Source organism: Prosthecobacter sp. (assembly GCF_029946185.1).
Taxonomy (GTDB): Bacteria; Verrucomicrobiota; Verrucomicrobiia; order Verrucomicrobiales; family Verrucomicrobiaceae; genus Prosthecobacter.
Genome location: NZ_JAQSEA010000114.1, coordinates 1 through 49,040 on the forward strand (window position 1 = coordinate 1; position 49,040 = coordinate 49,040).

Here is a 49,040-nt window from a genome sequence, read left to right on the forward strand (position 1 = left end):
GTTGCTCCGCTCGCGTTCAGAGAGATCATGTGCGTGACGTTGACTGACTTTGAACTCGTGGCGCAGTTCCTTGTTGGCAGAAGCCAGTCGAGCGGTGCGCTCGATGACGCGCTGTTCCACCCCCGCATTCACTGCTGCCAGATCTGCGTGCACCTGCTTAAGTTCGACAAGGAGGTTGTCATACCGTAGCTGGATTTCTTCGACCTCCCTTTTTGCCGCACCCAGGTATTCATTCTGCACTTCCAGCAGGTGCTGGGCCTCCGCCAGCGAGGGCTTCTGAGAATTCACCTGGAGCTGCGTGGCGGCACGGCGGCGCGGCGCGCTGAAACCAGGAGCATCGTTTGATGTAGGCTCCGATTTTTTACGTACAGACGTCCTCTTCCGCGCAGCGGTCTGCCGTTGCGGAGCGGGAACGTCCTGGGCCTGCTGTGAGGGCTTCATAGGATACGTTGCAGAAAGAGCAGAAAGCTTCGTTGTTTAAGCTATCCGGCACAGGAAGCCGAACAGATAACTCCGGCCAACTGAATGCTGCCCACGTGTGTGCTTGGTTCAGGCGATCGCCAACTCACGCTGGCCGGACCAGTCAATCCTGTTGCCGATGATGCACGGCGGCAGGTCATGCGCTTGATAGAGAGATTTCATCCCATACAAGACCCCCATGCTCACACGCCTATCGGCCAATGACTGGGAATTTAACAGGCATTGGGCGCACATCTGGGTGCCCTTCCAAGGGCATGACCAAGAGCAGGGTTGGAGTGAGTGGGTGGTTGACATGGCGGCAAGATGGCAGACTGGTTTTAACTCAAGGGTGAGGAAGCTAAAGAACCATCCCGGCAGATCTCCTTCTCAGCCTGACACCAATGCTGGTCCTCACGACCCTCCGGGCATCCTTGCTGCTGCCAAATTTTGTAAGCCTGGGCGGCAATTTCTTCCGCTTGGGGACGCGAGTTTGTGACGGACTTTTCTGCAGCAGTGGAGGCAGCAGCAGTGGTTTTCACAAGGGATTCTTGAGCTGGGGATTTCTTGCTCAGACTGTTGGACTTTTTGAGAGGGACCGTCTTCGGTGTGGTTTGTGTTTTCATGGTTGGGAATGGCAAGATGATGAATGAGTTTTTCACTCGCCACAATCAGGCCGCTGCCTGTTTGTACGATCAGGCAAACCCCTACCCCATTCGGCGCGAACGGCCCTGTTCTCTTGGCAGCAGGTCACGCTTGAAATATTCGATACACTTCAGACTACCGACACCCATTTTCGGCACCTGGCCATGATCGCAGCCTCTAGCTGCAGGCGAGTTACTCCCCACTTATTCCCATTCAGGGTCCTTCCTGAGGCCCATATCAGGCCCGACAGCTTCCCCTGCGATATGTCGCAAGATGGAAGGGTCTCCCCGCAAGTGACTGCCGCTAATGCGAGAGCTTATTCACACCACTGCAAGAACAAGCCGTGACAGCAAACAATTGTCTGCAGTGCAATAAGACTGCACGAAAGACACGCCAGAGGCAGCCATCAACCGCCGCGCCGTCCAGAGACCGAGGCCATAGTGATCGCGGCGTGTGGTGGAAAAAGGTTGGCCCCAGGTGCTGACGTCGATCACCGTGGGCTTCGGTTCGCGCAATTCAAAGGTCACCTCTCCGCTTTGCGCTCGGGCGATAATCGTCAAGGGAACGCCGGGTGAATAGACCGCTGCATTGGTCAACAGCTCGCGAAACACCGTGGCCATCATCTCGACATCCGCGTTCACTTCTTCCTCTTGGAGTTCATCCACCCATTGTACTTCCGGGGCGGGAGTCAGCGCTGCGTGCTTTTCACGCCAGATCTTGAGCAGTACTCGGGCGGGGGTTTTGACAACGGTCGGCAATGGATCCTGAAACAGCGCGGCGAGACCACGCAAGTGCTGCGCGAGACCACGCAACTGCTTGCGAATACGCCCTGCACTGTCCGCTGCCTCCCCCTCGGGTGCAAGTTCGAGCAAGAGCTCTGTCTCCAGATCGAGGCTATTCAGTCCATTGCGCACATCATGCGTGTGCCGGCGCATAAATGCGGTAACTCGTGACCAAGGTATGACGGTTTCATCCATGCAGGACACTACGTCACAAATGAAATGCAGGCGCTCACGAAATGACAGTGAGAGCCATTATTTCCCACACTCACTGTGTGTCATCTAACGCCACTGGTGGTCAAAGAGAGGAAAGGCCAAGGTTGGTGCCTTCAGCCCCCCCCCCGGTCCAGACATAAGCCAATCGCTCACAAGCTGAAATCGCCTGTCACATAAAGCCGGAGGTAACTCGGCGGGCGATTCTCTGAGAGGCGAAGAGTGCTTTTAATCTTCCCCACAACCCCCACACTCCCATGGAGCAAAGAACTTTATTGGTCGTCGATGAAAATGCTAAAGATCGTGGAAACACCATCAGCCAGATGCGTTGTGATTTAAATTTCAGTTATCAAGTGACTGAAGCCGGAACAGTCGCGGAGGCGTTGGCGGCAGTCGCGAAGATCCGGCCTGACTGCGTGGTTATCGATCAAAAGCTGCCGGATGCCAGCGGCCACGAGTTCCTTCTGTCTGTGAGTGATTTGCAAGGACATCTCCCCTTTCCGGTCATTATTCTTGCCAGTGCAGGTGATCAAGAATCCGCTGTCGCCATGATGAAAGCCGGGGCGATGGACTACCTCGTCAAAGCCAACACCGCCGCCGACTCAGTGCGCATGGCGGTGAACAACGCGATTTATAAATTTCTTGGCGAACGAAAGTTCGAAGAGCAGCAGAAGGAATTAAAGCTGCTATATAATGAAACCACTGTCAGTAATGACGCCCTGCGCGCGGCCAATGCGTCGAAGGATGATTTCCTAGCGATGCTCAGCCATGAATTACGCACCCCGCTGACACCGGTGCTCTCACTGGTCTCCGCGACAGTCAATGACAAGAGCTTGTCATCAGATCTGCGTGAGACCTTTTCAATCATTCAGCGTAATGTGGAGCTTGAGGCACGGCTGATCGACGACCTGCTGGACCTGACACAAATATCCAGTGGCCGCCTGAAGATCGACAAGTCACCGTTGGACATCAACCAGTGCATCGAGGCGGCGCTGGACATCTGCCGCGAGGGATTCGCAGAGAAGCGCATCATTGTTCATAAGGAGCTGGAAGCGGAGAAGCCTATCGTGATGGGTGAGTTCTCCCGGCTCAACCAGGTGTTTTGGAACCTGCTCAAAAACGCCATCAAATATACCAGTCCGCACGGCCATGTTACCCTCACCACGGCCAACGATAGCCACAACTGCGTGGTCGAGATTCGCGATGACGGCCGGGGGATCGAGCCCTCGCAGCTGCCCTCGATCTTCGGCACCTTTCAGCCGATCAAGCCGCGCCCGACGGATACAGGCATTGGTTTGGGTTTGGCAATTGCTCGTGCCATTGTGGAAGGACACGGAGGAGAAATTTCTGCGCAAAGCGAAGGCAAAGATCAAGGCGCGGTCTTCCGCATCCGCCTGCCGCTAGCCCAGACGGAGCCGACAGCGGATGAGGTGATCGAGGGTCCTGCCGCCAACGCAACCAGGCGAGGCCGGAGCATCCTCGTCGTTGAAGACCATGATGATACACGGCGAGCGCTGTCCCGTGTGCTGCAGCGCAAAGGATATGAGGTGACGGTTGCTGGCAGCGTGGCGGCAGCGGTCCAGCAGTTTTACATCAGTGCTCCGGATCTTGTCATTTGTGACATCGGCCTGTCGGATGGCACCGGCTGGGATCTGATGAAAAAGCTGCACCAGCAAGGGCCGGTGCGCGCCATCGCTGTAAGTGGCTATGGCATGGAGCATGACGTGAAAAAAAGCCGTGAGGCCGGCTTCATTGAGCACATGACCAAACCGATCAACATTTCCAATCTGGAAAATACGATCGCCGCCACGCTTCAAATTGCACCCAGGCTGTAGCATTCAACCAAGGTTCTGAAAATAACGACGACCGTATTAAAGTTATCCCAGTGGGGCGTGTGCCGGCGGATTACCTGAAGCATGCGACCTTCCCTCTGCTCGTCGTTGTTTCGACAAATGCCGAGTATGAATGATAGACGACCAGAGCGTCGGTCATATGCGATTTGCCTCATGAAAAACACCGTGCCGACCACCCTTCACATCCAACCGCCATGAACATCAAACATCTCAATTTTCGTTTCTTAACGGCTTGTTCTGCCGCACTGCTTGCCGGCGGCACACTGGCAGCTGCTGAAGAGGAATTACCGGCTGTCATACAACGCCTTCAGCAGGAGAAGGCCGCCTTTGCAGAACGCCAGCAGAAGCTGCTAAACCAACGCTATGATCTATCCGACCGCCCATCCAAGGACGTGACCATGGCGCGCGGCAAACCGGTGCAGACAGGCGTGCGCGTGAAGCTGCCGGAGGATATGACGTGGGAAAAACTCGCAGCGATGTCTCCCGAAATCATCCAGAGCAAGAACCTCTGGCCGGAGGGTTTCTATCCCCTGCCGCATCCGCACCATGAAGCAGGCGGAATGATCTTTCCAAAGCCTCTCATCGATGAGCTCAAAAAGCAGACGGAGCGCGATCTGACTCGATTCGACCTCGACTTTGACCTGCCACAGCATTTGCTGCCGGAATTTCCCGCGCCGATCTATCTCACCACCCGGACCGATCTGGGAGATGTCTCACAGGGGAAACTGGTGACGTCGTCGAATTTTTACGCCCTGTTCAAAGACATCCTCAATCCCAAGCAGCTAGAGGGGCTACGCCTGCTGGTCACCCCCTTTCCGCAGCAGCAGTTCAACGGCACCGAAGATCGTCGCAGCCTGAAGGCCAGCCTGGGAGTGAGCTGTTTTGACTGCCATGCTAACGGCCATACCAATGCGGCCACCCACACTGTGGGCGACGCCCGTCCCAATGAGCACCGGCGCCGTATCGATACGCCCACGCTGCGAGGAATGAATATCCAGCGGCTCTTTGGCTCCCAGCGTGCGCTTAAAACGGTGGAAGACTTCACCGAGTTCGAACAGCGTGCGGCCTACTTTGACGGCATCCCTGCAGACGCCGCGCGGAAAGGGATCAATGTTCTCGAACGTGGCAGCCAGGTTCACTTCATGGCCGAGTTCCAGGAACTGCTGGATTTCCCGCCTGCGCCCAAGCTCGATGTGTTCGGTAAACTCAATCGCACCAAGGCCAGCGAAGCAGAGCTGCGCGGGCAGGAGCTCTTTTTTGGAAAGGCCCAATGCGCGGTATGCCACACACCGCCCTACTACACCGACAACAGCATGCACAACTTGCGGGTGGAGCGTTTTTTCAATGAGAAGATGATCAATGGCCGCAAGGCCAGCGCCGACGGCCCTATCAAGACCTTCCCACTGCGAGGCATCAAGGACTCGCCACCGTATCTGCATGATGACCGCCTGCTGACACTGGAAGACACCGTGGAGTTCTTCAACTTGGTGCTGGAAACTCATCTTAAGGAGGATGAGAAATTGGATCTAGTGGCGTTTCTTCGGACACTGTAACAAAGCCGGCAGATAGATTCCAAAATCAGAACGTCCAGATGCTGTGGCAGTCGCGATTTGAGGAAGCCAACCCTGACCTGACCTCTGCGAACGTGTTCCAACCGGATGCAGCACTCCTTTGGGTGATGGAGTATTTTTAACTTCCAATGAATATGCAAGCAACCGCTGTATCCAGCGACCCGACGGTGGCCGAAGCTGGCAAGCGCGTACTTGTCGTGGATGATCACCCGGTCTTTCGGCATGGCATTTGCCAGTATCTTGGCCAGGTCTCAGACATCACGGTTTGCGCGGAGGCGGACAATGCGCAGCACGCCCTTGAAGCGATGCGACATCATCAGCCTGATATGGTGCTAATGGATGTTGCTCTGCCAGGCACGAATGGGATTGAACTGATCAAACACATGCTCGCCGAGCGCCCGACGCTCATCATTCTCATGCTTTCCATGTATGATGAGGCGCTTTATGCGCTGCGTGCGCTGAGGGCCGGTGCCAAGGGCTACGTGATGAAGCAGCAGGCGATGGAAAACATTCTGGACGCGCTGAGAAAGGTCAGCAGCGGTGGCATTTATGTCAGTCCGCAGTTCAGTGAGAAATTGATTTTCAAGACGATTGCCGGTAGCACGGGGGCGCTGGGCTCACCGGTGGAAAAGCTCTCGGATCGTCAGCTCGAAGTGCTGCAATTGTTCGGGCGCAACAAGAGCACGCGCGAGATCAGCGAACTGCTGAATCTCAGTGCCAAGACCATCGAAACACACCGGTCACACATCAAGGAAAAGCTTGGTTTCAAAGACGCGGATGAGCTTATGGATTTCGCCTTGGAGTGGATGACCACGCAGGAAGGCTGAGCTGCGGACAAGCCACACGACTACGCCGCTCTGCTGTCAATTTTGAAACCAGGCGGGTTCATGCCCGGAAACGTGTGGCCTGATGCGGTTTCCAGTCTCCAACCTGAAGCCCAGCCGCCAGTGGACTACGTTTAAGATGGCACTTCGGCCACTGGGGCAAACCCAATCCCCGGCCATACTTACCCATCTCATGAATACCCAAGCCGAACTTATCGACTGGCTGCACGACGTCCATGCCATCGAAAAAGCCAAAGAAGTGGCGCTGCAAAAACTAGCCTCGCATCCCCATAATCATCAAGCTCTGCGCGAGGAGGCGACGCGCCACGGCACCGAAACGCGACGCCAGGCAGAGGCAGTGGTTACCTGCCTGAAGCGGCTCGGCTCAGATCCTTCCGTACTGAAAACCATGCCGGACCGAAGGATGGACGCAGATCTCATGAAAAGCACGGGGATGACTTTCGGAGGGGATGAACGGATCAAGGATGTTCTGAGCATACTTGTCACCGAGCATCTCCAGATCGCCCGTCATACGGTGTTGCGCAAGGGGGCGGCGCGGCTGGGCCTGCTGGATTTGGTGAGCACCTGCGATCAAATCATCGACGATGAAAAGCGGATGGCAAAATGGTTGCAGGTGAATCTGCCGGAGATCATTGCGACTTACCTCACTCCCGACGAGGCCGATGACGGCCCGCAGGAATGCGGTCCGACCGAAAGAGATCACACTGTGCACTGGGAGTTTGCCCAACTGGCGCAGAATGCTTCATTGTTTGGAGGGCCGCTGCCGCGATCTATCTTTGCCAGCATGCGGAACTCGTGCAGCCGTTAGGCGGCCTGAAGGCTGTGGATGGAGCTGCGGGTGCGGAAGGTCTGACGAAGCTTCTTCAAGCCGAGCTCCATCCGGGTCTTCACGGTGCCGAGGGGGCAGTGGGTGGCCTGCGCCACTTCGCGCTGGCTCATGCCCTTGAGGAAGGCGAGTTCGATCACTTCTTTCTGGGCGTCAGGCAACAGCGAGAGATGCTCGTTGATTACACGGCCCATGTCTGCCTGCTCGCACTCGGCGGCGGAGTCCTGCGTGAAGGTGTCTGCCTGGTGGATGGATTCCTCCATGCGGTCCTTGGCGCGGCAGTAGGCCATGGAACGACGGAGGTGGTCGATGGCGCGGCGTTTGCCCAGCGTCATGATCCAGGCCAGCGGACGGCCCTTGGTCGGGGAGTAATGATCGGCTTGGCGCCACAGTTCGAAGAAGCACTCCTGCAGCACGTCTTCTGCGGCGGCATCGTCATTGACGGTGCGCATGATGGCGCTCTTGAGCAGACGGCGATAGCGCTGCATAAGGGTTTCCAAGGCGGTGGCATCGCGCTGCTGGATCGAGGCCATAAGGGACTCATCGGATGGCAGCATTGCATCGAGCTCGATGTGGGCAGGCGACTCGGAGAAAGAAGAGGAGGTGATGGTCTGTTTTTTCATGATGGGAAGAAATACAAAAGCACACGACTTCCCACAACCCGAGCCGGCCCTGTTCAGGCGCTAAGGGTAAGCCTGATGCATGAAGGGAAGGCTCAGAGCGGCTCTGACCGGGTATTCTGCCCCCCTGCCCCATACTTCACGCGGTCCTTTGACTTGAGGTGCTTTCGCCGCTCCTCGGGCACATGGGCATGCTATTTGGCGTGCACCTCGCTGACGCTGCGGATGGCGGTAATGAGTTCGCGGAGGTCGATGGGCTTCACCAGATGTTCGGAGAAGCCCGCTTCACGGCTGCGACGCATGTCTTCCTCCATGCCGTAGCCGCTCATGGCGATGCCGGGGATGCCACGCAGGGCGCTGGCCCGACGCATGATGTCATAGCCGCTGCCGTCCGGCAGACCAAGATCGCTCACGAGGAGATCAAACGACTCCTGCTCCAACAATTTGATGGCGCTGCTTACATCTGAGGCCTGCGTGACCGTGACTCCCGCTCTGACCAACTGTCGGCTCAGGATGCGCGCAGTGTCCGCGTGATCCTCCACCAGCAGGAGCTTTAGAGGCGGCAGCGTGATGCTTGGCTGGGGGGACATCAGGCGTATTTTTGCCGTGGTCGTCATCGTCTTGGATGGCAGTTCAATAATGAACGTGGCCCCTTGACCCACGCCAGCGCTCTCAGCGCGGATGGACCCGTGATGCAGCTCCATCAACGCCTTGCAGATGGCAAGCCCCAGCCCCAGTCCGCCAAACTGCCGGGTGATTTTGGTGCCGCCCTGCTCAAAGGCGTTGAACACATGCGGCAGACGTTCCGCAGGAATGCCGATGCCAGGATCCTGCACCCTCACCTCGCAGAAGCCATCATTGCGCCGGAGAGTGCTCACCTGAATGACGCCACTTTCGGGGGTGAATTTAATGGCATTTTTCAGCACATTCCACAGCACCTGCTGCAGACGCGCAGAATCGGCGGCGACCATGCCCGCTTCGCCATCAAGCTCGACCTCGAGAAAGACAAGCTGCTCGCTTAACTGCGGAGAGCAGATGCTGGATACCTGACGGACGATCTCATTGAGATCCACCGCTTCGATGTCCAGGGTGAGCTTGCCGCTGGTGATGCGGCTGAGATCGAGCAGGTCATCAATGAGGCGGATTTCCAGCTCAATGTTGCGCTTCATCGTCCGCAGGTCGTCGCGTGCCTCGGGGAGCAGAGTGGCCTCCTGCTCCAATGCGGCCAGCGTGAGCAGCACGGGAGTGAGCGGTGTGCGCAGTTCGTGGCTTAGCACCGCGAGAAAGCGGTCCTTGCTCTGGTTCGCGAGTTCTGCGGCGTCTTTGGCATCCCGCAGCAGGCTTTCAGTTCGCTTCAGTTCGGTGATGTCCAGCAGCATGTTCACTGCGCCGGTCATGATGCCATCGGCATCGAAGATTGGATTTGGACAAGGCAGCACATGCCGGCGGGTTTTATCCGGCCGCTCGACGACGATTTCGTCCTCCTGCACCGCCCTGCCACTGTGCAAGGTACGGGCCATGGGGCTGTGGATGAGTTCCATGGGGGAGCCGTCCGCATTGTAGATGCGCCATGAGCCGCACCACAAATCCTTGCCGATCTCCGGCTCGCGTCCCCAGAGCTCAGCCGCCGCCGCATTGTAGAGCTGGATGCGTCCCTCACAGTCACAGGTGTAAACGGCTGCAGGCAGGGACTGAATCAAACTACGGAATTTCTCTTCGCTCGCACTCAGCGCGGCCTCGGCACGACGGCGCTCGGTGACATCCGTGTTGGTTTCGAGGATGGATGCCGAGCGGCCCTGGGGATCGCGATCCAGCACCCAGCGCGCGCTGTCGATGATGACGGAGCCGTCTTTCCGCATGTGCTTGAGCTCACCGGTCCAGCGGCCATCCTGTTGCAACTGCTCCAGGATCTGTGCGAGAGGCTGGGGAAATTTCGTGCGCAGCAGTTCGTGCTTGAGCCGCCCCAATGCTTCTTCACGGGTGAAGCCATAGGAAGCCTCAGCCCCCTGACTCCAGTAGGTGATGCGGTTGCTCGCATCGCACACGAAGATGGCATCAGCGCTGAGGTCCAGCAGCCGCGACTGCTCCGCCAGCCGGTCTTCTGTGTGCCTGCGCTCGGTGATATCACGGATGGTCGCCAGCGAGCCGATGACGCGGTCATCGGCACCGTTCAGGCGGATCACCGCAGACTCGACATGGATTTTTTCACCGTTGCGTTTGATGTGGATGCTTTCACCGCGCCAGCACCCTTCGTTTTGAAGGGCGGCGGCCGCTGCCGCCTCCACCTCAGGGCTTGCCCACTGCGTGGTCCAAAGATCATGCAGATTGCGACCCAAGGCCGCGGATGCGGTGATGCCGTACTGCTTTTCGGCAGCGGCGTTGAGATAGGTCACGTGCTGGTCCTGATCCAGCGCGACGACGGAGTCACTGATTTGAGAGAGAATGTCTCCGCGAAACTGGTTCGCTTCAGTCTCGGTGCCCTGCAACGTGAAAATCTGCGTTCCTGACTCCCCCTGCACCACGAGGGCGTCCACCTCGCCATTGTGAATGGCGCGCAGAGTCTCCTCCGCTTCTTCTAACCGGGCACGCAGCTCCGCATTCGCGGCCCGCAGTTCTTCCACCTCAGTGTGCGGATTGGGTGCCTGACTGGAACTTTGGCTCATGACTTCGGCGACAGTGTTTCTCCTGCTTTGCGCAAATCAAGTCCGAGCAGGATGCGTTCCGTCTGCGACATGTCGCCAATGAAGCGGCGCAGCGGCAAGGGCAGCTTCTTGATCAAGGTCGGCGCGGCGATGATCTGCTCCCCGGCGGCGAGCGTGGGATTCTGAGCGATGTCCACGACCTCAAGGTCATAGCGACCTTCCAGATGGTCCTCGCAGATCTTGCGGATGCGAACGATGGCCTTGGTGGAAAGCGGCGTATGGCCGGTGATGTAGAGCCGCAGAATGTAGCGGCTTTGATCTTGTACCGAGACTTCCTTGAGAAAGTCCTCGGCACTCTCGGCAATGGGTAGCTGCTTTCTCATCAGGCGGAAGGCTTCAAGGTTGGACTGGCTGCACGTCAAGCCCCACGAGTACACTCTCCTCGTTGGAAAGATCGCCAATGATTTTTTTGATGGGGTGCGGCAAGCGGCGTACGAGGGTGGGCACGGCGAGAATCTGATCTCCTGCGGCGAGCTGCGGAGTCTTGAGCAGATCAATGACCTCAATGCGATACTGTCCCGCCAGATGAACTTCGCAGATACGCCGCAAATTGGTCAATGCGGCCACAGATTTGCTGGTATGACCGGCCACGTAGAGCCGCAGCTCGAAAGCGGCCACCGGCGGCTTGCTGGGTGTAGCGGGAGTTTTCATGAGTTCTTTCGGGTTGGGCGGCTGCCGCCTTTGCCGCTGCGCAGGGCTGCCAGCTCCTTGGAGTTTTGCAGCGCGTCTTTTTCCTGCAGTCGCTCCTGCGCGATGACGAAATTCACCTCCGCCCCCTCGGCATCACTCTCGGCCTGGAGCATGGCAATCTGAGCTTCGATGGCTTTGCGCTTGCCGGCCAGCTGGCGCAGCTTGCGTTCATGGTTCTGGCCGCGCAGCGTGCTGGCGGCGAGCTCCTGCGCCTCCTGCATCTCGCGTGTGCTGCCGGTCAGCACACCGGCAGCTCCGACATAGACGTCCACCAGATCAATGCCCGCGTCACTCAGCAGGAATTCACGCACCTGGTTGGAGTGACTCATGCCGCGTGCTTTCAGGACATAGAGAGTACGGTTGTGCTCTCCGTTAAGTTCGCTGTTGCGCAGCAGCAGCCAGACATCCATGAGCGAAGAGACACCTATCTGCGAATCTTCGGGTGAAGACCTCAGTCCGCCTCCGGTGGTGAGACTGGTGAAAAAGGCGGTGATCTGCCGCTGTTTCAAAAAGTCGATCAGCCGCATGAGCGTCGGCTTCACGGCACTCTCGTTGGTTTCAAAACTGAGATTGCTAATGGGGTCCACCGCAACCACTGAAGGCCGAAATTCACAGACTGCGTCATGCATCATCACCAGATGCTGCTCCAGCCCCTGAAGAGTGGGGCGGGAGGAATGAATCTGGAGCAGCCCCCGCTGCACATGCTTGTCCAGGTCAATGCCAATGGAGCGCATGTTACGCACGATCTGAGCCGCGGACTCTTCATAAGCAAACAACAGCGCGCGCTCGCCACGCTGGCAGGCTGCCTCGACAAACTTGGCGGCAATGCTGCTTTTTCCGGTGCCTGGAGTACCGGAAATCAGCACGCTGCTGCCACGGAAAACGCCCTTGCCTCCTAGCATCTCATCCAGCCGGGCAACGCCCGTGGAGAGACGCTGCGTCGGTGCCTCATGGTCCAGCCGCAGCGAGGTGATCGGCAGCACTGAGATGCCATGCGCGGAGATCAGGAAGGGATATTCATTCATCCCATGCGTCGTGCCGCGATATTTCAGCACCCGCAGGAGGCGCGTGGAAATCTGCTCCTCGACGCGGTGGTCGAGAATGATCACACAGTCAGCCACATACTCCTCCAGGCCATACCGTGTGACGGAAGAATCGCCACGCTCACCGGTGATGACCGCGGTCACGCCACGGTCCTTCAGCCAGCGAAACAGGCGGCGTAGTTCGGCGCGCAGGATGGAGTGATTCGGCAGTCCGGCGAAGAGAGCCTCGATGGTGTCCAGCACCACGCGCTTTGCCCCGATGGAGTCGATGGCGTGACCGAGGCGGATGAACAGCCCGTCGAGATTGTACTCACCGGTCTCCTCGAATTCACTGCGCTCAATGTGCACGTGATCCAGCACGATTTTTTTCTGTGCCACGAGTTTATCGAGATCAAAGCCCAGCGAGCGGACATTGGCCGCCAGCTCAGAGGCGCTCTCTTCAAACATCATGCACACGCCGGGCTCGCCATACTTCATGGCGCCGCGAATCAGAAACTCCAGAGCCAGCATGGTCTTGCCGCAGCCCGCACCACCGCAGACGAGAGTGGGGCGTCCCTGCGGGAGGCCGCCCAGAGTGATCTCATCCAGTCCTTGGATGCCGGTAAGGGTTTTTGGCAACGTCTGGGCGGGTGCTGCAGGCTTTGCTTTTCGCTTCATGGTGAGTGTGCTCGATATTATAGGGTTCAATCTGGTGTCCGACGAGACCTAGCCGGAGGCCGCCCGGATCGTTTAAACTGCGGCGAAGGCGCAGCAGTGCGCACGTGATGGATGGGGCCGAATCTTGTGATGGCTTTAGTCTTTGCCATGGCAGTGAACGATTGATTTTGGTGTTACTAAAATCGTATCAGGCCACATCCTGATTGCAATGTCAGGCGAATTTCAATCAGGGTATCCCTGAGGCTTGCGACCTGAGTGTTGAACCAGAATCAGCCCATGAAGAAGCGGGGACGGTGTGCCTGCGTTTGCCAAGCCCATTTCATCTTGCTTCCCAGTGCCCCGCAGAGTCAGGACCACATGCGGTGATGTGCTGAGCGGCTACCGTTTCGAGGCCTGCCCCAACAAGCCGGTGATCACAAGGCCGACGGCAAAGGCGACACCCACGGCTTTCAACGGATGAGCGAGAACCCAGCGAGCGGTTTGATCGTATTGCGCAGAAGCGTAGCGCTCCGCCTGCGAGACCTGCTGGGAGAGACGCTCACGGGTCTCCTGGACGGCGTCGCGTGCATAAGCGCTGGCGCGGCGTGCGACTTCCAACGTGGGATCCACCACCTGCTGGCGGGCCACTTTCATCGTATCATCTGCGAGGATTCGGACATCTTTCTTGAGAGTTTCCGCAGTGAGGTTTTCGGGCGCAAAAAATGAAGTTCTCATGATGTGTGGAGTGTATGTTACACCGTTAAATCGTTTTTCATTGGCATCGCGGCCCTCTCAAATCACGTCTCCATGCTGAAGAGAAATCCCAGGCAGACTGAACTCGCTGCTGCCCATAAGGCGCATCGCGGCAAGGAATGGGCCTTGGAATGCAGATGTGGCACGTTTTGACATAGCCGCATCCACCGTGCGGCGTTTCATTACGGATTTCGCCAGCCTGGTCAGACTGGCATCAAGTGCTTTTTGTTTGCGCAGATTCTCCTTGAGCAGGAGTTCCACATCCTCAAGCCCAAGACGGGAGGCAAGCATGGTGGCGAGTTCGGACTTCTCCACCTCATAGCAGATGAACTGACGGGCGGCGGAGATCAAGCAGACGTCATAGGTCTCGTTCCTGGCATGCGCATTGAGAAGGCTCTCACGAGCTTCGCCTTCGACCAGTTGCTTCAACCCTTCGCATCTCGGACCATCCAGTTCTTTTCCCACCAACTTAGCAATACGCTCAAGCCTTCCGACCTGCTCCCCGCTTTCTTCCAAACGCGTATTGAACATGTCTCGCAGTTTCGGATGACAGGCTGCCTGGGCCATTTTCGTCAAAATTTTGATCAATTGTTTTTCAGTGCTGCAAAGGCTCCGCAGTTCCTGCTGTAAAAGATCTTTGAGAATATTGGATTTCATGCCCGGTATTATCGACACATATGGAATGGCCGGATGTATGGAGCTTGAGCGAGTTGAATCGATCCTGCTTACAAGCGAAATTCAGCCATGCACCGGCAGTGGAAGTCATCTGTTCTAAACTTCCGATTTCTACGCTTAATCGCCCCTCCATCCCCGATAGAAGGATGCGATCACATCCTGATCCTCCACACTGCCATGAGCCTCTCCTTAAAACCTGCCAATCTGAAACGTTACCGCGATCTGCTGATGCTGTTCTATAAATATGGCCACGGCGATCTCGTCAAAAACGCGCCGGTGATTGATGATCCTTTGCCCCATGCTCAGACGCCGCCGATGCCACTGGAAGCACGCGCGCTAGCCGACGATATTGAAAAACTCGGCCCCACGTACATCAAGCTCGCGCAGCTTCTTTCCACACGCTCGGACTTTGTACCACAGGGCTACATGGATGCACTTTCCCGACTGCAGGATCATGTGGAGCCATTTTCGTTTGAGCAGGTGCAGGCCATCGTTTCCATGGAAATAGGCGCACGTCTTTCGAAAGCATTTATCGAGTTTGATCCAACCCCCATCGCGGCGGCTTCTCTAGGACAGGTGCACCGGGCAGTGCTACGCGGCGGCCAGCAGGTGGTGGTCAAGGTACAGCGTCCGGAGGCACGACAGAATGTGTCTGAGGATCTCGAGGCCATGACCGAACTCGCAGCCTTTATGGACGCGCACACAGATCTGGGGCGTCGTTATGGGCTGGTTCAAATCGTCGAGGAACTGCGCAAATCACTGCTCCGTGAACTCGACTACCGGTTGGAGGCCATGAACCTGCTGCTGATGCGCAAGCATCTGGGGGCCTATGAGCACATCCTGGTCCCGGCCCCCGTGGAAGACTATTCATCCGGCCGTGTGCTGACGATGGAGCACGTCACCGGTCAAAAAATCACCAAGTTCAGTCCGCTTATCCGTGTGGAGATTGATGGCGATGCACTGGCCGAAGAATTGTTTCAGGCATACCTGCACCAAATTTTGATGGTCGGGGTTTTCCATGCCGATCCGCATCCGGGTAACATTTTTTTAACCGATGATCGCCGCATTGCCCTTCTCGATCTAGGCATGGTCGGGCGAGTCGGTAACAACATGCAGGATCTTCTTCTCAAGCTGCTGCTCGGTATCAGCGAAGGAAATGGAGACCAGGCAGCGGCAGTTGCAGAAAAAATGGGCGAGCCGGACAAGGACTACGATGCGCTAACCTTCAAGCGCCGCATTGCAGATCTCGTCAGTCAGCAACGGTCTGCGAATTTAAACGATCTTCAAATCGGCAAGGTGGTTTTGGAGGTGCAGAAAATCGCAGGCGACTGCCATCTGCGTGTGCCGCCGGAGTTTACCCTGTTGGGCAAGACACTGCTCAACCTCGACCTCGTCGGCCGCACCTTGTCACCGACCTTTGACCCCAATGAGTCGGTGCGCCGCAATTCAGCCAAAATCATGCACGAGCAGGCGCTTAAGAGCTTCTCCTCCGGCAATCTTTTCGGGCTGATGCTGGAGGCGAAGGAGTTTCTCGAAAAGCTGCCTTCACGTCTCAATCAATTTATGGATCTGGTCTCCACCAACAAATTGCGGGTTAAGGTGGACACGTTCAATGAAAACCTCATCATCACCAGCCTGCAGAAGATCGCCAATCGCATCACTCTTGGCCTGATCCTTGCCTCATTGATCATTGGCGCGGCGCTTCTCATGCGGGTAGATACACCTTTCCGCATCTTTGGGTATCCAGGCGTGGCCATGCTGTGCTTCTTTCTGGCCGCCAGCGGCGGACTGGCGCTGGCTTGGCAAATTGTGCGCAGTGATCAGTCGGATCGATGAGCAGCGGGTAAGCTCACGTAATACTCACCATTGTTTGTGCGTGCCACTGGTTTGACACCCGGCAGTGCAATCCGTGGATGTGCCATGCGCAGAAGTGGTGACAGCACAGCGCCCCCCTCGTCGAAATATGACTGCGGAAGGGGGCGCCAGTTCACGATTATTGGCCAAAACGGATGGGTCCGAGAATACCAGTCCCTCTTGAATGCGGTGCGCAGCGAGGAACAGCAGTCTCGCACCAGCGTAGCGATCTCACACTGCCAGAGGCCAAAAGCTTCGCGCAATGCCCAATTCCCTTTCGACTGCGATTCCTTGAAGTGAGTCACCGCCTCCCCCTTGCAGCATTTTAGCACAAGGAAATATCAGCTACGGCCTTCATAGGCCGGTCAACTCACCCACTACTTGAAGGTGGCAACTCATGCAGGCTCGCTCCAAAAGACGCTCCGTTCTGGATACACACCCACATCGGACCGCGCCTAGTTCAGACGCTGCCGGAATCCCCGGCAAACAAGTCTATATATGCTTGTTAGGTCACAGTTACGTTGTCTGACAAAAATCGCGGCGTTGTCTCTCCTAGTTTCCACCACCACCACCACCACCACCGCCGGAGCCGCCACCAGAGCCGCCACCGGAACTACCGCCGGAGCCACCGCCGGAGCCACCGCCGGAGCCACCGCCGGAGCCACCGCCGGAGCCACCGCCTGTGCTACCGCCTGTGCCGCTGTCTGTGCCACCGCCTGGTGCGGTTCTCCCACCATTGGTACTGCCGGTTGGCGCAGTTCTGCCGCCATTCGTATTACCTGCTGGTGCTGTTCTGCCCGCATTGTTTCCTGCTGCGGCCGTTCCCTGCACGCCATTTGCCGTGTTAGCCGTGGCTCCACCAGCCGTCGTTGCAGTTACACCGCCTGCAGTGGTAGCCGTCGTTCCTCCCGCCGTCGTTGCCGCCGCGCCACCTGCTGTATTGGCTGTCGCCCCTCCCGCCGTGGTAGCCGGAGGGGCGCCTATGGTGCTGGCAGTCGTCCCGGCAGCCCCACTGTTGTTGCCTGTGGTACCCCCCCCATTTGTTGTCCCTGACGCCCCTCCATTTGTACCAGCAGTCCCGCTCATGCCGGCAGCGGTTGTGCCGCTGCCTGCCGTTCCAACACTGGTTCCCGCGGTGCCATTGACGACGGCATTGGTTCGTCCAGCCGTCGTCCCCATAGTGCCCCCAATGGTTCGGCTGTTCGTCCCCTGAGCGCCGCCGCTGATATTTCCATTCGTTCCCTGAACGCCTCCATTAACGTTGGCGTTTTGTCCCTGAGCACTGCCATTAACGTTGCCGTTCGCCCCTTGGACACTTCCATTCATGTTCCCACTCGTTCCCTGAACGCCACCATTAAGATTGCCGTTCACGCCTTGCGCACCACCAGCCGCGTTCACCGCCACTCCGTTGACAATGCCATCGTTCACATTTGGAAGTCCAGTATTCGGACGGCCGTTGGGAGCGACTACATTGGTCACAGTACCATCGGCGTTCGTGACAGGAGTATTCGGCATGGCCCCGCCATTGGAAGCGTTGCCCGCCCCGGCGGGACTTGTGGTGGCTCCATTTTGCCCGTTGGTTGAGTTGCTCGGCTGCAAGCTGGAACCCTGCTGTGTTTGTGGCACTCCCGCCTGGCCTGAGAGCGTCTGCCCCGACGCAGCGCCCAGTGGTTCCCTAGCACCTGTTGTTGAGCCTTCCCGCATGAAGCCGCTAAAATCTGCCGGGAGCGGTGTCAGCCGTCCCTGGGCCGTGAGCACCTGCCCCTCAGGCACGACAGTCGCATTGATCAGTTCAGCCCTACCCTCACGCATCACATAGGATTTACCACCGAACACCATGATACCATCTGGCTGAGTGGTGACATTGTCATAAATGCTGAAGCCTGAAGGCAGTGGCACCAACCGCCCTTCCCAAGTAAGCACGTTACCGTCTGGCACGAGTTCCTTGTTGATCAGCGCAGCGCGCCCATTGCGCATGAGAAAGACCTGCCCACGGTCCACTACAATACCATCCCCAGGGCCTGCGGTGGGGATTTGTGCGGACGCAGCGGGCGGTGTTCCTGGAGGGCTGGGACTCTGAGCGGAAGCCGGCACCGAAAGCGCCAGCAGAGAAAATGCGGTGATTGAGCGAGATAGTTTATTCATGGTAACAGGGATTCGCGCCTGCTACTCGCCCCCGCCTTCGGGAACTTCACTGCTCAACTGATCAGGGAGGTCGATTCCCGAGCGCCGTGGCAGCCAAGCTTTTTTCTTCCTTAACTCAAAATGGGGCAAAGCAGCAGTACAGACGTTCAACCCTGGCAGGTATACAGCACCAGCTCTGCACTCATACGGTACCAGCAAAAAAACATGTTCATCAACCTTATGGACTTGGGCTCCGGTTCCTCTTCTATTGAACAGCACAATTATTTTATCAGCAAGTCGCATGGGCGGGGGCGGCCACAGGCAGCCGTGTTCGGAATCCCGCGATTCATGAAGCCAGTCGCTCCCCTAGCTGCGAATCAACAGGGCCATCCAAACCCTGGCTGCTATATTTATGAAACACTCTTCACACCCCGCTAAGCTTTTTATCATTGCCGCCTCCATGTCGGCGCTGCCCCTGCTTTGCACGGCGCAGAGCGTCACTCCACCCCCGGTAGCAGTAGCACGGCCACAGAATCTTCACGCTTCAGGCACCGTCAGTGCGTATGACGCCAAAGGGCTGACCGTGCTGGAGCCGATAACCGGTAGCATGACGGTTTACCTCACGAATGCGAACACGTCATTCGTGGACACCCATGACCGCTTTGTCTCCCCTGACCTCATCGCCCAGCAGATTTCTGTGAAAGTCCATTATACTCAAACGGGGAACACGCTGCTTGCCACCAAGGTCGTCGTTAACACAACCCTCAACACGGAAGGCACCCTCATCGAAGTCAGCCCGGGCGTGGTGGTCATTCAGTTATCCGGAGCCCCGGCCACTCCTGTGCATTTCGTCAGCAATAAAGAGCTGAAGTTTGTGAATCACAAGGGTGCCTCAGTAAAGCCGCAAGAGGTGAAGTTGGGAGCTCAGGTGCGGGTCTTTTACAGCAAGACGGGTGATACGCTGGTGGCCAGCCAAGTCGAAATGCGCTAAGTGCGCAGCACAAGCTTGCCTGACAGTCCGCAGCATGATGAGCGCCGCCATGAACGGCCTTTTCGCGAACTTGGGGCTGCGGATTAAACCCACAGCTCCACTTCGCAGCCGCACCTTCTACGATGTGCGTCCGACCCTTGAATGCTTGTCCAAATTGGCGCGGATTTGAGCAGCTCCATGTGTGAAAGGCCTGGAGGAAGTTTCCGACCAAGCGGTGCGCCTGATGCCTTGCGTCGATAACCTCACCATCCACATTGAGCTGAAACTACTACAACGTCGCATTTCGCACACTCACCGGCAGCGAGCCTCATCTTGCTTTTTAGGTGCGCTACGTGCGGGTGAATTGGCGGCATTTTTCTCTCATATGGTGAAGGGCGGAGGCAGCAGAGGCTGATGGTATGAAATCACATCAGCTCCATTTTCTCATTCCTAACGGCCAGCGTCTCCACCTCAGGCGATCATCATGAGTAAGCACCTATCCCGAATGTTGCCACCCTGCACCTCTCTATGAACATCCGCTCCCCGCTAAGACAAAAAAAGGAAACCGATGCTGAGGAAAAACCACATATCGGACTGCTGCTCGCTGGAACTGCTCTCGCGAGTGGTGTGGTCGGAATCTTGATTGCGCGGAATTTTTTTGAAACTGACAAAAAAATCCAGCATTCAATTCACACCCATTATGCCGCCGGTGATCCACCCTTCTGCCGCACCATGAGCCACCTTCTTGGACCGCCTCTCCTCGAAGGAAACACGGTGGAAACCTTGGAGAATGGGCGGCAGATTTTCCCGGCCATGCTGGCCGCCATTGCCAGTGCACAGCGCTCGATCACTTTCGAAAACTTTGTCCTTACAGAGGGGTATGTATGGCATGAGTTCGCCCACGCACTGGCAGAGCGCGCACAGGCAGGCGTCAAGGTGCACTTCTTGCAGGACGCCATGGGCTGCGACTGCCTGGATGGCGCTGAGATGGATTTGCTGAAACGCGTAGGAGTCGAAGTGGAAATCTTCCGCTACCTGAAATTCACCCGCTTCAACCAGCGCACGCACCGGAAGATTTTAGTGATTGACGGTCGCGTCGGCTTCATCGGCGGCGTGGGCATTTCTGATGACTGGGACGGAGACGCAGATCTGCCGTGTCGCTGGCGGGACACTCACTATCGGCTGGAGGGTCCGACCGTCTCACAACTTCAGCAGGCCTTCATGGACAACTGGTTGGAGACCCGCGCAGTGGTGCTGCATGGTGACGACTATTTCCCTCATTTGTCTTCGGTGGGTGACACCACCTGTCAGGTCTTCAAGAGTTCGTCCAGCGATGGCGGGGAGAATTCCCGCCTGATGGTTCTCATGTCGATCGCCTCCGCCCGTAAAACAATCCGCATTGGCAATGCGTATTTCATTCCAGACCACCTCACCATTCAAACACTGGTGGAGGCCTGCCAACGCGGAGTGACGGTTGAAATCACTGTACCGGGCCCGTTGATAGACGAGCCATTGGCCCGTCTCGTTGGCCGGGCGCTCTGGGGGCCGCTGCTAAAAGCAGGCGCACGCATCTATGAATACGGCCCTGCGCTCTACCACTGCAAATACATGGTGGTGGACAGCTGCTGGACCTCCGTGGGTTCTACCAATCTGGACAACCGATCGCTGCGCCTCAATGCGGAGGCAAACTTAAATGTGCATGACACCAGATTCGCAACCTATCACGAGGAACTTTTTGCGAAGGACCGGGTGGTTTCGAAAGAGATCACCCTTGAGGCTTGGAAGCGTCGTCCCATGCGTGAAAAGGCTCTGGGACTTATCGGCTCAGTCTTGCGCACTCAGATGTAATTCACCCCAACTCCAGGTCGGCAATCACTGGCAGATGATCTGAAGCCAACCGGGTCAGCGGTGTGCGAGGAACGCGCACTCCAAGCACGCGAATGTCTGCGCTGACGAAGAGGTAGTCGAGACGGAGAAATGGAAAACGTGATGGAAAGGTGGCGCGGCGCTTGGTTTTGAGATGCAGCGCTGCATCGCGCAGCACAGCAGAGCAGCGGCGATGAACGGATGACCAAGACGGCGTGTTTAAATCTCCGCAAAAAATCACCGGAGTCCGACACTCCGGGTGCCCGAGCCAGTCATGCCCTAGGAGCGCCTCCATCTGCACGGCACGCTCCCGGCTGCTCAGTCCCAAATGCGTATTGATGATCTGAACCTCCTGATCTCCACATTTCGCCGTGACCCACAGTGCACCACGGGGCTCAAAGGCTAGGCGCGCTTTCACGGTGGGAAGTTCTCCCGCATGACGCAGCTGAAGGGGCAACTTGCTCAGTATGGCGTCACCGTACATTTCATCCTTCACCCGCAGAGCGGGATGAAAGTGAAACCTCATTTTCAACTGCTCTGCAATGAGAGCGGCTTGATCCAGGCTGGCACTACGCACGCGTGACATATCAAGCTCCTGAATGGCAACAATGTCCGGGTCATACACCGCGATCACTTCCGCGATGCGCGCTTGGCTTAGTTTGCCATCAGTGCCGACGCAGCTATGCGCATTGTAGGTCATGATTCGCAGCCGGTGGGTCATGCTAGAACATCGCCGCAAGGACATCGATCGGATGCAGTGAAGCGATATGCTAAAAAAAGGGCGTGCAGTCTTTGCAGACGCACGCCCCTTGGTCAGGTCACTCAATCAAGCAGCCTGCAGTGTGTGGATGGAGCTGCGGGTGCGGAAGGTCTGACGAAGCTTCTTCAAGCCAAGCTCCATCCGAGTTTTCACCGTGCCGAGCGGTGAGTGTGTGGCTTGCGCCACTTCACGCTGGCTCATACCCTTCAGGAACGCGAGCTCGATGACCTCCTTCTGGGCATCGGGCAGCAGAGAGAGATGCTCACCGAGCACACGGCCCATATCCGCCTGTTCGCACTCGGCGGCGGAGTCCTGCGTGAAGGTGTCTGCCTGCTGGATGGACTCCTCCATGCGGTCTTTGGCCCGGCCGTAGGCCATGGAACGGCGCAGATGATCAATGGCCCGGCGCTTGCCGAGTGTCATGAGCCAGGCCAGAGGACGGCCCTTGGCCGGCGAGTAATGATCGGCCTGGCGCCATAATTCATAAAAGCACTCCTGTAGGACGTCTTCTGCGGCTGCATCGTCATTGACCGTGCGCATGATGGCGCTCTTGAGCAACCGGCGGTAGCGCTGCATCAGCGTTTCCAATGCGGTGGCATCGCGCTGCTGGATCGAGGCCATGAGTGCTTCATCCGGTGGCTGCTGGGTGTCGACATCGAACTGGGACGACGACTCAGAGAAGGAGGTGGAAATGGATGAGGATGTGGTGGTGTGTGTTTTCATGATGGAATGAAATACAAAAGCTCCCGACTTCCCACAACCCGAGCTGACCCCGTCCATGATGTCAGGTGATGCCTGACCCTATCAAGACCGCCTCAGGGTGCTGGAATGCTCCTCGATGAGGGAGCTGTGACCGGCCTCACACAACCCCAGCGCACTGAGGTTGCGAACTCAGCGCCCATCCCACCCGCATGGACAGATGTATGAATCTGCCCCCCTCGTTAACGGCCACATTCAAGCAACGGGGCGTGACGAACGGCGGAGAAAGCAATACTGCAACCATCCGCGCTAGCTTGCACTAAGCTACGCGAGCAAATACGAACGCATGATGACTTTGGAACCATGCTACCACGCATCCGCCAGTGTGTATCCGCTGATCTGCATCGCCACGGCATGAGTCGGCTGAAGGTCATGACGACAGTCGTGCAACTGCTGGAGACGACGCCGATCCGCGTGGGCAATGACGAGTATGCGCAGTAGGGCGGCAGCAATGGTCTGACGGCCTTGCTCAACCGGCATGCGAGGGTGCATTCCACACAGATCACTTTTTCGCTCAGGGTAAAAGTAGCAGGCGACATCAGATCCACGTTCATGATTTACGGCTTGCCAAAATGGTGTGTCGTTACCAGGACAACACCTCCTTAAATTCCTCGATGAAGCTGAAAGCGTGCATGAGGTGGAATCTGAAACGCAGACTAAGACCGATCCGGCATACTTTCACCCTGCAAGCCGTCACGCGATGCACTGCAGCCCGTGCATTACAATGACTTGCCGCGCCACATTATCCCTAGGTGCAGCCGCGCATGAGGAACAGAATGAGGAGGATAGGAACAGGAATACCTACGAGCCACAGCAGTACCCAACCGATCTTGCCGCTATTCCAGCGGTTAGTGTTTGTTGTTTTCATACCTTTACATCGTCACTGAAGGCGTGGGTGATTGTATCAAACATGCAAGTTCATCCTCAAAAGTAGAACACCGAACCTGTTGTAGCTCCCGACACGCTGTTGCGCATGATTCCCGTGCATCCGGCGGTGAAATGGAATGCGATAAGTGGCCGAATACATGCATTCAACACCTGCGCTCCAGGGGCCGTGCAGGCACGACACCCAGCCGTGATCACGCCTCTTTCACTTAAACACTACACACCATGAAAACGAACCTCAAAACCATGCTCAGTCTCCCGATTCTCGCACTCTCCCTCGCCGCATGTGAGAAACAATCAACCACCCAAGTAAGCGAAGAAACCCGGGAAAAAATTCACGAGACCGCCACGTACTCCCCCGGCCAGCTCAAGATCAAGGGCAATTGGAACGAGATGAAAGGCAAGTTGAAGCAAAAGTTTGGTGATTTGACCGATGACGACGTGATGTACGAAAAAGGCAAGGAGGACGAACTTTATGGCCGCTTGCAGAAGAGACTAGGCAAATCCCGAGAAGAGGTGGATCGCATGTTAAACGAACTCTAATTTTGCGCCTATGGGCACCTTCAATTCAATAGCAAAAAACACTTACCCTTCACGATTATGAAAAACACACTCATCAACAAATGGCAGAATTTGGAACAGGGCAAAATTGGTTACGCTCTGCTCTGGCTTCTGGGCATCCCCCTTCCCGTGCTGATCATTTTCTACTTTCTACGCGGCTGAAATTAATTCGTCTTGCAGCAGAGCTTTGGCAGATTCAGGGGTTCATACGCTTGAGCTCCGCACTTTCAAACTCTGAGACAGCACACTGAGATCAATGGGTTTGACGAAATACTCGTCAAACCCAGCTTTACTGGCCGCCACACGATCTTCCGCGCTGCCGTAACCACTCATGGCTATCAGGAAGACGCCCTTCAAGGCTGACATCATGCGCAGCTGCCGTGCCACCTCGAAGCCGTTCATACCTGGCAGACCGATGTCCAGCAGCACGACTTCAGGTTTGAACTCTGCAGCCGCGGACAAAGCCTCCGGGCCGGTGAAAGCCGTGCATGTCTCATGCCCGCGCCGCCGCTGCAGGATGGCAAGGCTGCGCGCGGAGTCAGTATTGTCATCCACGATCAGGATTCGGCGCGGCGTTTCCCTGGCTGTATCGGCAGGCAGCTCAGGACGTAGTGGCGGTTCACGCAAAATAGGCAGACGGACGATGAATTCACTGCCTTGGCCGAGCCCCGCACTGCGCACCTCAACGCTGCCGTCGTGCAGTTTTACAATGCGTTGCACCAGTGTGAGGCCGATGCCCAGGCCTCCATGCGCACGGTCAAGCGCCCGCGTAGCCTGCACAAACAAGTCGAAGACATGCGGCAGCAGCTCCGGCGCGATGCCGATGCCGTCATCACGCACGGATACGATGACCTCCGGCGGCACCACTCCCAGACTGCGTTCTGCGCGAAGCACGATGTGGCAGCCGTCACCGCTGTATTTGCAGGCATTGCTGAGAAGGTTGCAAAACACCTGCTCCAGCCGCGTGGCGTCAGCGTTCAGATAGATCGGGTTCTGCGGCATAGCCACCGTCAGTTCCTGCTGGTGGCTGGAACAACTGGAACGCACGACGCTGGTCGCCGCCGTAAGGATGTCCTCCAGCGCCACGGGCTTCTTGCGCAGCTCGATCTTGCCGTGGGTGATGCGAGAGATGTCGAGCAGATCTTCGATCATGCGGCTCATGTTCTCGATCTGACGGACAATGATGCACTGCGCGTGCTGGCGCTCTGCGGTGCTGGCATTCTCAGCATGCATGATCTCCGCAGCATTGCGCATTGGGGCCAGCGGGTTGCGCAGTTCGTGGGCGAGCATGGCGAGAAATTCGTCTTTGGTCCGGTCTGCCCGCGCCAGCTCCTCGGCGCGTGCCACCAGGGCATTTTCCAGCAGACGGCGCCCGGTGATGTCACGCGCGATCTTCGATGCGCCGACAACGCGGCCCGTGCTGTCCCGGATGGGTGAAATTGTCAGCGAAACATCGATCAGCCGCCCATCTTTGCGGAGGCGCAGCGTTTCAAAATGTTCGACAGGCTCCCCACTGCGGATATGACCGAGAATATGCGCCTCTTCTGCTTGACGTTCGGCAGGAATGAAAAGAGTCACCGGCTGGCCGATCACTTCAGCGGCCGCGTAGCCAAACAGCCTCTCCGCTCCCGCATTCCAAGTCGTGATGATGCCGTTGAGGTCTTTGCTCATGATCGCATCATCCGAAGATGAAACAATGGCGGCCAGCCTGTTGGCGGCATCTTCCGCCTCGACGCGTTCAGTGATGTCTTCGACTGAGACCACGATCAGCGGCTCATTGCGAGTATTCGGAAGCCGGCAGGCCCGCATCTGCATGACTCTGGAACCGAGGACCTCAAACGTATGACGCACTTCGAAGTGGTCGATGACGGATTCCAGCGGCAGCACCTTCTCGAGCAGCCTGCGCAGTTCCGGGATGTCCCACTGGTGGTCATTTATGTCATAGATGAGGCGGCCCAGAGTGGTGGAGGGCGTGGCTTTAAAGCATTCATAAAAGGCGCGGCTGGCAGTCCTGATGCGCAGCTCTTTGGTCAGTACAAGCAGCGGAACACGCACGCAGGCGACGATGTCCTCGGCGTAGTCCCGGGCTTCCTGAAGTTCGAGGTTCCTGTGGTTGAGTTCGTCATTGACCGTGGCCAGCTCCTCGTTGCTGGACTGGATCTCCTCCTTGGAGGTCTCCAGTTCTTCATTCACGCTTTGCAGTTCCTCGTTGGCGGACTGTGTCTCTTCATTGGCGGACTGCAGCTCTTCATTGACCGCAGCCTGCTGCTCAATGACTGATTCCAAGTACTCGCGTGTGGCTGCCAGCTCTTGAGTCAGACGCAGCATTTCCTCTTCGGCACTGCCAGTCGTCGGCAGCGGCCTGGTCGGAGGGGCGCTGGCTGCTGCATGCTCCCCTTCATCAAAGAGCACTACAAACCCGCCTTCACGTGTCAGGGAGTTCTTGAGCGGGATAACCTCCACAGCAATCTGACGAACGCCGCTCTCGTTTTTTACCCGCAGTCCTTCCTCCCGCACAGCACGCCCTTCCACCCCAGCACGCGTGATGGCGGCGCGCACGCCGATGAGCAAGCCCTCACGCAGCATCTTCAGCAGGTGCAGGCTCGGCGTGCCAGCCGCGGGTGCCAGGTAGGCACCGGTTTCCCCGCGAAACTGCAGGATCTCCATCCCGGCTGAGACGACCACTCCGGGCGGGGAGTATCTGGCCAGCAGCAGGCGCTCGGCATCGCGGTACAGTTCCGCATGGGGCACATCACGTGCTCTCTGCACAGGGAGCGGGCTGAGCCGGTGCTCTTCCACGTGCTCCACCGGTTGATGTCTGCGCAGAGCGGTCGAGCCCGGACGCCGCTTAAAAATCTTGTGCTTCACATCTTCGACATCAAAGAGCTTGCGGTGAGTGCCCACGGTCTCGGAGCTGCCGAGCCAGAGACAACCACCGGGCTTCATCGCGTAATGCAGCACGGGAAAGAGCTGCCGCTGTAGCTGGGGTTCAAAATAGATGAGCAGGTTTCGGCATGAGATTAAATCCACCCGCGAAAAAGGTGGGTCGGCCAGCGCGTTGTGCCGCGAAAAAATGCAGTGCTCACGGATCGATTTGCAAATGCGCCAGCCGCCCTCCTCCCGGGTGAAGAATCGCCGCAGCCGCTCGGGAGAAACATCCCGCTCAATGCTTGCCGGGTACAAGCCCTTGCGCGCCTTTTCGATGCACACCCCGTTGAGATCCGTGGCAAATAATTGCAGCTGCACGGGACTGCCCGCCGCCTCGGCGCATTCGGTGAAGACCATCGCGAGCGAATAGGCCTCCTCCCCGGTGGAACAGCCGAGAGTCCAGATGCGCAAAGGCTCATGACGCTGATGCGTGGCCAGCAGCTGTGGAAAGACGGTGGCCGCCAGCGCCTCGAACGCGTCGGGATTGCGAAAAAAACTCGTTACATTGATCAAAACATCTTGGTAGAGCGCTTCGGTCTCCCCCGGCGTGCTGCGAAGATACGCCTCGTATTCCCGCAGGGTGTCGATCTTTTGAAGCATCATCCGCCGCGTGATGCGCCGGTGCAGCGTCTGTGCCTTGTAGTGGGTAAAGTCCACACCCATCGCGCGCCGGACAATCTGCGCGATGCGGGCGTGCTCCGGCCCTTGCGTGGGAGCCTCCACCGCCAACTGCGGCAGCCGGGCGATGCGCGCAATCTCGTGCGCAATCTCCGCCGGCGGCAGTACGAAATCCACACATCCTGTGGCCACCGCACTGCGCGGCATGCTGGCATGCTGCGCGCTGTCATCCTGGGCAAACACGATCCCGCCCATCGCCTTGATTTCCTCGATGCCCAGCGTGCCATCATTCGCACTGCCAGACAGCACCACACCGATGATCAGCCGACCGTCATCCTCCGCCAACGAATGGAAAAATTGATCAATGCCGTGGTGCGGAGCGCGGTTCCCCTGCTGCAGCAACTGCAACCGCCCTTTCGCAATGAGCATGTCCCGACCCGGCGGGATCACATAGACATGGTTGGCTTCGACCTCCGGTTCATCGCTCACCTGACAGACAGGCATTTGCGTGGCCCGCCCCAGAATTTCCGCCAGATTGCTGCCATGATCGGGTGACAGATGCTGCACGATGACGAATCCCATCCCGGTATCGGCCGGAAGCGCCTGCAAAAGCTGCCGCAGTGCCTCCAGTCCGCCGGCTGACGCGCCTACCGCAACAATGGGAAAAGCCGGGGTCCGCACAGCGGGATTTGGCATTTCTTTTTGGGTTGGGTTCTCTGCGGGCATGGCGGGAGTGTGAAACTTGCCCCGCAGAGTGGCAATCTTCTATTTATTGGTAAGCGCAAATGGCATGCTGTGGGTGAACTTCACGCCTGATTATCGGGCGCTGCTTCTCTCTTCGTAAAGAGATCCACTCGTTAATCCCCGATCTATCGCAGCTCCTAGCGCGCACGGTTGCATGCAAAACCATTTTATGAGTACTCTCGACGTGGAGCAGACGTTCACTTCCAATATCCATCTGCCGCCACGCACCACGGCAGCATGAGGCTTCAATTGGTTATGAAAAATAGATCATTTCGCAGAGAGGCGCGAAGTGAATTGCAGTGCCGAACCGGCATTTTTAAGGGGGACTCGCAGCCACCTTATTGATAATAGGTACAGCCGCAGTGCAGGACAGAGACGGATAATTAAGGCCGACACACTTTAATGGCGACTCCCACTTCGACATCCTCGTTACAGAAGCGCCCTCACGGGCGTTTGATCGAATGTGCAAACAAAGTGATGTCATCTGTTGAATATGTAAAATTAGTTGGGACAGTCAGCCACTTCGGAACAACGACAAAGACGCCGCTTCATGACTCCACTGGATAAAGAAATAATTCTCATTATTGACGATCAGGAGGAAAATCTCCGGGTGATTGGCAACGTGCTGACATTGATGTCCTACGACATCGTCCTCGCCAGCAATGCGGAGCAGGCCTTGCAACAGCTTTCCGAGTGCACGCCAGACCTCATCTTGCTGGATGTCATGATGCCGGACCAAGACGGACTTGTCACCTGCCGTCAAATCAAGTCCAATGCCTGCTGGGCTGACATACCCGTCATTTTTCTTTCTGCAGACGACGATAAAAACGTCATCGTTCAGGCGCTCGAAGCCGGCGGCGTTGACTACGTCACCAAGCCCTTCAACAGGGCGGAACTGGTCTCACGTGTACGCACGCAGCTCGCCCTCAAGCGGGCCAAGGACCAGTTGCGCGCGCTCGTTGAGGACAAGGATGAGATCATTGGCATCCTCGCTCATGACCTTAAGAACAGCCTCGCCGGAATGAAGCTCAGCGCCAGCCTGCTCCAGTCTCGGATCGCGGATCTGCCTGCACGCTGCGCCCCATTGGTGGACAACATCATGAACGCCAGCGAACGCATGCTGTCATTCATGCAGGAGTTCCTTGCGAATCAATGCGCGGAGCAACTTCAGTTGAAAAGCATCTCCGTGAACCTGTGCTCCGTGGTGGCAAAAATCACCTCCAGCCATCAGCCCGCCGCAGGTGCAAAGAAAATCGATTTGACCGCGCACATTCCGGAAGAGGCTGTGTATGTCAATGCAGACCCCGAAGGGCTGACCCAAGCTCTGGAAAATTTGGTGTCAAATGCCATCAAATTTTCTTCTGAAGGCGGCGTCGTGGAGGTCACGGTGCAACGCCCGATGGCTGGCATGGCCAAGTGCTTCGTGCGCGACACCGGCCCCGGCTTCACCGAAGAAGATCGCACAAAGATGTTTCGCCGTTATGGACGCCTCAGCGCCCAACCCACGGGTGATGAGCCGTCCACCGGCCTCGGCTTGTCCATCGTGAAACGTTTGGTGGATGCGATGGGCGGAACGGTCATCCTCGTTGACTCCCCTGCTGGTGGAGCGGAGTTCGTCATCACCATGCCTATTCTAGACACCAAAACCGCTGCCGCCTGATAGCGGCGACGCCGTTCCTGCCAGCAGTCAGGAACGCCGGTTTTTGTCCACCACAGCGACAATGATCAAGACGAACGCGGCGAGACGGATTGTATATACGTAGGGGGCCCACTCGGTTTGAGCCTCCATGACCGCGCGAACGATCCGTTCGAGCATGAGAAAGAAAAAGGCACCGGCGAAAAAGAGAAACAGCCGGTCACCTGTCCCTTTCCAGAAACGGACAAAGAACAGTGCAATGACGAGCTGGCTGATGGTGGCAGCACCGTCGAGGTATTGGTTGAACATCATGACTTAGTCGGATTCAAATATTAGACCGTATAAAAGCACCAGAAGGGCGATTTGAGTGACGACGCTGCGGTATGGCAGGAAGTTTATATTTGGCAGAAGGACCATGTCCAGAATGAGTAGGCCGTTGGAGACCGCCATGATGGCAAAACAAAGAGCGCTCCAGTACAACAGCCGCTGGCAGGTGCGGCGATAGCCACGCCACAACAGCAGCGCTGAACCCAGGCAGGTGAGTGCGCAAAGGAGGTAGATGATTGGACCCATTATGAGTTTTGATCGGTTGGTTTAATTTTGAATGCGTCAGCGAAACTCTGTGCCGCGTTGGCATCGCGCTTGTATATGGCTTCAATGACGCGAACCGGCCTGGTGCGGTAGATGTCTCCAAGAGCAGCCATCTGTGCTACCAGGCTCTCTTTGGTGCAGCAGCGGTAACTGGCGTCCGGATCGGAAAGCTTCTCAAGCAGCCCGTCACGGACAAGCTCATCGAGCCATTTTTGCACGGACTTGGGGGTGCTCAGGATCGCATCATAAACTTTCTGCACCGACCATGCGTCATCTGGATTTCCACTGAACAAAAGCATGATTTCCAACTGCTCAACCGAACGGACATATCGGGAGATGAAAGAGCGAATGGATGGAGGGATGTCCGTTTCGTGCACGAAAGTGGATAGATGATACTTAGAATGATAAATCGCCCTCGACCCACGGCATTTGAAAGAGCAGGCTAGGACATAAGAATTCGCAGCCGGAGATCACTGCGGATGTATCAAATCAAGACCGTACGAAATTCTAGTCAATCGAAAATCGCACACCAAGCATCAGGACGTTGCAAAATAATAGTTTCCGATATCTCAATCAGTACACATCCTGATGGTAGATGAGTCGCGATAGACCAAAGATCGTTTTGCACTATGAGAACCGCTCAATCTCTCTCCCCTGTCGATTCCCCCCTCCCTGCGCCACGGAAACGCCAGGCTGCCAAAAAAGTTCCAACTAGCACCGGTGAGGCTTGGGAGCTCGAGCTTCTGGCCGCCATGCTGGCCTTTCGTAAAGGTGACTTCACGACACGACTGCCCGAGGGCTGGACCGGCGTGCGGGGCAAGATTGCCGATGCTTTTAACGATGTGCTCGGCATGAGCGAATTTCGCGCGCGGGAGGCGGCACGCGTGGCCCGTGTTGTCGGGAAAGAAGGGCGCCTGCGGCAGCGCATCGTCAGCACCGGCATGGTTGGCGGCTGGGCGGATGAAGTGCAGGCACTCAATACCCTGATGGACGACCTCGTGCGCCCGACGACGGAGGTCACGCGAACCATTGGAGCCGTGGCCAAGGGAGATCTCGGACAGTCCATGGCGATCGAGGTCGATGGCCGTCCGCTGGAGGGCGAGTTCCTGCATTCGGCCAAGCTGGTGAATCGCATGATCGACCAGCTATCTGTTTTCACCTCGGAAGTGACGCGCGTCGCACGCGAAGTGGGCACCGAGGGCAAGCTGGGAGGACAGGCGCAGGTCAAGGGTGCGTCCGGCGTGTGGAAGGATCTCACTGAGAGCGTGAACCAGATGGCGGGCAACCTCACCGCACAGGTGCGCAATATCGTGGATGTGACCATTGCTGTCGCCGCAGGTGACTTGTCTAAAAAGATCACGGTGGACGTGCGTGGCGAAATTTTGCAGCTCAAGGAGGCCATCAACACGATGGTCGATCAGCTCCGCTCGTTCGCTTCAGAAGTGACGCGTGTGGCGCGCGAAGTCGGCACCGAAGGCCGGCTGGGGGGACAGGCGGTGGTGCCGGGGGTGGCGGGCACGTGGAAGGATCTTACCGACTCCGTGAATGCGATGGCTTCCAATCTCACTGCGCAGGTGCGCAACATCGCGGCGGTGACGACGGCGGTGGCACGCGGTGACCTTTCCCGCAAAATCACGGTGGATGTGAAGGGCGAAATTCTGGAACTGAAAGAAACGATCAACACCATGGTCGATCAGCTCAATGCTTTCTCCTCAGAAGTAACGCGTGTGGCACGCGAAGTCGGTACGGAAGGCAAGCTCGGCGGTCAGGCGGAAGTCTCCGGCGTCGCGGGCACCTGGAAAGATCTCACCGACTCCGTCAACTCGATGGCCTCAAACCTCACCGGGCAGGTGCGCAACATCGCCGATGTGACGACAGCCGTCGCCCGTGGTGACTTGTCGCGCAAGATCACGGTGGACGTGAAGGGGGAAATCCTGGAGTTGAAGAATACGATCAACACGATGGTGGATCAGTTGAACAGCTTCGCCTCCGAAGTGACACGCGTGGCGCGTGAGGTCGGCACCGAAGGCAAGCTAGGCGGTCAGGCCACCGTCCCTGGCGTCGGTGGCACCTGGAAGGATTTGACCGACAATGTGAACTCCATGGCCTCGAATCTCACCGGCCAGGTGCGCAACATCGCCGACGTGGCCACGGCCATTGCGAAAGGTGACCTTTCGTCAAAGATCACCGTCGAAGTGAAGGGCGAAATCTTGGAGCTTAAAAACACCATGAACACGATGGTGGATCAGCTCAATGCCTTCGCCTCCGAAGTGAGCCGTGTGGCGCGCGAAGTGGGCACCGAAGGCAAGCTCGGCGGTCAGGCCGAAGTGCAGGGCGTGGCGGGAACGTGGAAGGATCTGACCGACAACGTGAACTTCATGGCCAACAACCTGACCGATCAGGTGCGCAACATCGCGGATGTGGCCACGGCCATCGCCAGCGGTGACTTGTCGCGCAAGATCACGGTGGACGTGAAGGGTGAAATCCTGGAGCTGAAGGACACGCTCAACACCATGGTGGACCGCTTGAACGCCTTTGCCTCTGAAGTGAGCCGCGTGGCGCGCGAAGTGGGCACCGAAGGCAAGCTCGGCGGTCAGGCCGAAGTGGGTGGTGTCGCAGGCACATGGAAGGATTTGACCAACAACGTGAACTCCATGGCGTCCAACCTTACGGGCCAGGTGCGCAACATTGCCGAAGTGGCCACAGCCGTGGCCAATGGCGACCTTTCCAAAAAAATCACCGTGGACGTGAAGGGCGAAATTCTCGAACTGAAGAACACGCTCAACACCATGGTCGACCAGCTCAACGGCTTCGCTTCGGAAGTGAGCCGCGTGGCGCGCGAAGTGGGCACCGAAGGCAAGCTCGGCGGTCAGGCTCAAGTGCGTGGTGTGGCGGGCACATGGAAGGATCTGACCGACAACGTCAACTCCATGGCGTCCAACCTCACCGGGCAGGTGCGCAACATCGCCGACGTGGCCACGGCCATCGCGAAGGGCGACTTGTCCCGCAAGATCACGGTGGATGTGAAGGGCGAAATTTTGCAGCTCAAGGAAACCATGAACACCATGGTGGACCAACTTAACGCCTTCGCCTCTGAGGTGACTCGCGTGGCGCGTGAAGTGGGCACGGAAGGCAAACTCGGCGGCCAGGCGCAGGTTCCAGACGTGGGTGGCACCTGGAAAGACCTGACGGACAATGTGAACTCCATGGCGAACAGCCTCACCGCGCAGGTGCGCAACATCGCCGAAGTGACGACGGCGGTGGCACGCGGCGACTTGTCACGCAAGATCACCGTCGATGTGCAGGGCGAAATTTTGGAGCTGAAAAACACTATCAACACGCTGGTCGATCAGCTCAACGCCTTCGCGTCCGAAGTGAGCCGTGTGGCACGTGAAGTGGGCACGGAAGGCAAGCTCGGCGGTCAGGCGCAGGTATCGGGTGTGGCGGGAACTTGGAAAGACCTCACCGACAACGTGAACTCGATGGCGTCCAACCTCACCTCCCAAGTGCGTAACATCGCGGAAGTGACGATCGCTGTGGCAAATGGCGACTTGTCGAAACAGATCACCGTGGACGTGCGCGGCGAAATTTTGGAGTTGAAGGAAACGATCAACACCATGGTGGAGCAGCTCCGTTCGTTCGCTTCCGAAGTGACACGCGTGGCCCGCGAAGTGGGCACGGAAGGCAAGCTCGGCGGTCAGGCCCAGGTGCCGGGTGTCGCGGGCACCTGGAAGGGCCTGACGGACAATGTGAACTCCATGGCCTCCAATCTCACCGGCCAGGTGCGCAACATCGCCGACGTGGCCACCGCCATCGCCAAGGGCGACTTGTCCCGTAAGATCACGGTGGACGTGAAAGGTGAAATTCTCGAACTGAAAAACACCGTCAACACGATGGTGGATCAGCTCAATGGCTTCGCCTCCGAAGTGAGCCGCGTGGCGCGCGAAGTGGGCACGGAAGGCAAACTCGGTGGTCAGGCCCAGGTGTCCGGTGTGGCCGGCACATGGAAAGATTTGACCGACAACGTCAACTCCATGGCCTCCAACCTTACAGGCCAGGTGCGCAACATCGCGGAAGTGACCATCGCCGTGGCGAATGGAGACTTATCACGCAAGATCACAGTGGACGTGCGCGGTGAGATTTTGCAGCTCAAGGAAACGATCAACACCATGGTGGAGCAGCTTCGTTCGTTCGCCTCCGAAGTGACGCGCGTGGCGCGTGAAGTCGGCACCGAAGGCCGCCTCGGCGTGCAGGCCGTGGTGCCTGGTGTGGCCGGAACGTGGAAGGATTTGACCGACTCCGTAAACGCCATGGGCACGAACCTGACCGACCAGGTGCGCAACATCGCTGAAGTGACCACAGCCGTGGCACGTGGTGACTTGTCCCGTAAAATCACGGTGGACGTGAAGGGAGAAATTCTGGAGCTAAAGAACACGATCAACACCATGGTCGATCAGTTGAATGCCTTCTCCTCCGAAGTGACCCGTGTAGCTCGCGAAGTGGGTACGGAAGGCAAGCTCGGCGGCCAGGCCCAAGTGCCGGGTGTGGCAGGCACGTGGAAGGATCTCACCGACTCCGTGAACGTGATGGCGGCCAATCTCACCGACCAGGTGCGCGGCATTGTGAAGGTGGTGACAGCCGTAGCGAACGGCAATCTCCGCCAGCGCCTCTCCGTGCAGGCCAAGGGCGAAGTGGCGGCACTTGCGGAAACCATCAACAACATGACCGACACGCTGGCGACCTTTGCGGATCAGGTGACCAACGTCGCGCGTGAAGTCGGGGTGGAAGGCCGTCTCGGGGGTCAGGCCAACGTGCCCGGTGCTGCGGGCACATGGAAGGATCTTACTGGCAACGTGAATCTCCTCGCGGCCAACCTCACCACGCAGGTGCGCGCCATCGCTGAGGTGGCCACCGCAGTGACGAAGGGTGACTTGACGCGCTCTATTCAGGTGGAGACGCGTGGTGAGGTCGCCGAGCTCAAGGACAACATCAACACGATGATCGACAACCTGCGCGTCACCACGGAGCGCAACAAAGAGCAGGACTGGCTGAAGACGAACCTGGCGAAATTCACCCGCATGCTGCAAGGACAGCGCGATCTTTACACCGTCGGCCACATGCTGCTCTCCGAACTCGCGCCGCTGGTTGATTCGCAGCAGGGATCCGTCTATCAGATGACTGCGGGCGACGACGAAGCCCCATTGCTGCAGCGTCTCGCCAGCTACGCCAATGAGGCCGATCTGCCGGAGCAGATCCTTCTGGGCAACGGTCTGGTCGGACAATGCGCACGCGAAAAACAACGAGTGCTCCTGACCGAAGTGCCGGCCGATTACACCCAGATTCATTCCTCCCTGGGCAGCACACGCCCCGCGAATGTCGTGGTCCTACCGGTTTTGTATGAAGGCCAGACCAAGGCGGTCATCGAGCTGGCGGCGCTTCATCCCTTTACCGACGGACATCTCAACTTCCTCGAACAGCTCACGCAGTCCATCGGGGTGGTGCTTAACACCATTGAGGCTACCATGCGCACGGAAGGCCTGCTGCAGCAAAGCCAGCAGCTCACCGCCGAACTGCAGTCAGGTCAGAAGGAACTCCAGCAGACCAACGAAGAACTCGAGCAGAAGGCGCAGGAACTTGCCGATCAAAACGCCGAGGTGGAACGCAAGAACAAGGAGATCGAGCAGGCCCGGCGCGCATTGGAAGAAAAAGCGGCGGAGCTCGCCCTGACCTCGAAATACAAATCCGAATTCCTCGCCAACATGTCGCACGAACTGCGCACACCCCTCAATTCCATCCTGATTCTCGGTCAGCAGCTCGGAGAGAACACCGTCGGCAATCTGAATCCGAAACAGGTCGAGTTCGCCCGCAATATTCACTCCGCGGGCTCTGACCTGCTCAATCTCATCAATGATATTCTCGATCTTTCGAAGATTGAATCCGGCACCGTCACGGTGGATGCCGAGGAGATCAGCTTCATCTCACTGAAGGACTCGGTGGACCGCAGCTTCCGCCACATCGCAGAAAGTAAAAATCTGCCCTTCATCATGGCGTTCGATTCCGATCTGCCCTTCGCTTTCACCAGCGACTCCAAGCGTCTGCAGCAGATCATCAAGAACCTCCTTTCAAACGCATTCAAGTTCACGGCCGCCGGCCAGGTCCGCATGGATGTGAAGCCGGTCCAAAGCGGCTGGAGTCCCGACCACCCCAGCCTGAACCGGGCCGGGGCAGTCATCGCGCTGGCGATCACCGACACGGGCATCGGCATCGCGCCGGAAAAGCAGCGGCTCATCTTCGAAGCTTTCCAGCAGGCGGATGCAGGCACTTCGCGCAAATATGGCGGCACCGGTCTCGGTCTCGCCATCTCACGCGAACTCGCATCGCTGCTCGGCGGAGAAATCCGGCTCGCCAGCACGCCGAACGAGGGCAGCACCTTCACACTCTACCTCCCGCTCGTCTATCTTGGCCCGGCAAACTCAGCCGTGAATCCCCTCAGCGAAGGGAGAGGCAGCGCGCGTCCCTCCATCGCACTGCCCGTGGCCGTCGCACGCGACGAACCCATTGAGGACGACCGCGCCAGCATGAAAGACGGCGATCTTGCGGCCCTCATCGTCGAAGACGATCCCCATTACGCACGAGTGCTCCTCGGCCTGGCTCGCGACAAGGGCTTCAAAGGCCTCGTTGCCACGCGTGGTCATGAGGCGCTTTCGCTCGCGCGGCAGTACAAGCCCACGGCGATCACGCTCGATATTTTCCTCCCCGACATGCTCGGCTGGACCGTGTTGAACAACCTCAAGCTCTCACCGGAAACACGCCACATCCCGGTGCAGATCATCACTCTCGAAGAGGAGCGCAGCCACGGCCTCTCCCGCGGTGCATTCTCCTACTTGGTGAAACCGGCCACGACCGAAGATTTGGAAAACGCCTTCGACAAGATCAAAACCTTCGTCGCCCCCCGCACCAAGCGCCTGCTTGTGGTCGAGGACAACGACACCGAGCGGATGAGCATCGTCGAACTTCTCGGCCACAACGACATTGAGATCAAAACCGTGGCCACCGGCGAGGAGGCTTACACCACATTGCTCGACCGCCACTTTGACTGCTGTGTGCTGGATCTGCGACTGCCAGACATGACCGGCTTTGATCTGCTGGACCGCATTCATGATGAACCCAGCCTCAGAGATATTCCTGTCGTGGTTTTTACCGGCAAAGATCTTTCTGGTGCGGAAGAGACCCGGCTGCGCGCCATAGCGAAGAGCATCGTTCTCAAGGACGTGCAGTCCCCCGAGCGCCTGCTGGATGAAACGGCGCTGTTTCTGCACCGGGTGGTGGCCGACATGCCGCAGAGCAAGCGGCAGATGCTGGAACGACTCCACAGCACCAATGAGGTGCTGCGCGGACGCAGAGTCCTGATTGTGGATGATGATGCCCGCAACATTTTCGCGCTCTCAACCGTCCTGGAAAATCAGGAGATGGAAATCCTCAGCGCCACCAACGGGCGCCAGGCCATCGAGCTGATCCAGGCCACAGATGATCTCGCCATGGTGCTGATGGATATCATGATGCCGGAGATGGACGGCTACGAAACGATGCGGGAGATTCGCAAACAGCCGGAGTTCCGAAATCTCCCCATCCTCGCGCTGACGGCCAAGGCAATGAAAGGCGATCGTGAAAAATGTTTGGAAGCAGGTGCGAGCGATTACATTGCCAAACCCGTTAATACAGACCAGCTTCTCTCGTTACTCCGAGTCTGGCTGCATCGCTGAACGCGCCACCATGTCCCTAGATCTCCCCATTCACGAAATGACACCGCAGGACCAACCCACGGTGCTGGTCGTTGACGATGACTCCAGGAACCTCCTAGCGATCGAGAGCGTGCTCAATGGAGCCAGCTACAGGCTCAGCAAAGCGCAGACTGGAGCCGAGGCGCTGATGGCGCTGATGAACGGTGATTTCGCAGTCATCGTACTCGATGTGCAGATGCCCGACATGAGCGGGATCGATCTGGCGAAGATGATCAAAATGCGCAAACGCACCCAGCACATTCCGATCATCTTTCTCACCGCGCATTACCGCGAGGATGAGCATGCCGTGCTCGGCTATGACGTCGGCGCGGTTGACTACCTGACCAAGCCGGTAAATCCCGCCGTGCTGCGATCCAAAGTGAACGTCTTTGTTGATCTGTTCGCAAAGACTCGTGCCCTGGCCGAGATGAACAGCACCCGGCAGACGGCGGAAGAGGCCCTGCGCATTGCCAATATGGAACTGGCCGCACGCAATGAGTCGCTGGTTCGTGAGGCCGAGGAACGCGAGCGCCGCATTCGCGCGGAATCGGCGCAGGCTGAGGCAGAGGAGGCCAATGCCGCCAAGGACCGCTTTCTAGCAATGCTCTCCCACGAGCTGCGCACGCCCCTTTCACCCATCGTCCATGCGGTCACGTTGCTGCAGGAGATCGAATGTCCGCCAGCTATCCGCGAACACATCGACATCATCCAGCGCAATGTGCGGCTCGAAGCGCGGCTGATTGACGACCTGCTCGATCTCGCGCGCATCCGCAACGGCAAGCTGCGCCTCGAACTGCAGCCCGTCGATGTTCATGAAGCGCTGCGGCAAGCCGTGAAAATCTGCCAGCCAGAACTCGCAGCAAGACGAATCCGGGTGGTGGAAAAGCTGGAGGCAACAGATCCATACGTGCGCGGGGACTTCGCCCGCTTGCAGCAGGTGTTCTGGAATCTCCTGACCAACGCCGCGAAGTTCAGCCCGGAAGACAGCACCGTCGAAATGATCACCTTCGCCTCCGATCCTGGCGGCAGCATCCATATCGAATTCGCGGATCAGGGCATGGGCATCGTGTCCGACAAGCTCGACCGCATCTTTGATGCATTTGAGCAGGGCGGACGGCGGACGCAGGCAGGTCTGGGTCTCGGACTCGCCATCTGCAAGGCGCTGGTACAGATGCACAGCGGCGGGATAGCCGCGCATAGCGAGGGACAAAATCGCGGCGCAAAATTCATCGTCCGCCTGCCCGCCGCCGCGCCTGACGAGCATCCGAACGGAGCCTCAAAGCATGAGATCACTCCCCCCCAAGGTTTGCGGTTGCTGGTGGTGGAAGATCACCCGGACACCTTGGTCACACTGACACGACTCCTCACGCGGCGGGGCTACACCGTGCGCACAGCGGCCTGCATTGCCGAATGCCTGGAAGTCGCACGGGAATACGAGTTTGACCTGCTCATTTCAGACATCGGACTGCCCGACGGCCGTGGCACCGAATTGCTGGAGCAGCTCCATGCACTCCATGGCAAACGCCCGCCTGCCATTGCCATGAGCGGCTTTGGGATGGACGACGATGTCGAACGCAGCCAGCAGGCCGGATTCTCTGAACACCTGACCAAGCCGGTCGAGTTTTCCGCCTTGCAACACGCGATTGCACGCCTTGCGGGCAGCCAGGCTGAATAACTTCCGTTCGCCCCCCGTAAGTCACCCACGGGTGAAGGATACAACCGTTGTCCCCGTTGGATGCGAATGATTCCAAGAACCCTTCCCCCCATACCATGAACAATCCCACCATGCTGGATGACCCCGAAAATCTCTCAGACAAAGCAGTCAGCGCTTGGGAGAACGCCACGGAGCAAGAAATTGCCAAAGAAGCCGGCCAGGCCTGGAGCCATACCAAAGAGAAAGCCGGCGAGGTGCTGCATTCAGGCGAGCGCTATTTGCGCGACCATCCGGGCACCTCCATGCTGGGAGTGTTCGGCGCTGGAGTTCTCGTAGGAGCACTCGCTGCCTGGTCCCTCGCGCATGAACAGCGGGACGACGCGTCAGATATCATCCACCGGTTTTTCTCACGTTTGGGCCGAAAGCTGAACCTTGACTGATCGCGAAATCCAAGTCTAAAGCCCACTTCTGTGATCTCGGTCTCCAGTCACACCAAGGCGGCATCCCCGCTCACGGTCATTGACGATGACCTCGCTCAGGCACGAACAAAGACAAAGCAGGTGATCGACCAGACACTCGCTTACTCGCATGACCATCCTGAAGAGGCGCTGGTCTATGCGTTGGCGACAGGGTATGTGCTGCGAACCCTCCCAGTGACACGTTTGCTGGGAGGCATCGTCCGAGTTGCTCTGCCTTTGCTCAAGCCCGCAGCCTTGTTCTACGGCATTTCAAAAGTGGTTTTGAAAAAGAGGAATTGATCTGGGGCGCAGTATGGCCCCCTACGTCTCTTGGCGCTATTGTGTAGCTGACCGTCAAATAAGGGAGCGTTTTGGAGGCTGCGCGGATGACTTTGATATCCGCCTCTGCGCCCATAGAACCGCTCTTGCCGCACGCCCACATCCAGAGACTTGGACGGGCTAAATTAGCGAAGTGAAACTCATGACGGGTTTCATTTTTCAAACACCGTCTGTTCCATGACGGCGCGCTACCCTTGGTCATGAAACGGAATGACGCCAGGTGAGTTTCGAAGCCGCGTCCATAAAGACTCTGCAAGTGCGATCAACGCGTACATCCGTTGTATGCACGTCATGCGAATTATAAGAAACAGAAAGCCACTTTATGTTATCCTACACAGTCACATTTCTCATCATCGCACTCATCGCGGGTGCCCTTGGTTTCAGCGGCGTTGCCGGTGCTTCCGCATCAATCGCCCATGTTTGTTTCGTCTTGTTTCTGATCTTGTTTCTTGTGTCCTTTATATCAGGTCGCCGTCCGCCTGCAGTGTGACCCAAGCAGCAAGCGCCCTCCCTGTAAGACAACCTGTTCGCGTGCATCACGCGATGACGACTCGGAACTTCGACAGCCTGCTGGGCAGTCACAAACCTTCTTTTTCCACACCCCTATGACACTCGGCCCTCCCCCATCCTTGGCAGTGTCAGCCTTTGTCGGTTTCACTCATAACAGTGAAGCCTCAGGTGGTGTGGTTGCTTCCTTTGATTTGCTATGCCTGTCAGGCATGATCGTCTCGGTTCTTGCGGATGACAGTTTTAGCACCAGCACAGGAATGGGATTGCTGTCCATCCACCTCTATATCGATGACACGATGGACCTGACAGTCCCGGTGAACCTGAGCGTAAGATCCACGGACTCTTCGGCACTCAGGTATGGCATGCTCAATGGCGGCCTCCGACCATTCTGAGTCCCGCCTGTTCCAATTTCCTTTGGAGAAATTCCAAGGTTCGCTCCGTCACCTTTGCGACAGGAGTTCAGCGGCGTAATGGGCCAGCCGAGTCACCCTGCTTGCCCGGATCAGCATAGCGAAATTTGCCGAGTTGCATGGTTTTGCAGGGGAAGCCCCATGTTAATGGTCCGCCACCTCAACCCATTCGGCGGCAAATTTCATCAATTCATCTGCTTCTTTAAAACCGAGCTTTTCTTTGATGTGCATCCGATGTGTTTCGATGGTTTTGACACTTAGATGCAATGAGTCCGCAATCTCTCTTGTGGTCTTGCCGCGTCCGAACAGTTGCAGCACTTCGAGTTCACGGTCGGAGAGCTTGTCAACGGGCGACCCCAGGTCTCCTTCGCTGCCCTGGATGGCCTTGAAAATCAATTTTTCGGTGAATGGCAGGCTGACGTAAATTCCGCCGCCAATCACTTTCCTCAGCGCCTCCATGATATTTTCTATTGCCTGCTGTTTCCTCACATAGCCCTTGGCTCCAGCCCGCAAAGCACGCAAGGCGTAGAGCGATTCATCGTGCATGGAGATGACGAGGATAGCGAGTGCTGGCTCCTCGGCGAGCATGTGCTTGATAAGCTCAATCCCATTCGTGCCAGGCATGGAGACGTCGAGGAGCGCCAACTCGGGCTTGTGCAGCCTCATGGCTTCCAGCGCCTGCTGCGCATTTGACGCCTCTCCACAGATCGAAACGTCGCTAAACTGACTCAAATACTGACAGATTCCGTGACGGAAAACGGGGTGATCGTCCACCACCAACAGGCGCTTGCCGAGCACGTTCGCAGGAGAACCAGAAATAGGTAGTGTGTGTGCGCTCATGTTTTCCCAGTCAGCAGAGCCCTACTGACGCTCGTGCCACAACAGCGGGGAACAAAGATCATGCATGAATCACTCATTTCAGATTCTTCGTAACTGACAGCGCATCTGGCCGTCTCTATTTGGTCGAAATGAGCGACCGCCTTGATGCTCACCATCACTCGGGACAGGCTTTGAATCCCCCCCTACCCTCTGCCCTGCAGGATCTCGCTGCGGGCAAGCTCGTGGCAAGAAGCCTCCCCTCATGTCGTTCAGCAGTAAAATGCGCTTGCCCCCCCCGAGTAGTGGCTGTTTCCTACCCTTTACCAACTGATCCCAGATCTCATGGCTAAAGCATCCACCAGCGAACCTGTAAAGAAGGAGTCTCCTGCCAAAGAGATGAAACATCGCGTATTGATCGTGGACGATCATCCCATCTTCCGCGACGGCATCACCCAGCTCATCAACAGTCAGCCGGACCTCCATGTATGCGGGCACGTCTGCTCGGCGGCACAAGCCCTGTCTTCCGTGGAAGCGCTCAAGCCGGACATGCTCATTGTGGACATTTCCATCCAAGGCACCAACGGCATTGAACTGATCAAAACCATCCGAGCCCAACATCCTGCGATGCGCGCCCTGATGCTTTCCTCACATGACGAAAACCTCTACGCGGAGCGCGCACTGCGTGCGGGCGCCAGGGGATACATCATGAAAGCCGAGTCATCTGAAAAAGTCATCGAGGCAATCCGACGCGTACTCAGCGGTGACCTCTATCTCAGCGAGGCCATCGGCGGCCGGCTTCTCGACACTTTTCTCAATGGCCGTGCGTCCCAAACCGGCACCTCGGCCGTGGAACAACTCAGTGACCGCGAACTCGAAATATTCCGCGCCCTCGGGGAAGGCCGCACCACGCGTGAAATTGCCGAGACTCTTTTCCTCAGCGTCAAGACGGTGGAAACCCATCGCTCTCACATTAAGGAGAAACTCAATGTCCAAACAGCTCCTGAATTGATCCGTACTGCCGTCGAGTGGGTCAACAGCCAGGAGAGCCTGTAGCAGAGCTACACTTGTGCAAACGGCTCTTCCGCTCAAAGGAACAGGCATGGATTGATGCGCGGCGGCTTGCTGCAGATGGCCTTGAGTGTCCGTCCGACGCATTCGCTGGAGGCGCTTGCGGTTGACCACCCGCCCATGATCTCGGTCCAGCATCATTCGATCACGCCCCTGCCCCGGCATTGCAGTATAAACATGGAATTTGGACGCCATCTCACGTGATTGGGCATTTTCTTAGCCACGTTCTCACGTTAATCCAACCCTTTTGGCAAGCCAACCGCGTCGGGTTCCAACGTGGTGGCAGAGGGGAGATTTGAACTCCCGACCAAAGGCTTATGAGTCCTCTGCTCTACCCCTGAGCTACTCTGCCATTGCAATGGCTCCTGAGGTAGGGTTCGAACCTACGACCTAGTGGTTAACAGCCACCCGCTCTACCGCTGAGCTACTCAGGAATCACTTTTTCCCGCTTCCGAGGAAGGGGGCGAGATGGATAAACGTTCCCATCCATCACGCAAGCTTTTTTGACACTGAATTTGAATAGTTTTTAACCAACGGCGTTTGCCTTGAGCAGATCCCCCAATAATCCGCGCTGGCGGTAGAACTCGACTTCGGCCACGCCTGTGGCTTCCAAATCGGCGCGAATCTCTGCCGCACCACGCTCTGAGGCGACGTGCTGACGGATGAGGGCGGTCTTGCGGGCCTGCAAATCGAGGAACTCCAGGTCCACTACCGGGGTCTCCGGCCATTTGCCGTCGGCCTGCCCAGACTTGAGCACCTGTTTGAAGGGCTTGCCGACCTTCTGCGCCTGCGTCTTGGCCTCATTGATGCCGGCATACCAGTCCGGGTGCACGAGGCGGTAGTAGTCGCGCATGGCCTGCTTGTTGTAATGAATGACCAGCTTGCGGCCTTCCACTTCAAGGAAGGTGGTGCCACGGAAGGAGTCGGCGTCGATGGTATCGACGAAGAGCAGCTCTTCGCGATCCACGGCAAATTCCCATTTCAGGTCCCACAGGAGCAGGCCGGCGCTTTCCAGAAGCTCCCGCACGGCCCAGCCGCCGAGGATGGCCAGCTTGACGGTGTGCAGGAAGTCATCGCTGCTGAGGCCGGACATCATCAGCGCCTCCTGCTTGCTCACGGCGCGGTCTTCGGGCTCGTATTTGCTGGTGAGGTCATAGATGGCCCGCTCCAGCATTTCCCACACGCCCATGGGCTTGGAGAGGCCAAGTTCCTGCTCGTAGCTGCGCTTGGCGGGTTCGCTGAGGCTCTCATATTTTTTCAGGATGGACGAGCCGCTGGTCACACCAAAGCGCACGATGTATTCCAGAGGCACCACGTACGTGGCGCTCTGGTGGAACTGTGCGTAGTCAAAGACATGCGCGCCCAGCAGGTTGCGCTGCGGTGGGTGCATCACCGGGAAGCGGCGCACGACGTTGTAGCAGCTCGGATTCGTCGGGAGGCCTGTGCGGACGATTTCGCCCGTCACAGCATCCACCATGCCGATATGATGAGTCGCCGCGCCACGCTCCAGCATCGTTTCCATGGGGCCGGTGAGCAGTTCTTTGCGCCAGGCGGGGTCCATCGGTGTGTTTTCGATGGCCGTCTTCACCCGCTGCCAGGTTTCCGGCTGGCTGAGGCGGGAATACATGGCGTGGCGGAAGATGGCGCGGTTCAGGTCATTGCCTTCGATGTTGAAGATGGAGCCCACGTCAAAGACGGAGCCTGCAGGCGTCGTTTCGCACACGACGTAGCCCGGATGATCTGGCACGGCGTAGAGATTCTGCACGGAGCCGCGATAGACGGGCTCGCCGAGCTTCGAAAGATTGAGATGCGTGGGCGCTGGAGCGGGGTGGGACATGGTTCCGGGGAAAAACAACGGATTCTGCGCCTGCGCAAGTGCCGAGAGCGTCGCAGATTCCAGAACATTGATTCTTTGACCACGGAATACCCGGAAGCCAGAATCCTTGAGATCGGGTCTTTTCCGTGTATTCTGTGTATTGACTGCGCTGCGCTTGCCCTGCGGGCTCCCTATGGGTCGTCTGTCTCACTACGTTCGGCTCCGTGGTTCAACGCCCCTCCTTGACTCATCACTGCTTGTGCGGAAACTCCGCCCTCCATGTCCGAAGCCGCCGCCACTCCTCCCGCCTCCCTCGATTTCATCCGTGAAATGATCGCTGCCGATCTCGCCGCAGGTCGCAATGACGGGAAGGTCGTCACCCGTTTCCCGCCGGAGCCGAATGGCTACCTGCACATCGGCCATGCGAAGAGCATCTGCCTGAACTTCGGCATCGCGCAGGAGAATGCGCCGAATTCGCGCTGCCACCTGCGCTTTGACGACACGAACCCGACCAAGGAAGAAGTCGAGTACGTGGACAGCATCAAGGCCGACGTCCAATGGCTCGGCTTCGACTGGGGCGACCACCTCTTCTTCGCCAGCGACTACTTCGAAAAGCTCTACGGATTCGCGGAGCAGCTCATCACCAAGGGCCTCGCGTATGTGGATGACCAGACGCAGGAGGAGATGCGGGCCAGCCGTGGCACGCTCACCTCCCCCGGCACCCGCAGTCCCTATGCGGACCGCAGCGTGGAGGAAAACCTCGATCTCTTCCGCCGCATGCGGCAGGGCGAGTTCAAAGAAGGAGAGAAAGTCCTGCGGGCCAAGATCGACATGGCCTCGGTCAACATGCACATGCGCGATCCGGCGCTCTACCGCATCCTCCGCGCGCACCATCACCGCACGGGCGATGCGTGGTGCATCTACCCGATGTACGACTACGCGCACCCGCTCAGCGATGCGCTGGAAGGCATCACCCACAGCCTCTGCACGCTGGAGTTCGAGATCCATCGCCCCCTGTATGAGTGGCTCATCAACAACGTCGATGGCCTGCCCGGCGCGCCGTATCAGCGCGAATTTGCCCGCCTGAACCTGACCTACACCGTGATGAGCAAGCGCAAGCTGCTCCGCCTCGTCAAAGAAGACCTCGTCAACGGCTGGGACGACCCACGCATGCCCACCATCTCCGGCATGCGCCGCCGTGGAATCACCGCCTCTGCCATTCGCAGCTTCTGCAAAACGATCGGGCTGACCAAGTTCAACTCGCTCACGGAGATCGCCTTGCTGGAGCACTCCATCCGCGAAGACCTCAACAAGATCTCCCACCGCGCCTACGGCGTACTGCGCCCGATCAAGGTGGTCATCACGAACTACCCTGAAGATCAGGTCGAGTACTTCGATGCACCAAACCACCCTGAAGATCCGGAGGCGGGCACACGCCAGGTGCCGCTCTGCCGTGAGCTGTACATCGAGTCCGACGACTTCATGGAGTTCCCCTCCGACGGCTTCCACCGCCTCAAGCCCGGCGGCGAAGTGCGCCTGAAGTTTGCCTTCTGCATCATCTGCCAGGAGGTCATCAAAGACGCCGAGGGGAACATTCTCGAACTGCGCTGCACCTACGACGACGCCACGCGCCACGGCAAGAAACCCGAAGGCCGCACCAAGCCCAAAGGCATCATCCACTGGGTCAGCGCCCGCCACGCCATCGACGCCCCCGTGCGCCTCTACGACCGCCTTTTCACCGTGGAAACCCCAGACGCCGATGCAGGCGAAGACGGGGATTTCACGAAGTTCCTCAACCCAGCTTCGTGTGAAACGATCACCAATGCCAAGCTGGAGCCGAGCTTGAAAGACGCCGCCCCCGGCAGCCACTGGCAGTTCGAACGCGTCGCTTATGTCTATGCTGACCCGATTGATTCGAAGCCTGGCGCGCCAGTTTTCAACCGCACGGTGACGCTGAAGGATGGGTGGGTGAAGAAGTAGGGCTGTTGCTTTGTGACAGAAGTTCTCGCAGACCAGTTGCTCAGCGATTGGTCTGCTTTCTTCCTGCCATTCAAAAGAGACATTCGTTGCAAGCACGAGTGCCCGTATCACTTCAGAAACTTCCCAGTGAGCAGCTCGCAACGCCAAGAAAGTCGAATCGAATCAGAATGGCGATCATGACAGCGCTCAGAACGAATCTGTAAATTCGCTGCCAGATGGTCCCGGAGTTCAAAGCTCCAACCATGAGCGCAAATGCGGCAATCACAGTCGCCGGATAGACCAGAAGACCGTAGGGAATGGCCAGATTGACGAATGCTATGCCTTCGGGGGTTCGGAAACTCATGCTGCCACCGCCTGCATACTCGTTTCGCCAGCTGTCCAAGAGAGCACCTGAATCAGTCACTCTTTCCATGAGGCACCACATCGTGATCGAATACACCGCGAGAAACAGGATGATGGCTTGAGCTATGGAAAAGCGACGGAGGCTGCTTGATGATATGGCGTTGGTTTCCATTTTAGGTGAACATGAAGATCAATTCGAGGTTACCAACTCCACCACATGCCCATCAAGGTCTTTAACCACGGCACGGCGTCCCCACTCAGAATCAGTCGGCGCGGTGATGATCTCGGTACCGATCTGCGAAAGCAGGGTCACGATCTCATCCACTGATTCGACCCGAAATCCAATTCGGGCACCGGTCGTCGGTAGGGATTTGGGAGTCATTGGGTAGATCTCAAACACCATCCCGGAGACTTCTGAGGCGTAGTGCTCTGGACCCGAGCCGTGGGAATGGCGCGTCAACAGCAGTCCCATCTGCCGATAAAATTGCGCAGCACGATCGATGTCCGGCGAGCGGAGCACAACCAAGTTCAAATGGGGCGGTGGGGCAAACATGCTAAAGTGTTGAACAGTCAAGGTGAGGTGGGGCCGTCTCCACCATTTTGTTCGTCGTTGTTATCGTCCGCTGTTATATCCTGCATGCTCATATAGTCGAAATGCAGCCATGGAGGCGGTTGCAGGGTCGTCTGCTCGCTTCGGGTCAGTCCCATGCCATTCCAAATTTTGGCCAAGGATGTTTTGACGCGGTGGTGCAAATGGGGGCACATTGACCTAACGTCCCCCTTCCCCATGAAACTGATCCGTGATATTCTCGTGCTCTGCTCGGGCATTGTGTCTGCTCTTTACCTGCTGAACGTTGGTTTCGGTGTGGCGGAGTTCATTCCGGACAACATTCCCATCTTTGGCAATCTGGATGAAGCGGCGGCGACGGCGCTGTTGATCAACTGCCTGGCTTACTTTGGGTTGGATATCGGGCACTTTCTTCGACGCAAGGGTACGGAGGAGAAAGCTGAGCCGAAGACGCATGACATTGATGTGACGAAGTGAGCGGGCTGGGATGAGCGTCCTAGCGGCGGCACCCAAGTACTCATGAGCTTTAGCTCGTTCTGGGTTCTGGGAGAGGCGGCGCTTCCAGAACGAGCTGAAGCTCAGGACTACTTTTTCCAGAGCGAGCTGAAGCTCGGGAGTGCTTTCTAAGCGCTGGGTATCGCTCCTATGACGACGTCGGCTATGGGGCCGGAGGCTTCCGCGTCAGCGCCTTG

The 49,040-nt window shown here is 57.6% G+C and carries 40 protein-coding genes, 2 tRNA genes and 1 pseudogene; 20 read left to right on the forward strand and 23 right to left on the reverse strand.

Annotation, left to right across the window (positions count from 1 at the left end; all coding sequences use genetic code 11):
* From PSV43_RS08855 to PSV43_RS08865, 3 genes and pseudogenes are all read right to left on the reverse strand, one after another.
* Positions 1 to 441, reverse strand: a pseudogene (locus PSV43_RS08855) (hypothetical protein); the annotation flags it as partial.
* A gap of 356 nt (positions 442 to 797) precedes the next feature.
* The gene (locus PSV43_RS08860) at positions 798 to 1,082 is read right to left on the reverse strand and encodes a DUF2934 domain-containing protein (RefSeq protein ID WP_300195798.1); all 285 of its coding nucleotides are present in this window, start codon (positions 1,080 to 1,082) and stop codon (positions 798 to 800) included.
* A 339-nt stretch (positions 1,083 to 1,421) separates the two neighbouring features.
* Positions 1,422 to 2,078, reverse strand: coding sequence for a hypothetical protein (locus tag PSV43_RS08865; RefSeq protein WP_300195801.1), 657 nt, complete (start codon positions 2,076 to 2,078; stop codon positions 1,422 to 1,424).
* Between the two features lie 272 nt (positions 2,079 to 2,350).
* Here PSV43_RS08865 and PSV43_RS08870 point away from each other — a divergent pair, with 272 nt between their 5' ends.
* From PSV43_RS08870 to PSV43_RS08885, 4 genes are all read left to right on the forward strand, one after another.
* Positions 2,351 to 3,928, forward strand: a complete 1,578-nt coding sequence (locus PSV43_RS08870) for a hybrid sensor histidine kinase/response regulator (RefSeq protein WP_300195803.1) — start codon at positions 2,351 to 2,353, stop codon at positions 3,926 to 3,928.
* Positions 3,929 to 4,140: 212 nt separating this feature from the next.
* Entirely contained in the window at positions 4,141 to 5,499 is a 1,359-nt protein-coding gene (locus PSV43_RS08875) for a hypothetical protein (protein WP_300195806.1), read from the forward strand.
* A 152-nt stretch (positions 5,500 to 5,651) separates the two neighbouring features.
* Positions 5,652 to 6,344 (forward strand): response regulator transcription factor, encoded by a 693-nt coding sequence (locus PSV43_RS08880; RefSeq protein ID WP_300195809.1) that lies wholly within the window; start codon positions 5,652 to 5,654, stop codon positions 6,342 to 6,344.
* A gap of 190 nt (positions 6,345 to 6,534) precedes the next feature.
* Complete coding sequence (locus tag PSV43_RS08885; RefSeq protein WP_300195812.1) at positions 6,535 to 7,170, forward strand: DUF892 family protein; 636 nt, start codon at positions 6,535 to 6,537, stop codon at positions 7,168 to 7,170.
* Here PSV43_RS08885 and PSV43_RS08890 read toward each other — a convergent pair.
* From PSV43_RS08890 to PSV43_RS08920, 7 genes are all read right to left on the reverse strand, one after another.
* Entirely contained in the window at positions 7,167 to 7,811 is a 645-nt protein-coding gene (locus PSV43_RS08890; RefSeq protein ID WP_300195815.1) for a sigma-70 family RNA polymerase sigma factor, read from the reverse strand. The genes PSV43_RS08885 and PSV43_RS08890 overlap by 4 nt on opposite strands.
* Before the next feature lie 191 nt (positions 7,812 to 8,002).
* Complete coding sequence (locus PSV43_RS08895; protein ID WP_300195817.1) at positions 8,003 to 10,471, reverse strand: PAS domain S-box protein; 2,469 nt, start codon at positions 10,469 to 10,471, stop codon at positions 8,003 to 8,005.
* Entirely contained in the window at positions 10,468 to 10,833 is a 366-nt protein-coding gene (locus PSV43_RS08900; RefSeq protein WP_300195820.1) for a circadian clock KaiB family protein, read from the reverse strand. The genes PSV43_RS08895 and PSV43_RS08900 overlap by 4 nt, the downstream gene beginning before the upstream one ends.
* Before the next feature lie 13 nt (positions 10,834 to 10,846).
* Positions 10,847 to 11,161, reverse strand: coding sequence for a circadian clock KaiB family protein (locus tag PSV43_RS08905; protein ID WP_300195823.1), 315 nt, complete (start codon positions 11,159 to 11,161; stop codon positions 10,847 to 10,849).
* Positions 11,158 to 12,900: a circadian clock protein KaiC gene (kaiC, locus tag PSV43_RS08910; RefSeq protein WP_300195826.1), complete on the reverse strand. Its 1,743-nt coding sequence runs from the start codon at positions 12,898 to 12,900 to the stop codon at positions 11,158 to 11,160. Before kaiC ends, PSV43_RS08905 begins: the two co-directional genes overlap by 4 nt.
* A 378-nt stretch (positions 12,901 to 13,278) precedes the next feature.
* Positions 13,279 to 13,614, reverse strand: a complete 336-nt coding sequence (locus tag PSV43_RS08915) for a hypothetical protein (RefSeq protein WP_300195829.1) — start codon at positions 13,612 to 13,614, stop codon at positions 13,279 to 13,281.
* A 57-nt stretch (positions 13,615 to 13,671) separates the two neighbouring features.
* Complete coding sequence (locus PSV43_RS08920; RefSeq protein WP_300195832.1) at positions 13,672 to 14,289, reverse strand: DUF892 family protein; 618 nt, start codon at positions 14,287 to 14,289, stop codon at positions 13,672 to 13,674.
* Positions 14,290 to 14,484: 195 nt separating this feature from the next.
* Between PSV43_RS08920 and PSV43_RS08925 the strand changes: the two genes are divergently transcribed.
* On the forward strand, positions 14,485 to 16,143 hold the full coding sequence (locus tag PSV43_RS08925) for an AarF/UbiB family protein (RefSeq protein WP_300195835.1): 1,659 nt from the start codon (positions 14,485 to 14,487) through the stop codon (positions 16,141 to 16,143).
* A gap of 570 nt (positions 16,144 to 16,713) precedes the next feature.
* Here the strand turns inward: PSV43_RS08925 and PSV43_RS08930 are convergent.
* The gene (locus PSV43_RS08930) at positions 16,714 to 18,306 is read right to left on the reverse strand and encodes a hypothetical protein (RefSeq protein ID WP_300195844.1); all 1,593 of its coding nucleotides are present in this window, start codon (positions 18,304 to 18,306) and stop codon (positions 16,714 to 16,716) included.
* Between the two features lie 439 nt (positions 18,307 to 18,745).
* On the opposite strand from PSV43_RS08930, the gene PSV43_RS08935 reads away from it, so the two are divergent.
* Entirely contained in the window at positions 18,746 to 19,276 is a 531-nt protein-coding gene (locus PSV43_RS08935; RefSeq protein ID WP_300195845.1) for a DUF5666 domain-containing protein, read from the forward strand.
* Between the two features lie 711 nt (positions 19,277 to 19,987).
* The gene (locus PSV43_RS08940) at positions 19,988 to 21,103 is read left to right on the forward strand and encodes a phospholipase D-like domain-containing protein (protein WP_300195847.1); all 1,116 of its coding nucleotides are present in this window, start codon (positions 19,988 to 19,990) and stop codon (positions 21,101 to 21,103) included.
* A 1-nt stretch (position 21,104) separates the two neighbouring features.
* On the opposite strand, the gene PSV43_RS08945 is transcribed toward PSV43_RS08940, so the two are convergent.
* Positions 21,105 to 21,842, reverse strand: a complete 738-nt coding sequence (locus tag PSV43_RS08945; RefSeq protein WP_300195849.1) for an endonuclease/exonuclease/phosphatase family protein — start codon at positions 21,840 to 21,842, stop codon at positions 21,105 to 21,107.
* A gap of 105 nt (positions 21,843 to 21,947) precedes the next feature.
* The gene (locus PSV43_RS08950; RefSeq protein ID WP_300195851.1) at positions 21,948 to 22,604 is read right to left on the reverse strand and encodes a sigma-70 family RNA polymerase sigma factor; all 657 of its coding nucleotides are present in this window, start codon (positions 22,602 to 22,604) and stop codon (positions 21,948 to 21,950) included.
* A 339-nt stretch (positions 22,605 to 22,943) separates the two neighbouring features.
* On the opposite strand from PSV43_RS08950, the gene PSV43_RS08955 reads away from it, so the two are divergent.
* The 3 genes from PSV43_RS08955 to PSV43_RS08965 all read left to right on the forward strand — a co-directional run bounded on the left by PSV43_RS08955 (position 22,944) and on the right by PSV43_RS08965 (position 24,248).
* Positions 22,944 to 23,081 carry a hypothetical protein gene (locus PSV43_RS08955; protein ID WP_300195854.1) on the forward strand — a complete coding sequence of 46 codons (138 nt, stop codon included), beginning with the start codon at positions 22,944 to 22,946 and terminating at the stop codon, positions 23,079 to 23,081.
* Between the two features lie 777 nt (positions 23,082 to 23,858).
* Positions 23,859 to 24,068 carry a CsbD family protein gene (locus tag PSV43_RS08960; RefSeq protein WP_345784658.1) on the forward strand — a complete coding sequence of 70 codons (210 nt, stop codon included), beginning with the start codon at positions 23,859 to 23,861 and terminating at the stop codon, positions 24,066 to 24,068.
* A gap of 57 nt (positions 24,069 to 24,125) precedes the next feature.
* Positions 24,126 to 24,248, forward strand: coding sequence for a hypothetical protein (locus PSV43_RS08965; RefSeq protein WP_300195860.1), 123 nt, complete (start codon positions 24,126 to 24,128; stop codon positions 24,246 to 24,248).
* Positions 24,249 to 24,290: 42 nt separating this feature from the next.
* On the opposite strand, the gene PSV43_RS08970 is transcribed toward PSV43_RS08965, so the two are convergent.
* Complete coding sequence (locus PSV43_RS08970) at positions 24,291 to 28,358, reverse strand: chemotaxis protein CheB (RefSeq protein ID WP_300195863.1); 4,068 nt, start codon at positions 28,356 to 28,358, stop codon at positions 24,291 to 24,293.
* 568 nt (positions 28,359 to 28,926) lie between these two features.
* Between PSV43_RS08970 and PSV43_RS08975 the strand changes: the two genes are divergently transcribed.
* On the forward strand, positions 28,927 to 30,036 hold the full coding sequence (locus tag PSV43_RS08975) for a HAMP domain-containing sensor histidine kinase (RefSeq protein ID WP_300195866.1): 1,110 nt from the start codon (positions 28,927 to 28,929) through the stop codon (positions 30,034 to 30,036).
* A gap of 27 nt (positions 30,037 to 30,063) precedes the next feature.
* Here the strand turns inward: PSV43_RS08975 and PSV43_RS08980 are convergent, their stop codons facing one another.
* Genes PSV43_RS08980 through PSV43_RS08990 form a run of 3 tightly spaced genes read right to left on the reverse strand, consistent with a single transcriptional unit; the run spans position 30,064 to position 30,980 of the window.
* Positions 30,064 to 30,324 carry a DUF5985 family protein gene (locus PSV43_RS08980; protein WP_300195869.1) on the reverse strand — a complete coding sequence of 87 codons (261 nt, stop codon included), beginning with the start codon at positions 30,322 to 30,324 and terminating at the stop codon, positions 30,064 to 30,066.
* 3 nt (positions 30,325 to 30,327) lie between these two features.
* Positions 30,328 to 30,585, reverse strand: coding sequence for a DUF5985 family protein (locus PSV43_RS08985; protein WP_300195872.1), 258 nt, complete (start codon positions 30,583 to 30,585; stop codon positions 30,328 to 30,330).
* Positions 30,585 to 30,980 (reverse strand): hypothetical protein, encoded by a 396-nt coding sequence (locus tag PSV43_RS08990; protein WP_300195875.1) that lies wholly within the window; start codon positions 30,978 to 30,980, stop codon positions 30,585 to 30,587. Before PSV43_RS08990 ends, PSV43_RS08985 begins: the two co-directional genes overlap by 1 nt.
* A 375-nt stretch (positions 30,981 to 31,355) precedes the next feature.
* Between PSV43_RS08990 and PSV43_RS08995 the strand changes: the two genes are divergently transcribed.
* From PSV43_RS08995 to PSV43_RS09020, 6 genes are all read left to right on the forward strand, one after another.
* On the forward strand, positions 31,356 to 38,366 hold the full coding sequence (locus tag PSV43_RS08995) for a HAMP domain-containing protein (RefSeq protein ID WP_300195878.1): 7,011 nt from the start codon (positions 31,356 to 31,358) through the stop codon (positions 38,364 to 38,366).
* A 10-nt stretch (positions 38,367 to 38,376) separates the two neighbouring features.
* The gene (locus PSV43_RS09000; RefSeq protein ID WP_300195880.1) at positions 38,377 to 40,059 is read left to right on the forward strand and encodes a response regulator; all 1,683 of its coding nucleotides are present in this window, start codon (positions 38,377 to 38,379) and stop codon (positions 40,057 to 40,059) included.
* A gap of 95 nt (positions 40,060 to 40,154) precedes the next feature.
* A complete protein-coding gene (locus PSV43_RS09005; RefSeq protein WP_300195883.1) occupies positions 40,155 to 40,478 on the forward strand; it encodes a hypothetical protein in 324 nt (107 codons plus the stop codon).
* A gap of 30 nt (positions 40,479 to 40,508) precedes the next feature.
* Positions 40,509 to 40,796 (forward strand): hypothetical protein, encoded by a 288-nt coding sequence (locus tag PSV43_RS09010; protein ID WP_300195886.1) that lies wholly within the window; start codon positions 40,509 to 40,511, stop codon positions 40,794 to 40,796.
* A 361-nt stretch (positions 40,797 to 41,157) separates the two neighbouring features.
* Positions 41,158 to 41,325, forward strand: coding sequence for a DUF1328 domain-containing protein (locus PSV43_RS09015; protein WP_300195889.1), 168 nt, complete (start codon positions 41,158 to 41,160; stop codon positions 41,323 to 41,325).
* Between the two features lie 139 nt (positions 41,326 to 41,464).
* A complete protein-coding gene (locus PSV43_RS09020) occupies positions 41,465 to 41,737 on the forward strand; it encodes a hypothetical protein (protein WP_300195892.1) in 273 nt (90 codons plus the stop codon).
* A 162-nt stretch (positions 41,738 to 41,899) separates the two neighbouring features.
* On the opposite strand, the gene PSV43_RS09025 is transcribed toward PSV43_RS09020, so the two are convergent.
* Positions 41,900 to 42,595, reverse strand: coding sequence for a response regulator transcription factor (locus PSV43_RS09025; RefSeq protein ID WP_300195895.1), 696 nt, complete (start codon positions 42,593 to 42,595; stop codon positions 41,900 to 41,902).
* A 321-nt stretch (positions 42,596 to 42,916) separates the two neighbouring features.
* On the opposite strand from PSV43_RS09025, the gene PSV43_RS09030 reads away from it, so the two are divergent.
* The gene (locus PSV43_RS09030) at positions 42,917 to 43,627 is read left to right on the forward strand and encodes a response regulator transcription factor (RefSeq protein WP_300195898.1); all 711 of its coding nucleotides are present in this window, start codon (positions 42,917 to 42,919) and stop codon (positions 43,625 to 43,627) included.
* A 292-nt stretch (positions 43,628 to 43,919) separates the two neighbouring features.
* Here the strand turns inward: PSV43_RS09030 and PSV43_RS09035 are convergent.
* The 3 genes from PSV43_RS09035 to PSV43_RS09045 form a co-directional block, all read right to left on the reverse strand.
* Positions 43,920 to 43,994, reverse strand: a tRNA-Met gene (locus PSV43_RS09035).
* A gap of 7 nt (positions 43,995 to 44,001) precedes the next feature.
* A tRNA-Asn gene (locus tag PSV43_RS09040) sits at positions 44,002 to 44,076 on the reverse strand.
* Positions 44,077 to 44,168: 92 nt separating this feature from the next.
* Entirely contained in the window at positions 44,169 to 45,479 is a 1,311-nt protein-coding gene (locus tag PSV43_RS09045) for a phosphoribosylaminoimidazolesuccinocarboxamide synthase (protein ID WP_300195901.1), read from the reverse strand.
* A 258-nt stretch (positions 45,480 to 45,737) separates the two neighbouring features.
* On the opposite strand from PSV43_RS09045, the gene PSV43_RS09050 reads away from it, so the two are divergent.
* Entirely contained in the window at positions 45,738 to 47,438 is a 1,701-nt protein-coding gene (locus PSV43_RS09050) for a glutamine--tRNA ligase/YqeY domain fusion protein (RefSeq protein WP_300195904.1), read from the forward strand.
* Between the two features lie 112 nt (positions 47,439 to 47,550).
* Here the strand turns inward: PSV43_RS09050 and PSV43_RS09055 are convergent, their stop codons facing one another.
* Positions 47,551 to 47,952, reverse strand: coding sequence for a hypothetical protein (locus tag PSV43_RS09055; protein WP_300195906.1), 402 nt, complete (start codon positions 47,950 to 47,952; stop codon positions 47,551 to 47,553).
* Between the two features lie 18 nt (positions 47,953 to 47,970).
* The gene (locus PSV43_RS09060; RefSeq protein WP_300195909.1) at positions 47,971 to 48,333 is read right to left on the reverse strand and encodes a VOC family protein; all 363 of its coding nucleotides are present in this window, start codon (positions 48,331 to 48,333) and stop codon (positions 47,971 to 47,973) included.
* A 234-nt stretch (positions 48,334 to 48,567) separates the two neighbouring features.
* Here PSV43_RS09060 and PSV43_RS09065 point away from each other — a divergent pair, with 234 nt between their 5' ends.
* Positions 48,568 to 48,825: a DUF1232 domain-containing protein gene (locus PSV43_RS09065; protein WP_300195912.1), complete on the forward strand. Its 258-nt coding sequence runs from the start codon at positions 48,568 to 48,570 to the stop codon at positions 48,823 to 48,825.
* Positions 48,826 to 49,040 lie beyond the last annotated feature (215 nt).

Coding starts and splice junctions, on each gene's coding strand:
- PSV43_RS09055 (WP_300195906.1), bottom strand. CDS start 47,952: ATGGAAACCAACGCCATATCATCAAGCAGCCTCCGTCGCTTTTCCATA.
- PSV43_RS08875 (WP_300195806.1), top strand. CDS start 4,141: ATGAACATCAAACATCTCAATTTTCGTTTCTTAACGGCTTGTTCTGCC.
- PSV43_RS08920 (WP_300195832.1), bottom strand. CDS start 14,289: ATGAAATCCAATATTCTCAAAGATCTTTTACAGCAGGAACTGCGGAGC.
- PSV43_RS08880 (WP_300195809.1), top strand. CDS start 5,652: ATGCAAGCAACCGCTGTATCCAGCGACCCGACGGTGGCCGAAGCTGGC.
- PSV43_RS08985 (WP_300195872.1), bottom strand. CDS start 30,585: ATGGGTCCAATCATCTACCTCCTTTGCGCACTCACCTGCCTGGGTTCA.
- PSV43_RS08970 (WP_300195863.1), bottom strand. CDS start 28,358: ATGCCCGCAGAGAACCCAACCCAAAAAGAAATGCCAAATCCCGCTGTG.
- PSV43_RS08965 (WP_300195860.1), top strand. CDS start 24,126: ATGAAAAACACACTCATCAACAAATGGCAGAATTTGGAACAGGGCAAA.
- PSV43_RS08905 (WP_300195823.1), bottom strand. CDS start 11,161: ATGAAAACTCCCGCTACACCCAGCAAGCCGCCGGTGGCCGCTTTCGAG.
- PSV43_RS08860 (WP_300195798.1), bottom strand. CDS start 1,082: ATGAAAACACAAACCACACCGAAGACGGTCCCTCTCAAAAAGTCCAAC.
- PSV43_RS09005 (WP_300195883.1), top strand. CDS start 40,155: ATGAACAATCCCACCATGCTGGATGACCCCGAAAATCTCTCAGACAAA.
- PSV43_RS08895 (WP_300195817.1), bottom strand. CDS start 10,471: ATGAGCCAAAGTTCCAGTCAGGCACCCAATCCGCACACTGAGGTGGAA.
- PSV43_RS09060 (WP_300195909.1), bottom strand. CDS start 48,333: ATGTTTGCCCCACCGCCCCATTTGAACTTGGTTGTGCTCCGCTCGCCG.
- PSV43_RS08870 (WP_300195803.1), top strand. CDS start 2,351: ATGGAGCAAAGAACTTTATTGGTCGTCGATGAAAATGCTAAAGATCGT.
- PSV43_RS08865 (WP_300195801.1), bottom strand. CDS start 2,078: ATGGATGAAACCGTCATACCTTGGTCACGAGTTACCGCATTTATGCGC.
- PSV43_RS08980 (WP_300195869.1), bottom strand. CDS start 30,324: ATGATGTTCAACCAATACCTCGACGGTGCTGCCACCATCAGCCAGCTC.
- PSV43_RS09030 (WP_300195898.1), top strand. CDS start 42,917: ATGGCTAAAGCATCCACCAGCGAACCTGTAAAGAAGGAGTCTCCTGCC.
- PSV43_RS08955 (WP_300195854.1), top strand. CDS start 22,944: ATGCTACCACGCATCCGCCAGTGTGTATCCGCTGATCTGCATCGCCAC.
- kaiC (WP_300195826.1), bottom strand. CDS start 12,900: ATGAAGCGAAAAGCAAAGCCTGCAGCACCCGCCCAGACGTTGCCAAAA.
- PSV43_RS08935 (WP_300195845.1), top strand. CDS start 18,746: ATGTCGGCGCTGCCCCTGCTTTGCACGGCGCAGAGCGTCACTCCACCC.
- PSV43_RS09015 (WP_300195889.1), top strand. CDS start 41,158: ATGTTATCCTACACAGTCACATTTCTCATCATCGCACTCATCGCGGGT.
- PSV43_RS09065 (WP_300195912.1), top strand. CDS start 48,568: ATGAAACTGATCCGTGATATTCTCGTGCTCTGCTCGGGCATTGTGTCT.
- PSV43_RS08975 (WP_300195866.1), top strand. CDS start 28,927: ATGACTCCACTGGATAAAGAAATAATTCTCATTATTGACGATCAGGAG.
- PSV43_RS08885 (WP_300195812.1), top strand. CDS start 6,535: ATGAATACCCAAGCCGAACTTATCGACTGGCTGCACGACGTCCATGCC.
- PSV43_RS08925 (WP_300195835.1), top strand. CDS start 14,485: ATGAGCCTCTCCTTAAAACCTGCCAATCTGAAACGTTACCGCGATCTG.
- PSV43_RS09045 (WP_300195901.1), bottom strand. CDS start 45,479: ATGTCCCACCCCGCTCCAGCGCCCACGCATCTCAATCTTTCGAAGCTC.
- PSV43_RS09000 (WP_300195880.1), top strand. CDS start 38,377: ATGTCCCTAGATCTCCCCATTCACGAAATGACACCGCAGGACCAACCC.
- PSV43_RS08890 (WP_300195815.1), bottom strand. CDS start 7,811: ATGAAAAAACAGACCATCACCTCCTCTTCTTTCTCCGAGTCGCCTGCC.
- PSV43_RS08900 (WP_300195820.1), bottom strand. CDS start 10,833: ATGAGAAAGCAGCTACCCATTGCCGAGAGTGCCGAGGACTTTCTCAAG.
- PSV43_RS08995 (WP_300195878.1), top strand. CDS start 31,356: ATGCTGGCCTTTCGTAAAGGTGACTTCACGACACGACTGCCCGAGGGC.
- PSV43_RS09050 (WP_300195904.1), top strand. CDS start 45,738: ATGTCCGAAGCCGCCGCCACTCCTCCCGCCTCCCTCGATTTCATCCGT.
- PSV43_RS08950 (WP_300195851.1), bottom strand. CDS start 22,604: ATGAAAACACACACCACCACATCCTCATCCATTTCCACCTCCTTCTCT.
- PSV43_RS08940 (WP_300195847.1), top strand. CDS start 19,988: ATGAGCCACCTTCTTGGACCGCCTCTCCTCGAAGGAAACACGGTGGAA.
- PSV43_RS08930 (WP_300195844.1), bottom strand. CDS start 18,306: ATGAATAAACTATCTCGCTCAATCACCGCATTTTCTCTGCTGGCGCTT.
- PSV43_RS09025 (WP_300195895.1), bottom strand. CDS start 42,595: ATGAGCGCACACACACTACCTATTTCTGGTTCTCCTGCGAACGTGCTC.
- PSV43_RS08945 (WP_300195849.1), bottom strand. CDS start 21,842: ATGACCCACCGGCTGCGAATCATGACCTACAATGCGCATAGCTGCGTC.
- PSV43_RS08915 (WP_300195829.1), bottom strand. CDS start 13,614: ATGAGAACTTCATTTTTTGCGCCCGAAAACCTCACTGCGGAAACTCTC.